We start from the raw sequence: 57,671 nt of genomic DNA on the forward strand, positions 1-57,671 counted from the left end.
CTGATGTAGGCGTAGGATTCGTCCGTGCACGGAACGGCGGCGACCGCCGAGCCCGTGTCGTGGGTTGCCGGCGCGATGAACGGTATCGCGCCCGAGCCGATCTCGCGCGCTACCGACTGCCGGACGCCGCCGAGAACAGTGCCGGGCGGGACTATGTCGGCGCTGAGGAAGTGGGTGGGGATGCCAAGATCCTGCAGCATCGTGTTCGCCCACGTACCGGTCCGAGGATTGTAGAACTGGGTGGTCGTCGAATCGGTGAACTCGTTCGCCTTGACTCCGGTGAACCAGAAGTTGAGCAGGTCGGGCATCATCAGGAAGGCCCGCGCCGAGTCGAGCATCCAAGGGTGCTCTCGCGCGACCACGAACAGTTGGAACACCGAGTTGAACTGCATGAACTGAATGCCGGTCTGGTCGTAGATCTCGCTCAGCGGTAGGATCCTGGCGGCCTCTTCGATCGCTCCGTCTGTGCGAGGATCACGGTAGCAGTGGGGGTTCTCGATCAGGATGTCATCCAGCCCGAGCAGCCCGAAGTCGACGCCCCAGGTGTCGATGCCTGCGCCGGCGATCTCGGCGCCGTGCTCCTGCACGGTCACTCTCAGGCCCTGCTTCATCTCGTTGAAGAGCCGCAGCACGTCCCAGTAGAGGCTCTCACCTATAGAAACCGGCGTGCTCAACCAGCGATGCGTCTCGGTGAGACTCAGCTTCGCGCCGTCGAACGAGCCGAGGACCGATCGGCCGCTCTCCGCGCCGAGATCGAATGCGACGAACTTGAGTCCGCTTGCCACGTGAACCTCCCGAAGCTATCGATAGTTGGATGATCCGCGGCAATTCTACCAAATCCCCGCGCGGTCGTAAAGGTTTGGAGGGCGGAAGCGGAGTCTCCGCTTCCGCCCTCCAAAGGAGTTGAGTCCGCTCACGTCGAACGGAGAACCAGATGAGCGCCGCTGAAGGAGGTCGTGATCCATGGATAAGCCTTGTCGCTGCATGATGAACCGCCGGAGTTTCCTCCAGGCGGCAGGGGGAACACTCGCATGCCTGTCGCTTCTCCCGCTGACCGAGCCGAAGCTGTACGCAGGCCCTATCAGCAGGACCCCGATATTCCCAAAGGCTAAAGCGAAGGTCGGCATGGTGTTCTGTCACGTCCCATCGGGAAACGCCACGTGGCCGACTAAGGACTACGACTACGACAGCCGTGCGAGGGAGTTGACCGCCGAACTCGCGCCCAAGTGCCCTCAAGTGGACTTTGTCGTCCGAACTGCACACAACGCCGGCGAGGCCGATGCAATCCTCAAGGAACTGACCGACGTCGACGGCTTCCTGGTCTATGTCATCGGTATCTGGACGCACGTACCGAACACGATCATGCGCTGCGGTAAGCCGGTGTTGCTGGTGGACGACCTGTATGCCGGCTCCGGCGAAGTGCTGATCCAAAGCGGGGTCGCCCGCAGGGAGAAGCTGCCCGTCGCGGTCGTCAGTTCGTCCGATACGCGCGATGTGGCGGATGCGGCCAATCTCTTCGTGGTCATCCACTCCATGAAGGAATCGCGAATCCTGGATGTCGTGGATTACGACATCACCGCGCCCGCGGGCAAGATCAGAGAAGTGATGGGCTCGACGGTGATCAAGATGGGCTCAGAGGAGATGGCCTCCTATTACGCCAGGACCGACGAGAAGGAAGCGGCTCAGTGGGCGGACCTCTGGATCGGCGAGGCGAAGAAGGTCGTCGAGCCGTCGCGGGACGAGTTGATCAAGTCCGGCAGGATGTACCTTGCACTGAGCAGAGCCTGCGCCGAGAAGAAAGCCGATGCCGTAAGCATGGACTGCCTCGGAATGTTCTACACCGGTCGGGTGACTGCTTACCCGTGCCTCAGCTTCTTCCAGCTCAACAACGACGGCGGCACGGGAGTCTGCGAGGGCGACCTTGCATCCACGTGCACGCAGCTCATGATGCGCTACATGACGGGACGCCCGGGATTCGTCTCGGACCCGGTAATCGATACCTCGAAGGACGAGATCATCTACGCCCACTGCGTCTGCACTAACAAGGTCTTCGGACCGAAGGGAAAGGCGAACCCTTACATCATCCGCTCGCATGCCGAGGACCGGAAGGGCGCGTCGATCCAGTCGCTCCCGCCGTCGGGCGAGCCGGTTACGACTCTCGAAGTTGACGTGTGGGGCAAGCACATGGTCATCCACAGCGCGAAAACGACTCGCAACATAGACGAGCCGAAAGCCTGCCGAACCAAGCTGGCGGCGAAGACAAATGCCGAAGCTATCCTGGACAACTGGAGCATGGGATGGCACCGCGTGACCGTCTACGGCGACTACCGCAAGCAGGCGCTGAACCTCGCGAGACTCTATGGAATGACCGTGTTCGAGGAAGACAAGCCCGCCTAGCCGCGTCTATCTTACCTCGATCAGGCGGTACGCCATGCCGTCGAAACCGATAGACAGAACGCCTCCTGTCACGTTCAGTGCCTCTCCGCTGAGGGCATCTACTGCGGTGAGGCCCGACTGCTTCAGGCCGAGCTTACGGCAGTCCATATGGAGCGCCGTCGTCAAGGGTTCGCGTTCAAGGTGGCTGACGAGAACGAGGGCCTTGCCGTCCTTTGCCCACGCGCTTGCCTTCACGGAACTGTCGTCCGCCGTCACCCCTGAACCCTTCCAGTAAGGCATCCACTTAGCCGAAGGAACGCCGAACTTGTCCATCGCGCGCCAGATCGGGCTGATCACGGCCAGTTGCTCCGGATTCCCTGGACGGACCTCCACCCCGTGCAGCCACGATACCGCGATCGCTTCCTCGGTGGTGAACGGCCGGTTGATGTAGCATAGGAACTCGGCATCGAGTCCGTGCGCGTAGCCCATAAACTCGGCGCGGAAGGCATCCAGGGGAATCTCGACTCTGTCCGCACTGGTATAGCTCTCATACTGCTCGCCGTCCCAGTAGCTGTCACAGAAGGAGAGCGTAGGCACCGTGAGACTCGCCGACATGTGGACGTCCAGGATGGCTTCCGGACGGCGCTTGCGGACGATCTCGGCGATGCGGCGCATCATGTTCCGAACGTCTAGCACGCAGTAAGTGGAATGGAGATTGCCGCCATTGTCCCGGTATCCGCAGCCGTGGGACTCGTTCTGGCAGCGGAATGCTTCCGATGTCCCGTCGAAGTAGAGGCCGTCGAGGTCGTAGTCGTTGAACAGCTTCTCGATGCTCTGCACGAGCCACTTCCCCCACCCGCTCCGGGCGCAGTCAGCGTCGAACGTGCGGGTCTCGGGCTTGTAGCCCGGCACCCAAGGGATGAGCGGCATGACAGACCATTCGTCGTGATGCCCCTGGATCTCGGGGGCGCTTCTCGCGACGCCGTAGCCGACGTAGACCAGGAAGTTCAGCCCGCGCTTGTGGCACTCCTCGATCAGTTTCCGGAACTCCTCTTTGTTCGCCGGTGTGATCTGCCCGTAGTACTCCGGCCACATGTCGTGGAAGATGACGGTTTTGACGCCCGCGTCCTTCAGCGTATCCAGGAGGACCTTGCCGTTCGCATCGGGCTCGTCGCTCTGGTAGGTCACGCCGTGGTAGATGCGAGCCTTCGCCCGCCACGCGAACGAGACCGGCTTCACCGGAGTCGCCTGCAAGCCGAACCTCAGCGTGATCGGGGAGTCGATGGTCTCCTCATGATCGAGCAGGTTCGCGCTGAGGATCACCTCCTCGCCCTGAGTCTTGATCTGAAGGGCGTTCGTAGGTTCACTGAGCCGCCATCCCTGATCGGACTCGGCACACCACGCCAGGCCCCTGTCCTCGTCGCCGAGCCATACGTACGGCATGAATATCTGCTTCCAGTTGCCGCCGTACTCCCGAAGGCCGGTCGTTATCTGGGCGCCCCACTGGAATGCCGCCGAATGGAGGTAGCGCGCCGTCGGCTCCTTGCGCGGGATCTCCAGGCGGATGGAGGACAGCTTGACCGGCTGCCTCGGCACGAGTCGGACCTCATACCAGCAGAGTCCGTCGCACTCGGCGGTCATCTTTGCAGTGATATCGAACGACTTCGACCACCCCTTCCATTCCCACGTCGCCGAGTCGCCGTCATTACGAGTCAGCTTGCCCGAACCGGCAAGCCCCTCCATCGCAGGGTCGGTGACGACGCGTACTGGCGACGAGAGCAGTTGCCTCCGCGCCGAGGTCATCTGCGTCGGGAGGAGCATCGGCCCGAGCTTCGTCACTCTGCCGAGACAGCGGAACTCGGTCGCGGTCGCCTGCACCGGAGTATACGGGGCGGGGATCGACGCCTGACTCTGAGATGCCAGCGTTGCCATTAGAGTGCACCATCCTAAGAGTGATTGGAGGCTCGATGTTCTGTTCATACGAGTTACCTTCTCTGGTGGCAGGCAGCAGTCCTGCCGCGGAACGAGCAGGACTGTCGTCGTGCTCGGGAGAATGCTTCGGTAGACAGGAATCAAGGAGCACGAGTTTGGGCAAGAGCAGTATCGCAGTGCTGGCGGCGCTGATTCTCATCACGGCAGTGCCCGCCTGGGCGAAGGAGGCCGGTGTGTTTTTCCCAGCAAGCCTGGCGGAGAAGGCCAGGGCGAATATCTCCAGGGACCAGTGGGCGGCCAATCAACGGAAGCAGATCGTCCGGGGCGCAGAGCCGTGGGTGAAAATGTCCGACGACGAGTTGTGGAGTCTGATGTTCGGCCCGACGATCCACCGCTCGTGGCACGTGCTGTCCGACGGCATCTGCCCGTCGTGCAAGCAGAACGTCGTCATGTACGACTGGATCGTGGACGGCCTCAACTCTCCCTGGAAGATGCGCTGCCCGCGGTGCCGGGAGCTTTTTCCCAAGAACGACTTCGGCGCGTTCTACCGCTCGGGCATCGATGAGCACGGCATCTTCGATCCCCGGCGCGCGGACCGGTCGCTCCTCTTCAACACCGAGCATCCGGATCCGAAGGACCCGCTGCACATATTCGGCGTGGATGACGGCACGGGCTACATCCAGGATGGCAGGAAGTGGCAGTTCGTCAGCACCTACCTGATCTACGGCCAGTGGAAGCAAGCTGTTCTCGGCGGGATTCGGAATCTCGGCTCGGCCTACGTTGTCACCGGCGACCGAGAGTACGCTCACAAGGCGGCAGTCCTCCTCGACCGAGTGGCCGACCTCTATCCGACTTTCGACTACTTGACTCAAGCCGATCTCTACGACGGGCGCAACCACAGCAACGGATACATCTCCGTGTGGCACGACGCCTGCGAGGAGACCCGCGAACTGGCGCTCGGCTACGACATGATCTTCGACGGCATACGAGACGACGAGGCGCTGGTCGCGTTCCTCTCCGGCAAGTCGAAGGCATACGGGCTGGAGAACCCGAAAGCGTCGATCGAGGACATCACTCGCAACATAGAAGACCGAATCCTCCGGGATGCTCTCAAGAACCGGCCGAAGGTCGAGTCGAACTACCCGCGGACCGACGTGACGTATGCCGTCATCGAGGCGGTGCTCGGCTGGCCGGAGCACAAGGAGAAGGTCTACGCGGTTCTCGATCCGATGCTCGAGCGGGCGACGGCGGTTGACGGCGTGACAGGAGAGAAGGGGCTGCCGGGGTACACCTGTTACACGATCCGGGGTGTCGCGAACATGCTGGCGCAGTTCTCGCGACTCGACCCCGGTTTCGTGCGCGACATCCTCAAGCGCCATCCGCGCGTCCACGACATGTACCGCTTCCACATAGACACATGGTCCTACTGCAGGAACTACCCGCTGATCGGCGACGCGGGCTGGTTCGGCGAAAACATCGAGACCTATGTCGGCATGGACGCCTGGAAGGGCTTCCAGGGCGACCCGAATATGTACTACTTTGTTTTATCGCCCTCGACGTTCAAGCTCCTGTGGGACCTCTACGAGGTCACCGGCGACACGGGCTTCGTCCAGATGATCTACCTCATGAACGAGAAGAAGCTCGACGGCCTGCCCTACGACCTCTTCTCGGAGGACTCGGACGCCTTCCGTAAGAAGGTCGGTGACGTGATCTCCAAGGTTGGGCCGTATCCCGAGCAGAAGAGCGTGAACAAGCAGCAGTGGCACCTCGGCATCCTGCGATCGGGCGGCATTGACACCGGGCGGGCGCTCTGGCTGCTGTACGATGCGTGGGGCGGACACGGTCATGCTAACCACATGACCCTCGGACTCTACGCCAAGGGACTAGATCTGATGCCCGACTTCGGCTACAAGCCGGTCAACTACGGCGGCTGGGACGCTCCGAAGGCCGTCTGGTACGGCAAATCGGCATCTCATAACACCGTGGTCGTGGACGGAGCTGACCACGGCAATGGTTTCGGCGCGACGACGCTGTGGGCGGACGGCAAGCAGTTTCGCGCGATTCGGGCGTCCGGCCCTCAGCCGACGGGCGGACAGCAGTTCGAGCGTACCGCTGCCTTGATCGATATCTCGGATCGGGATGCCTATATCCTCGACGTATTTCGAGTGGTCGGCGGGAAGGACCACGCCAAGTTCATGGGCAGCCACTTCGGAAAGATCGCGACGCAGGGTCTGAAGCTCCAGCCGGCTCCCGACTACGGCTACGGAACGCTGATGCGCAACTTCCATATGGACGGAGCGCCTCAGCCGGGATGGAGCGTGGACTGGAATATCGAGGACCGCTATCACTACATCCCCGAGGGATCGGATGTGCATCTCAGATACACCGACCTGACCGAGGGTGCTCAGGCATTCACGGCCGAGGCGTGGATCCAGGCGGGCAACTTCAATTCGAACCTCGAGGAGTGGATTCCCCGCGTCATGACCCGCAGGCAGTCGATGGAGTTGCCACTCGCCTCCACGTTCGTGTCGGTCATCGAGCCGTACGAGAAGAAGTCAAACATCAGGGCGATCCGCAGGCTGGCACTTCAGACGGCGGATGGAGAGACTTACGGAGACAACTGCGCGGCCGTGGAGGTCCGACTGGCGGATAACCGGCGTGACTTGCTGGTCTCGGTGGACGTGGAGAACCCGCTCGGACGGATGCCGGCGGTCGGGGTGCTCGCCCAGAAAGACTGGGGCTTGCGCACCGACGCCGAGCTCTGCATGGTGCGGAAGAACGCATACGGCGGTGTCAGCCGAATCGCGATCTGCAAAGGCAGCTTCCTGGAGATCGGCGTTGTCTCGATCAAGCTCAAGGGCAAGACCGACTTCATCGAGATCGCCATCGAGCACGGGCGCATGAGAGTAGTATCCGGCAGCCCGGATAATGTGATCGGGCAATGACACCGACACGGCGGGAATTCCTGAAGCAGACGGCGGGCCTGCTTGTTGCGGGCACGGGGATCGCCGCCACGGCGGGATGTAAAGGGAAGAACATGACATCAGAGATCATCAAGCTCCCGGCGAGCTACTACCGGCAGTTCGACGCCGACTTCAAGCTCGATGTGCCGGGCGAGGGATACGGCGGATGGAATAAGGCGGATATCGAGATCTCGCGCGAGCACACGGCACTCGTCGTGATGCACGCATGGGATATGGGCACGCGGAAGGAGTTCCCGGGCTGGCACCGGGCCGTCGAGTACATCCCGAGAGCCGATGCGATCTGCCGTACCGTCTTCCCGAAGCTGCTGTCGGCGGTGCGAGAGTCGGGGTTACACCTGTTCCACGTCGTCGGCGGGGGCGACTACTACAGTGACCTCCCCGGCTACAAGCGTGCGGTCAAGATCGCGGGCCCCGACCCACCTCCCCTCGACTCCGCTAAGTCCGACCCGGTTCTTCAGCGGCTGAACGAGTTCCGGGGCGAGCACGTCTTCGTCGGCAGGCACAACGAGGCCGACGTGAAGCGCGGCTTCGAGCGGCTCGACTTCGCACCGCAGGCCCGACCTCAGGGCGATGAGGGTATCGCGGAGAACGCGCACCAGCTCCACGCGCTCTGCAGGGACGCCGGCGTGAACCACCTGATCTACGCCGGGTTCGCGATCAACTGGTGCCTGCTGATGTCGCCCGGCGGGATGCTCGACATGTCCCGGCGCGGATACATGTGCTCGGTGATCCGTAACGCGACGACGGCGGTCGAGAACCGGGAGTCGGCGCGCACCCAATCGCACAAGGAAGAGGCCCTCTGGCGCGTCGCCCTCGCATACGGATTCGTCTTCGATGCGGATGATCTGGTGGGCGCGATTCGCTGACGCCGGGCAGGATTGGACTCGCTTGACGTCGAACCTCTCGATGAAACACGCAGCGAAAGGAAACCACCATGACCGACAGATACAGAGCTGAGTTTGAACTCCTCGCGGAGCGGCTTACCGACCGCGGGCTGGATGTCAACAGGATCAAGCAACGGCTGAAAGATCAGAAGATCGAGACCCCATCCTGGGGCTACTCGAACGCAGGGACCAGATTCGGGACCTTCAGGCAGGACGGAGCGGCGTTTTCCATCGAGGAGAAGGTCGCCGACGCGGCGCAGATCCACAAGTTCACCGGAGTCGCGCCGACGGTCGCCGTGCACGTCCTCTGGGACTTTCCGAACGGGCTCGACGACTGCAAGAACCTCGCGTCATATGCCGACTCACTAGGCGTGAAGATCGGCGCGATCAACCCCAACGTCTTCCAGAACCAGGTCTACGCGTTCGGAAGCATTACCAATGAGGACCCGGCAGTCCGCAAGATGGCGATCGACCACATGATCGACTCCGTCGAGATCGGCAAGATGGTCGGCTCCGACGTGCTCTCCCTCTGGTTCGCGGACGGCACGGACTACCCCGGCCAGGGCGACTTCCGGCGCAGGAAGCAGTACGCCACCGAGTCGCTGCGGGCCGTCTACAACGCGATGCCGCCGAACATGCGAATGGTGATCGAGTACAAGCCGTTCGAGCCGGGATTCTACCACACCGACATCGCCGACTGGGGCATGTCTTACAGTCTCTGTCAGAAGTGCGGCGATCGCGCCCACGTGCTGGTAGACTTGGGCCACCACCTCCAGGGAACGAACATCGAGCACATCGTGGCATTCCTGCTCGACGAGGAGCGGCTCGGCGGATTCCACTTCAACAACCACAAGTATGCCGACGACGACCTCACCGTCGGCTCGATCAATCCCTACGAGTTGTTCCTGATCTACAATGAGCTAGCCAAGGCCGAGGACGCCCCGAACGGCAACCCGCCGGTAGCCTATATGGTGGATCAGTGCCATATCTCCAAGCAGAGAATGGACGCCATGATTCAGACGGTGGAGCACATCCAGACCGCCTATGCGAAGGCTCTCTGCATCGACCGCCGGAAGCTCTATGCGGCGCAGTTGGCGAACGACATCGTCAGCGCCGAGATCTGCTTGACCGAGGCGTTCAACACCGACGTCAGCCCACTGCTGAAGGTCGTCCGCGAGGAGATGGGCATCGACCCGAACCCGCTGGAGGCGTTCCGGGCATCGGGCTACTGGGCCAAGGTAAGCAAGGAGCGCGCGGGCCGCAAGGGCGGCGGCGGCGTGGGAGCATAGGCTCGGACTCGTCTGACAGGATATGACAAGAGAGGTGGAGTCGGCTGACTCCACCTCTCTTGCGTTTCCAGTATTCGGTTACCAGCAGCTCATGGCCACAGGTCACCGTCGCCTCTCGGGCGGATCAGGCGGATCGCATCACCCCCTAGCATCTCGACTGCGCTGATGCCCGTGATCTTGACATAGTCATTGAGTTCGGGCGGAGTCGTAAACCTCGTGGTGTCTACCTTGACTCCCACATAGCCGGACCCATCATTCAAGAGCGAGCCGTCGTTGATGTAGCAGTAGCCCGTCCCCGAGTAGGTCACTCTGCCTGTTGTTGTGATCAGCAGGCCGATGTTGTTTACACCCACAGCGCCGGTGATGCCGGGAGTGTAGGCATTGAGCGCCGAACCGCCCAGGTCGCGGTTGATGACGTTACTCGGATCAGGATTGCCTCCCCCTATCGCCGTGAAGCCGATCACGTCAGCCACGGTCAGCACGCGCTCTCCGCCGATCGTCTGGATAATGCCGCCCACGTTGCCGACATAGCCTTGAGTCGGTGGAAGACCGGCTACCCGGATTCCTGCCGTATGATCGCCCGGATCATTCTCGCAGATGTAGAAGAACGTGTTGAAGTTGGCGCTGACGACCTTGCCGTTAAGGATGACCGGCGTGCCGTCCGGGTTGTTCTTGGCCTGAGGGATCGTGGCGAAGACGGTGGCGGCCTGGATGCCGTCGGATGATGCCGGATCGCTCCATGAGCCTGCGCCGTTCAGCGCCTTGACCGCGACGTAGTAGGTCCGGCCGGAGATCAAGCTCAGGCCGGCGGTCGTAACCTCGGTATCCGTCTCGGCGCTGGTCCAGCCGAGGACGTCCGTTCCGCCGGAGGTCGTCCCTACCGCGTACCGATACTCAGTTACTCCGGAATCCGGGTCGGAGCCGGTCCAGCCGGCATGCAACTGGCCGGACGCATCAGTGTAAGCGCCGTCGTCCGTGACGCCGACGACCGGAGGCGTATTGTCGTACTTGAACGGACCGATATCAAGGGTGCCGTTCGGTACGCCGTCGCCGTTGCAGCTCTGGAGGTGCAGGTAGAAGACCCCCGGATCCTCGCACGAAGCGCCGTAAGTATCGGACCCCCAATGCTCTTCACCGCCGGTAAACGTATAGGTCGGGCTGTTGTTCCACGCTACGCGGTAGTACTCCCTGAGGCCGATGCCGAAGCCGTCGGTCGCCGAGAATGTGAACAAGCTCGTATCGTACCAGGTGTTGGTGCTCCTGTCGCAGGTCACATTCTCCGCGCTCGGAGGCTGAGGCAGCGTGTAGCAGTTGATCGGATCGGTCTGCGGCGAAACGTTGTTCGACGTGTCCACGGCCGCAACGCGGTACGTATACTGCGCGTTCGCCAGCAGACCGGTGCTGGAAGCGTAGAGAGTCGGGACCGTCGTGAAGTTGACGGCGCCGCGGTAGACCTTGTACCCGGATATCCCCTTGTTGTCAGTAGAGGCGTTCCATGCCAGGTCCACCCGGCTGGTGGTAACGCCGGTGACGCGGAAGTTGGTCGGAGTCGTGGGCGGCTCGAAGTCCGCGTTCGACTCCCACTTGATCGCATCCGCGATCACATTGACCGTCGAGCCGACGTTGGTGTTGCTGAGACGAACATAACCGCTCGTGCCCGCGTTGAACGTCTTGGTGGAAACCAGCGGGATCCACTGGCTGCCGTTGGTTGTCTGGTCACAGTATACCGTCTGCGAACCGCCGGCCCACTGGACGTAGTACGGTGCATTCGTCGCCCGGTTCGCTCCCTGCACCCACCAGGCATACACATTGTAGCTTCCCGGGGTGATTATCGTCGGCGTCCAGGTACATGTCTTACCCTGCACGGCTCCCGAACAATAGCGGTAGTCGGTCGCCCACTGGCCGGTATACGAACTGGTGATCCAGCTTCCCGAGAAAGCGATACCGCTGGGGTCGGCGTTGTCTTTGATGATATCGGCGGGAACGTCATATCCGGTGGTCGTGAACACGTAGTCAGTTGAGGTAGACGTTGCGTTGGCGCAGTCCTTCGATATCACGCGGTAGTGATAAGGTGTGTTGGCCGTAAGGTTGAGAATCTGAACCGAATGGCTCGTCTTCGGCAGGGTGTTCTCAGTCGTAGTGTTGCCGTAGCCGGTGGTAAGGCCGTACTGCACCTGGCTGGTGGCCGGTTCATCCGTGGTCCAGGTTATAACGGCATTCGTCGCCTGAATCTGCGTGGCCTGAACGTTGGAGATCACCGGTGGGATGCCGTCCGGGACCAAGGTGACGTCCCGGGGGGCAACCGTCCCGGCGGTTATCGCGACGCCGGAGATGACCTGAGTGACATACCCGCACTTCGAGACCGTGATGGTGTAGGTGCCGGGAGTCACGTCAACGATCCCGAAGAAGCCGGTGCCGTCAGTGGTGGTGGACAGGCTCGTGCCGTTGATGCTGACCTGCGCACCGTAGATCACGATGCTCGAGGGATTGGTGATCGTGCCCATGAGGATGCCCTTGGTCGGGCTGCTCTTCCAACTCATGGCCGCCGTAGACGTGAATGAAGAGAACGGCCCCGCCAGCAGAGCGTCTCGGTGAGCCGTCGTAGCACAGGCATAACTGTACATCGCGACTCCGGGATTGCCGGCGGTCAGCGCGTTGTTCACCTGCCAGGCGGTATTCTCCGCCGAGTTCCCGCACGTGTCCTGGCCGGGATACACATGGCGGCCGAATGCATCAGCGGCATTCGCCAGGTTGTTGCTGGTCCAGGTGCTGTTCGAAGTCGTGTAGTTCATCGGGCACACGTAGTCAATGTAGTGCCCTTCGGTCCACGCGTTCCAGTCCTGCAGGTAATCTCTCTCTCCGGTTAGCGCGGTCTTCCAGACCGATGCCGCAACCTTGACGTGAGGCTTGACAGCCATTGTCTTGCAGTACATCTGCTTCACGAAGGCGCTGATCTGGGCTCTGCGCCAGTCGGTCCAAGTCGGGTCTCCCGCACTTGGCGAACCGGTTCGGCCGTACTCCTTGTTGAAACGGCTCACCGCGTAGGGATTGTAGCCCCAGTCGGTGCCGGCATACCGGATGCGGTCGAAGTGGATGCCGTCTATATCGTAGTTGGTGACGATCTCCATGTAGGCGTCTACCAGCCACTTCATCGCGGCCGGATGGCCCGGATCGAGGAAACTCTCGGTCCCCGCGTAAATCGCGCCGCCGCTGGTTTGACTCAGCCAGTCGGGGTGGACGTTGTAGACGTGCTCGGGCCACGGTGCCGGGTTGATCTGCGTCCAACAGCGATAGGTGCAGACCCAGGCATGCACCTCCAACCCCTGAGCATGAGCTTTTGTTATGACGTCGGCGAGGGCGTCATATCCCTCCTGAACGTTCGTCGCTCTCGGGAAGTAACTGGAGATGTAGTAGGAGTCCGCAACCTTCGAGACCTGGACGATGATGGCGTTGCAGTTGCAGGACCTGATGAAGTTGACGGTGGCCGTAGTCTGGTCAGGGTTGAAGAAACCGTTGTGCCAGGCATCAGCCCAGTAGGCCCGAAACTGATTGCTGTGCGCGGCCGGCGCAGTCATCAGTACCGCCAGCATTGATAGCGCGACGAGTAGAATAGCATGTCGCTTGTTCAACCTGAATCCTCCCCTTGGTGCTTACTCAGTGAGCCCGGATCGCATCGGCAAGCCATCCAGTAACCTGACTGCCTTTTGACCGGCCAGGTTCAGTATTTCTGATTATCGGCAGGCGGACCCGACGAGCATCAGGCTCTGCAGGGGCACGAAAAAACGCGGCTTCGGCAACACTGAGGCCGTGGCCGAATCTGGGGGGCGTCTTGCGCGGATCCTGCCCTGGAGCCCGAGTTCGAACTGTCCCACACGCGACTCCTACGTTCATTCTATCCGCACACGCCCGAACTGTCAATCAAACTGGGCAAAACAGGTATTTTTACCAGGCCCGACGCCCGCGCCGGAGGTTTGACAGGCGGTTCGGGCTTTGCTAAGATGCGCTTGCGGAAACACCGAAACATCGGACAGAAATGTGGGGGGCGAACCGATGATAGCTAGAGAACAGGCTGAGAAGGCACGCGCGCGGACGAAGGAGTACCTCGACAGCGCAGGCATCGTTTTGCGCCCGGACGAGGCCGAGAGCATTGAGATAGCCGACTTCGGCCTGGCCGATCTCGAAAACACGGGCCTGGAGATAGTCGTCTACGTGAACACCGACCGAGTCTGCGCCAAGGAACTCGTGATGTTCCCCCGCCAGACGTGCCCGGAGCACCGGCACCCGACGGTGGCCGGAGAGCCTGGCAAGGAGGAGACCTTTCGCTGCCGCTGGGGCACGGTGTACCTCTACCTGCCGGGGCCCGCAACATCCAATCCCTCAGCAACGCCGCCGGCGGGGCGGGAAGAATGGTACACGGTTCGCCGTGAGGTCGTCCTGAACCCGGGCGACCAGTACACCCTCCCACCCGACACGCTCCACTGGTTTCAGGCCGGCCCGGACGGCGCGGTTGTATCGGAGTTCTCGACTCGCAGCAGAGACGAGGCCGATATCTTCACTGACCCCGAGATTCAGCGCGCGCCAGAGATAGCTGAGTGACGGCAACATCGAACATGAACCACGCATGCCTCGCATTGATCGCTCTTGTCTGCGGGATTGTCGGGGCGGTAGCACTCTCCGCCGCTCCAAAGGACCTCAAGGGACCCGTCGAGGAGGGCATCTGGATTCGCCCGTCGAACGAGCAGCCTGCCGAGCCGATCATCGGCTTCAAGGACGGCATCCGGATCGGCCTTTGGCCGACAGGCGGCCCGCGGGGGCTGATCCGCATCTTCACGCCCTATGTATTCCCGGCCGGACAGCGCAGCCTGATCAACTTCATCGCCGTCGAGCCGATAGTCTCCGGAGGGCGCGGCTACTCCGAGATGGAGAGAAGCGCGCTCGACGGCGTCCAGGGCAAGCGTTTCTGGTTCGCCGACGATCTCAGCAGACCACCGGCTCCCGCACAGCCCTGGGAGACTGTTCGAGGCAAGCTTGGGCGGTTCAGGGCCGAGGGCAAGGAGATCGAGACTCTCAGCATCGTGGTGGACATGGAGAAGCTCGACAACGGCGCGCATCCCAGGGTAATGGTGACCTTCCGCGCCGATCGTCCGAATGAGATCGGCCTGCGGGTCTACTCGGCGAAAGACGGCGAACCGATGGAATCGTGCGTCCTGACAGCGACTATGGGCAACTATTCCCGCGCGCGGAAACTCTGGCTCAGGGACGAGATCGTGGAGAGCAACAGGGTGTGGCCCGACTACGAGGGCCACGACTTCCTCGGCCACGACCAGTACCGCAGCGACAGACTGCTCAGACTGACGGACGGAAGCCTGATCGCGGCCGTCACGCCAAACGAGAGCGACCTCGCGGCGGTGGAGGTGTCGCCCGGGTGGTGGGCCTTCAAGGGCAAGGTTGCGACTCAATACTGGAGGAAGTACCCAGGCGACGCCCAGCCCGATCTCCGCGTGAACGTAAACGGGCGCGCGAGGTATTACGGCACGAACACGCTTATCCCCGGCGGGGTGTCGTTCGAGAACTTCGAACTCATCGAGAGCTTCAAGCCGGGACTCGAGACCTGGTTCGGGGTGACCCTCAAGACCCCCAACGAGCTCGGATGGAAGACCGAGGCCAGGCACCGGCCCCAGTAGGCGAATAGACCTCTGAGACCAACGGGAGAGCAGACATGACCGTGCCGATGGAAGATCAGGCGGTCCCACCGGTCGAGTACCGACATGCTGCCCAAGGGGACCTGATCGCGGCCGCGGAGGTCTTCCTTTCCGCGTTTCCCCAGAGCGTGCAGCACTACGTCGGGCATGAGATCGGACCAGCGGTGGTCGCCGATGTACTGGCCATCGCCCTCGACTGCGAACCAGGCGGGTTCTTTGTAGCCGTCTTGAACGGTCGCGTGTCGGGGTACATATTCGCGCCGGCTGATTTTCCTGGCCTTGCCCGGACGGCCGTCCGGCACTGGCATCTTGCACGAATGTTCGCGCGCTGGAGCAGCGGACGGTACGGAATCGGCCTCAGGCCGGTGCGCTTGGCCGTCTGGAACTGGCTGCACCTGTGGCGCGATTCGCGAGACCCGACACTGCGAAGCGACGCGCGAATACTCTCCGTAGCCGTGGCCCCGGATGCCCAGGGCCGCGGGATAGGATCGGAACTCTTTCGGCTTGGTCTGGAGTATCTTGAGTCTCGAGGAGCCGCTCTGGTGAGGCTCGAGGTGCGGCCCGACAATCCCGCGGCCATACACGTTTACGAGAAACACGGATTCAAGGTCAAGGGGCGAACCAATGACACCCAAGGCGAATGGCTCATCATGGTCAGGGTTCACCAGAGCGGTCGCCGCGCGTAAGACGCTGTTCATCGGCGGACTCGCAGTCCTGCTCGCCATCGCCGTATTCGGCCGGAGCCACACAATCCGTCGTGCGCTCCATCGGCTCAACTTGCGAACATACACCCATTACAACGCCATGGCAAGACCGCAGGCGGGAGAGAAGATGCTCGTGTTCGCCCCGCACCCCGATGACGAGACGCTCGGGTGCGGAGGTTTGATCCAGCAGGCGGTGCAGGCCGGATCGAGTGTGAAGGTCGTCCTGATGACCAACGGGGAGTACCCCGAGATTGACGTGGTGTTGTTCGAGGAGACCGTCAGGTTCAGCAAGGCCGCTTTCGTTCGCCTCGGGGAGATGCGTAAGGAGGAAAGCCTGCGGGCGCTGAGCTGCCTGGGCCTGAGCCCCGACGACGTGACATTCCTGGGATACCCCAACTTCTACCTGAGCGATATGTGGCTTCCTGCTCACTGGCAGCCGCAGAATCCGATCCGGTCCGTTCGCACCCGGAGCACTCAGTCGCCGTATCCCGACTCAATGACGAAGAACACCGTCTACTGCGGTCAGTCCGCTCTTCGAGACGTGGAGACCGTCCTGCTCAGAGAGAAACCGAACGCCGTATTCACTCTGCATCCCAACGACGTTCACCCCGACCATTGGCCAACATACGCGCTCGTGCGCTATGCCTTGGAGGAATTGTCGGCCAGAGGCGACACATTCGCCAAACACGTCAGGCTCTACACTTATCTCATTCACAGAGACTCTTGGCCGACGCCGCGGGGATTTCGTCCCGGATCGCCTCTGGAGCCGCCGTTCTCCCTGACGCTGGACGGTCAGACGGACTGGCGTGAACTTCCTCTCTCCGCGGAACAGACCGCGCTCAAGCACAAGGCGACGGGGATGTACCGGACCCAGGCGGGAACGATAGACCCTCTGCTGAGATCGTTTGCCCGGACCAATGAGTTGTTCGGAGTCGTGCCGATCCTGACCTGGGAGAACGGGTCAGTCGTACCAAGCACGACGGTCATCGTGGATCCGCAGTCGGACCTCGTATCGAACACTGAGTACAAGCACGGCGACATCTCGCGCGTGTCGCTGGGAAGAAACGGTGACAGGATGACTGTAGAGGTCGCGACTCGCGGCACGGCCGCCGCGACTACCGGCTATCACCTTTCTATTCACGCCGGAAGAGCGGATGAGTCCGACCGCGTCATCGCCGAGTACGACTGGCAGGGATCCGTAGCCAGTGGGCTCCTGTGCTCAGACGGAGATCTGAGGGTTATCAGTCCCGCCCAACTAACCGCCGATCTTTCCCAGAGCAGAAGCACGATCGAAGCGCCGTGGCCGATGAAGGACCGCAAGCAGACATTCTTCATGATACGCGCATGGACGACCAGAGGGAAGCACGTCACCGACCAGACCGCGACCGCGACCTACCGGATAGCTGCTCTTGGACGTTGAGACCGATCCGGGTCTTCATCCCTTCCACGAACTGCGGCCGGGCCGAAATCAGACTCCCAGTGGCCCCAAGCTCGCGCTGACTCAGTAGCCCCGCGGGGAATGCAGACCCTCGTACATCTCGTCCGCGGTCTGGAACTTGAAACCCCGCTCCTGAAGCGACTCGATGATCTGGGGCAGAACGTCCACCGTCTGCTGCACACCGTCGTGGAGCAGTATTATGCCGCCATCGCTGACTCGATTCAATACTCGCTGATCGATCAACTTCTCTCCAGGGCTTGCGTAGTCGCCAGGGTCATCGGTCCACAGCACCGTGATCAGACCCGCGTCCGCGGCGGCCGTGATCACGTCGGAGTCATAGTCGCCGCCCGGGGGTCTGCAGTACTTCATATCCTTCCGGATCACCGACTTCACTGCGGCGTTGCAGGCCTTCCACTCCAGTGCAATCTCGTCCAGAGGAACGCGATTCAGGTTGACGTGATGGTAAGTGTGGTTGGCCACAAGGTTGCCGTCGGCATCTTCCGCGCGCACCATATCCGGATACTGCTCCACCATCTTCCCGATGACGAAGAACGTCGCCCTGACCTTGTACTTCTTGAGAATGGCGAGCAGCTTCGGTGTATACTCAGGGTGCGGTCCGTCGTCGAATGTAAGCGCAACGGCTTTGATCCTCGGATTACCGCGGAGCAGAGTGGCGTAGAGCTCGCCCTTCCTGAGTTCTCGCGCGTTCTGTGCCTTCAACTCCTCCGGCGACTTGTAGTATTCCTTCTGAGCGCGCGCCCAGAACTTCTCGACGCGGGCCGAGTTGTCAGGAGTTACGCCTGCCATCATGCGCTGCGCATTCGTCTCCGCACCGGCTCTTGCCGCAGTGATCTTGCGGTACAGCCGCCCCCCTGATGTGTAGGCAAGCATCAATACTATGACGGCTGCCGCCGCCACCAGGAATGTAATCTTCTTCAATGTAATGCTCCTCGTTCGATAAGCGAGAGAGGTGGGAGCATCGGTCTCCCGCACCCGTGCTCTCCCATCTAGGTCCGCCAGAACACCTTCAGCCGGGTAAACACGCTCACGACGATCGCCAGCACGATCGTCAGCAGCACACCGTAGACAGCGCCGAGCCACGGGGTGTTCAGGATGCCCGTGAGCCACTTGGCGAGGCCCGTGAGCGCGAAGACCGAGAGGATGAAGTTACCCTCGCCCGCATAGGCGATCATCGGGTTCTGGCCGTTGTCTATCAGGAGTTGGAGCGCCCGCCTCCTTCGGAAGGCGTCCGTGATGACGGTGAAGCCGATCAGCAGAAAGACCGCCAGCCCACTCGTGACGAAGTAGTAGCTCATCGTCGCGCTGTCCTTCTTGATGCCTCCCTCGTACGGCTCAAGAACCAGCCCGAGAACGAGCCAGTAGACGCCCCATCCGAAGAGGTCTCTCATCAGCGTCTCAGTCGAGTTGTTGGGCTTCCGAAGCAACGCGAATCCGAGCACGCACATGACGGCGTCGGCGGACACCGTCTGCCACGTCAGACGCGCAAACAGGCCGACGACAGTCGTCGCGAGCAGACCCAGCATCAGCCCGACGATGCCGATCAGCCGGACCGTCGTCCAGGGCTTGTCTTTCTTCCTCTCCGGGGATGCCATCCACTGCAAAATCATGTCGCCGGCAACCGTCCCGGGGATGACGATCAACAGGTACTTGAGGAAACTCCAAGCGAAGGCCCAGGGGAGCGGCGAGGCGTTGTACCAGCCGGTCCATGAGCCGTCCACGCCCGCCGAGAGCCTGAAGGCGACCAAAACACCCATCACGCCGAGACGCAGTGGAAGGTTCTTCCTCGTCGCTAGCCAGACGAACGAACCGAACACCGCAACTACTGCCAGGACTCGGATGATTATGTCGCTCCGCTCGAGCGAGAAGCCGGTCCCATCAGGGTAGCGGATTAGCCACATAAGCGCGATGGCTCCGCCCCAACCCGCGAGCCTTATACCCCAGCGGGCCCACCACTTCCACCCACTCGGCAGCCGCGTCAGCACAGGAAAGAGCAGAGCGAATCCCAGCAGTGCCAGCAGCCAGGTCCGCGCCGTAGGATTCGGGTTCAAGGTATAGGGACGGACGTGCTCGATGTAGACAGCGAACCCCATCAGCAGCGCGCCCCTAACGAGGACCTGCTTGATCACACCCCAGAGCGACTCGCCCTTCTCGACGCGCCGGGAGAGCGCGAGCGGGATCGCCGCGCCCATTGCGAACAGAAAGAAGGGGAACACCAGGTCTACCCACGTTATTCCGGGCAGGTTCGGGTTGAAGACGTGGTCGGGCGGGGGTACCTGTGCGTGGTACATCCACCTCGGCAGGACGCCGAACGGGATGACCCCGGACAGCACCATGGTAAGTATCGCAAACCCTCGAAGGGCGTCGAGTGCGTATGCGCGCTTGTCGGCAGATTGTGCGGGCATGGTGTACCTCCGGCATGAAAGGATGGAGTGACTGCAACCCCAGTTTCGACACTCTACCGATCCAATACTACGTTTCCTGCTACCTATCCTGTTGCCGAATCGCCGCCGAGGTCACGACAGACCCGGCATCCGAACCCAAGTCGCTCCCGTCCCGGGCTACTCCTCCACATTCAGCCCCATCTCGACCTTGCCCTTGGAGTTGTTCTCGATGTTCATCCCGCCTCGGAAGCGGCTGCCCATGATGACCGTCGCCTTCGACTCCGTGCCGAGGACGATGTGCTTCTTCGCCTCCATGAAGTCGCAGCCGTTCACCGTCAGGCCGTTCCCGTTAGCCATGATCGCCGGGCTCCCCTTCCCCGCCTGGTCCCACGAGGCGAAGTGGCACTGGTTGAAGAAGACGTGGCCGCTGCCCCTGATGTCCGCCTGAGTGGTCGTGGTCGGGATCGCCCAGAATCCGCAGTTCGAGAACTTCACAGGACCGGTGTTCGTCTCCTTGACCTCGATGCCGGCCATGAACTGGCAGTTGGTGAACACGACACCCGCGTGGCCCTGGGTGTTCTCGACCAGAACGGCGGTCGGGCCGATGTCCGCGCCGGCGGTGTTGATGATCACGTTCCCCGGGCCGTGTCCGAAGTCGCCGAACTGGAAGCCGACCTTGTACCAGATGGCGAAGCAGTTGTTCACGTACTCCCAGTCGGTGCGCCCGAAGATGAACGCGGTCGCCTGCCTTTCGAGGAACGCCTGCATCTCCGAGTCGGCCTTCCAGAACGGCCAGAGGTGGACGTCCTCGATGCGCCCGATGTCGTAGCACTGATCGACGAAGATGCCCTTGTGGAGCGGATGAGCCCAGACCTCGCGGATGAAGTGCCGCCCGCAGGGATGGGTGCCGAAGTCTATCGCCATCCAGGGGTTCACGAGCAGGCATTCCCTTACCGCGCAGTCGTCGCCCTGGCCTCGGATGCACCAGGGATACGGCACGATCTTCGCCTTGTCCTGCTCCGGGTAGAAGATGGTCAGCCCCTTGAGCGTCGAGTTCGTGTGCAGGAAGATGAACGGCGTGCCGTCCGGGTTGCCCTTGCCCTCGACCGCGAGCAGCGTGCTGCCCTTCATCTGCGCGCCTGTGGGAGGAGCGGTGAAGACGCCCTGGAGCGTGACGTGCTCGGGGATGCTGAGGTGCGTCTTGATCAAGTAGTTTCCGGTCGGGACGAAGACGATCCCGCCGCCGTCCTTCGATGCGGCGTCGAGCGCCTTCTGGACCGCTGATGTGTCGTCGGTCGTTCCGTCACCCTTCGCCCCGAACCTGGTGACGGAGTACGCGCCCTTCTCTCCTACCGGCGGCGTCTCGGCGCTCGCGGGGATGACGGCGATGAGCAGGATCATGAGGATCAGAATAGCATGTTGAGACATGATTGACCTCCGGGAGGTTGGTTTGTGGACAGGATAGTGAGCGCACGGGATTATGTCAATGGGCCGGCTTGCGAGGGAACTGCGAATACGGTTACTATGCGCTGGAATTGATCGGCAGGGAGGCAGTCTTGGAGCGCAAGGCGGTTCGTTCGACTAGTATAATCTCGGTGGGATACGATGCGAAGGCGAAGGTGCTGGAGATCGAGTTCGGAAGCGGTGGCGTCTACCAATACTCAGGCGTCCCCGAGGCCAGGTACAAGAGCCTGATGAAGGCGTCGGCGATCGGAAGCTACTTTCACCGCGACATCAAGCCGTGGTACGCATGCCGGAAGGTTCTCTGAATCGCTGATACGCTGAAGGGATGAAGCGCTGGGAAGAGCTCTCTTTGAGTATTTCAGCGCCTCAGCGATTCAAGTACCTCGCCAGGTTCTTGAAGAGCTCCATGCCGTCGCAGGAGCCGTGCCAGTCGAGGGAGGCGCGCTCGGGATGCGGCATCATGCCGAAGATCAGGCCGGTGGAGTCGCAGATGCCGGTGATCCCGCCGGGAGTGCCGCCGGGGTTCGCCGGGTACTCCTCGGTCGGCTTGCCCTCCTTCGCGTAACAGAGCGCCGCGCGGAACGACTTGCCATCGTCGCGGAACAATCGACCCTCACCATGCGCGACCGGCATGCGGAGGATTCGCCCCTCGAGGCCCTTCGTCCAGATGCTGTCGGCGTCGGTGACGACGAGTTCGACCCAGCGGCTCTCGAAACGCGCGGATCGGTTCTGCAGCAATGCGGCGGTCCGATGGCCGACGGTCCGGTCGGGAAGCAGCCCGGCCTCGACGATGATCTGGAATCCGTTGCATATCCCGAGGATCGGCTTGCCGGTTTCGACGAGTTCGTTGAGCTGGTCGGTCAGGCGCGCAGTGAGATGCACTCCGAAGACGCGGCCCGCGCCGAGGTGGTCGCCCCACGAGAATCCGCCGGGCACAATCATCGCCTGGTAGTCGGTAAGCTTGTCCTCGGCCTGGAGAACGGTCTCGAGGTTGACGATCTTCGCATCGAGGCCGGCGGCCTCGACCGCGAACGCCGCTTCCTCGTGGCAGTTGATGCCCGGCCCGTACAAGACGGCAACGACCGGTTTCCCATTTCGAATTTCGGACTTCGTGCTTCGAATTTCGTTCACCCTACTACCTCCGCGAAGGGCTTCTCCCAGACCTTGATGAGATCGGCGATCGGTTCACGGAAGACCTCTCGGCCTCCATCGGTGATCGCCAAGTCGGGCGATTCGGTCACGCGCCCGATCTCGATCCACGGCAGACCGCCGAAGAGTTGGAACGGATCGGCGGATGCGTCTAATTCGAGCAGGAGCGCCCCGACCGCCTCGGTGAAGAGCATCCCGGCCGCCTTGCTCTCGACCTCGACGCCCAATCCTCCGCCCATCGAGGCCTCGAACAGGCGGAGGAGCACCCCACCCTCTGCAATCGCCGATGCGGAACGGATCGGGTTGTCGTTCCAGTAGATCTGATGCAGCTTCTTGTAGAGTACGACGAGGTCCTTCGCCCACTCCTGTCCCCAGTCGGAGAGCTTGTCGCCGCGCTCGCCGTAAGCATCGAGGTAGACCGAGCCGCCGAGCCGCTCCGGGTCGAGCTTCCCGAGGACGATCAGCCGGTTCCCCGCCTGCTTGAACTCCTTGGTGACCGCCTTGCGCACATCCGGCATCCGGCAGAGCGTCGAAACGACGAGCGTGTTCGGCACGTCGATCAGCTCGCCGGTGTCCGACTTGAATGTGCCGGAGCTGGAATCCTTGCCCGAGATGAACGGCGTGCCGAAGATCATCGAGAGATCGGCGATCGTCTCGACCATCTCCTTCAGCTCCCAGGCGGTCTCCGGGCGGATCTTCGGCGTGTAGAAGTTGTCGCACAGGGCGATGTCGTCGAGGCTGACTCCGACCGCGACCGCCTTCGCGATGGCTTCGACCGTCGAGAGCCGGGCCATCCCCGCGGGATCTATCTCCGCGTAGAACGGATTGAACGCAAGCGTGGTGGCGACTCCGTAGGGCTTCCCTCGGAGCGGTGCGCTCAGAAAAACGTTGGTCGGCATCCGGCCGTTCTTCCCGCCGTACGGGCCGATGACCGTGCGCCCCTGGACCGTCGAGTCGAACCGAGTTCCCGCACGGGACTGATCGCAGCAGTGGAAGTGAGAGAGCACATTCTCGACGGCCTCTCGCCACTCAACACTGGTCTGCGGACCAATGTGACGGATGGGACTGATGGGACGGATAGGACGTTTGATCTCGATCGGGTCGATCGGGCATTCCCGCCAGAGGAAGTACATGTCAATGTCGGCGACGAGCTGGTCGCCGTGGACCGCCGTGAGCTTGTGCGTATCGGTGAACTCGCCGATGACCGCGTATTCGATGCTGTATCGCCGCAGGATCTCCAGCGCCTGTTCGAGCTTCTCGGGCGGGATGGCGGCGGCCATCCGCTCCTGCGACTCTGAGAGGAGGATCTCCCAAGGCGCAAGGCTCTCGTCCTTCAGCGGAACCGTCGCGAGGTCGAGCCGTACGCCGCACTTCGAGCCCATCTCACCGGCCGCGCAGGAGATTCCCCCCGCACCGAGGTCGGTCAGCGAGCGGAGGCAATCGGCATCGCGAAGCTCGGGGACGGCGGTCATGAACTTCCGCTCGGTAATCGGGTGGCCGATCTGCACTGCGGCGGCTTCCTTGTGGATCGTCTCGCCGGTCATCTCGGCTGAGGAGGCAGTCGCGCCGTGGATTCCGTCTCGTCCCGTGCGGCCTCCGAAGAGCACGAGCTTATCGCCGGGACGCGGGTCGTCCTTGAGCGCGTACTTCTCGGGGATGATGCCGAGAGTATGCCCGAGCGCCAGGCACTTCGGGTAGCCGGGATGCATGCGGTAGATCGGGTGCATCATCGGGATGCCCATCGGGTTGCAGTAGGCGCCGGTCGCGCGGATCGATTCGAGCAGGATCACGCGCGGATGGAGCGCCCCGCCGGGAACGTCACTCGCCGGGATGCGCGGGTCCATCGTGCCCATGATCGTCGAGCCGCCAATGGGGTATCCGCCGCACCCGAAGCCGATCGCGTCGCGGATGACGCCGCCGTGCTTGGTGGCGACTCCCCCAAATGTGGCGATCGAGGAGGGAAAGTTGTGAGTCTCGCCCTTGATCAGGATGACCTCGCCGTCGTAGAACTTCATCCCGCCGGCGTTGTCCTTGAAGACCGACACGACCGCCGGGTGATTGATCTTCGCCGTCGCCGCCTGGAGTTTCTCCAGGAGCTTCAGACTGCGCCACGTCGTGTGATAGCAGTGATCCGACCAGCTCTGGACGGTGATCTCGATTTCGGCGTCGGTGAGCGGGCGGCCGATCTTCTGCTCGTATGCCTGGAGCGCCTTCATCTGGCTGAGCGGGGCGTACCAGGAGCCGTCGGCGCTCAGCTTCATCAGTTGATCGTCGGAGAGGCCGGCGAGCGAAACCCGCTTCACCGGATCGGGCGTGCCGTGCGGGCGGAGGGAGTCCCAGGGATGCTCGCTCTCGATTAGGGTCTGGACGATGGGATTGAAAAGGTTCTCTTTCGTAATGCGCTTCGCCTCGTCGGGTGACGCGCCGATGAACTGGTAGCGCTGACTGAGCCGCGCCCATTCGAGGCCTTCGACGCGGAGAGCGTTCGCGCCGTCGAAGATCGAGGGGGTCTCGGGGTCGGTCACCGCGCGCTGGTATCCGATCTCGACGATCGGGCCGTCGGATGGGTCGAGCGCGGACTTGCGGGAACCGGTCTGGTAAATCGGGTTCACTAGGAGGGGAAGCAGACTGTCGATGTCCATATCCCCTTCGAGGCGGATGACCCGCTCGATCCGCACATCAGCGACGTGATAGCCGAGTTCCCTGAGCTGTTTCGAGAGGCTCTCGGCCTCGGGGTCCTGCTTGAACTGAACGTAAAGGTTTGCCAGCGCCATCATGCATCCTCCGGCCTCATTCTATCGGAAATGCGCGTTTGCATGCAAGGCGTGCGCACTGCTGATTCCGGAAGGAGGAATGCGCGTGGCCGTGCAACCTTCTGCTTGTGCGCGGAGTCTATATCAAGAGAACGATTTCCCACAAGGAGGCAGCAATCATGAAGTACCTCGCTCTAATACTGATCGCAGCCATATCCGCGATGCCGGCGCTCGCCGGGGATGCGAACTCCTCGACGACGGCCGCCCCCGAAAAGCCGGCGCTCGTCGGTTTCTCCGTCAACGATGAGAAGGCCAGCGCCGCGACCGACCAAGTCGTGAAGCAGTCCGGCGCGAGAATCCTGATGGAAAAGACCGCCGACGTGAAGATCACCGCATCCGTGAGCGACGTTTCCGTCGAGGAGGCGCTCAGCGTCATCTGCAAGGCAGGCGAACTGGAGTGGCGGAGGATATACATCCCGGCTGACAGCACGCTGTTGAAGAACCCTGACACTCTGGCCGCAACCCTGCGCCTGATGGAGGGCCTCCGTTTCCCGGAGATGATTATCGAGAAGACCTCTACCCGCGAGCAGTTGGTTCACGCCTCGAACAGGCGGGCGGTGGATGCGATCCCGACATCGCTGCGCAAGGACATGGGGATGGTCGCGTTCTACGTCGTTACGAACGACAGGGCCGCGAAGCGCGCGAAGGAAAAGGCGGACTCGACGATCGAGAAGTACAGCCAACTCCAGAAGGAGTCAATGGAAATGTTCATGAAGATGACCCCGGAGGAGCGGGAGCAGGCGCTTGCGGCGGGCATGGTGATGATGCAGCAGATGGACCCGAGCTTCATGCTGGAAGCGACCAAGGCAATGATGAAGATGGGGCCCGAGATGATGAACCAGATCCAGGAACAGCAGATGAAGGGCTTCATGAGCATGCCGCCCGAGGATCGGCGGGCGATGATGCGTGTTCAGATGAACTTTCAGAAGAACATCCCACCCGAGATGATGCAGATGCTCCAAGAGGACGCCATAGCGGTGATGAAGGAACTCCGCATGGAGGCGGGCCAGCCGCCGCAGTAGGGACGGGAGTCCTGGACGCAGCAAGTCGAGCATGCTGCCGGAGAGCAGTCGGCTCCGGCAGCATCTCCATGGTACATGCTACCTCATAAGCTTGACGACGACCGCCTCGCGCTCCGCCCGACGGGCTTCCATGAGCGCCAGGCGGTCGTCGTCGTTCAGCCCCTGGGAGAGGCGCACCGGGTGGGAGACCAGCCTCGTTCCGCCTGCGGAGATGCTGATCTCCGGGTACTCGGCACTGCCCCCGCCTCTCCCCTGCCCGAAGGGGCCGGCACCCTGACGCATTGCGATAACGATCGAGGCGCTCGAGGCCTGCTCGGGCGTGACCGTGTCGCGCGGCAGGGAGTCTATCCACTGCTGATAATCCCCAGCTGCGCCGCTGTTCAGATCGGACACCCGGAATCCGCCTTCGGGCATCGGAGTCTCTTTCAGCGCGGCCCAGAGCCTGAGCGCGGCGGTCGGTTGCTGGAAGGCCGCGCTCGCCCCGGGCATATTCCGGAATCCGGGCCAAGCCGCCTGGTCCGAGGGAAGCCGCGAAAGCTCGAGCAGATTGGCCAGTCCGATTCGCCCGTCCCGCTCGATGTCGCGCCAGCAACGCTCGACCAGATCGGCCGGCGGAGGAGTGATCATCGGCCTCGCATACCACCGCGCAAGGCGGAATCGCAGGGTGGATTCGTCCGCCTGCACCGCGTAGTCTTCGTCCCGCGAGAGCTGCTCGACGAGCTTTCCGAGCGGCACCCCGGACACCAGGGGATACTGACGGTCGCGTTCGACGGCGTCGGCGATCACATCCATTCCTGACTGCTCGGCGATCGCTTCGATGATGTCGCCCGCGTTCAGCCAGAGGCGCGTCGCGGGGATCCTGGGACTGATCGATAGTTCCGAGTGGACGGACGGCGGCACGGCGGATTCATGCACCCAGCCCGCAACGGCGGCGAGGTCGTCGTAGCGCATCTGCCGGGACGGCCACTGCATGGTGACCGGGTCTCCGTTCGGCGGTGCGACGCTGATAGTGAGACGCGACACTCCGATGTCGCTGACCTCGTTGCCACTAACGTACAGCGTACTGGACATCATACCGGAAGGGTCCACGGGGGCAGGCGGCGCGGGCGACGATTCCGACCGCCATCTCATGCCGCCCTGCCTCATGGCGTTGACCCACTCGCACGCGGCGGTCTGCGCATCTGCCGGGAGATTCGAGAAGGCGACGGCGGCGGGAGGTCCTCCGCCGAATGCGCCGGCAAGTCGCTCCTCGCCGAGGGCGGAGAGCAGGTTTCGGGCGGCTGCGCTGTTCGGGCCGAACAGCGACTGATACGCGGCGCTGTTTGTCCAGGCGAGATTCTTGATCCTCTCATCCTCGGGAGAAGACGACAGGTACTTGCGGAGGAAATCGAGCAGCATCTCGTCGGCGCGGCGCTTGTCATCGCGGAGGCGGACGCTTCGGGTGCGGGCGCGGTCGGCGGACTCCATGAACTCGTATCGAGGGCCTCCCGAATGGGGGACCGCCCGCCAGGAATACCCGTACACCCTGGACAGCTCGCTCATCACGTCTCGGATCGGGCGGGATCGGAAGAAGACCGCAGGCGTCTCCACGCCGATTTTCGGCTCCACATCGAGCCTGACGCCGACAGCGTCCGAGATGCGCGCGAGCAGGTCGCCGAGTGGAAGTGTTGCGCTGGCGACTCTAATCCTGCGGTCGAGCCTTCTGTCGCCGAGAGCCTCGGACGGGAGGTTCGGAACGGGCTCCTCGAAAGGCGAGTAGGGCCTGAGGGCGGCTCGCTCATCCGCACCGTGAGCGGGATCGCCGGAAAAGACCAGGAAGGCAGCGGCGAAGAGGAGCCCGATCGCCAACGCGGCTGCGTGAGCGCGGGCGAAGCGCCGGACTACGGCAGGGATCATGAAGCGTACCTCCTTGTGCTGTCGGCGGGTCCTGTCCCGCAGTAGTTTAGACGCGGCTCCCCGGCTGTTTGTTGTCAGGCTGGCTGATCGGCGGCAGATTGGGAGCGAATCTCGTCGAGGGTGCTGCGCGCATGCCCGAATAGCTGCTTGTACGACTTGCAGAAGTAGGTCTGTTCGGGCGAGGCGCATCCGATGAGCAGGCGGTGCTTGAGGCACCCGCCGTGGCACCATCCGACCCACTCGCAATCCCGGCACTCCTGGGAATACCTCTGCTTCTCATCGCCGAACTCCCGGATCTTGTCGGAACGGAACGCCTCCTCGAGGGTCGTCTCGTGGACGTTGCCGAGCTTCCACTTCGGCAGCACGAAGAAGTCACACGGGAAGACGTCGCCGGTGTGCTCGACGACGACGTACATTCCGCACCTCGGGCCCCAGATGCATGTGTTCGGCCGTTGGCCCTGGAAGAGCATCATCAGGTCGTCGAAGTCGCGGATCGAGATGTCCATCGAGCTATCGAGCCAGAGGTCGAACAGCCGGCAGAGGAAGTCGCCGTACTCCTCGGGCGTGATCGAGAAGAACGCGGGCTTGCCGCCCGGCCCCGGCTCGACGCAGGGCACGAACTGGAAGTACTTCACCCCGGTCTTGAGCAGGAACTCGTAGACGCGGTCGGGCTCCTTGACGTTCTTCTCGTTCAGCAGCGTGAGGATGTTCACCTCGACGCCGACATCGAGCATCATCTCGAGGTTGCGCAGGATGCGGGCGTGGGTCGGCGACTTGTTCTCGTCGCGGCGGTAGTGGTCGTGGATGCCGGACGGGCCGTCGAGGCTCAGGCCGACCAGGAAGTTGTACTCTTTTAGGAACTCGGCCCACTTGCGGTCTATCAGCGTGCCGTTGGTCTGCAGCGCGTTCGAGACGATCTGACCTTCATGCAGATACTCGCCCTGAAGTTGGGCGGCCCGCCTGAAGAAGTCGAGGCCCATGAGCGTCGGCTCGCCGCCCTGCCACGAGAACATCGCAAGCGAGCGCCCGGCGTCCATCGCCTGCGAGATGGTTAGATCGAGAGTCTCGTCGGTCATGCGGTGGACCTTGGCTTCCGGGAACATGCCCGACTTCTGCCGGTAGAAACAGTACGTGCACCGGAGGTTGCAGTCCGGGCCGGCGGGCTTGATCAGAAGGGATATGGTGGACGGTACTAGTGACGACATGATTGGTCCATGATACGTTGCGGAGCATGGCGTGGTCAAGCACAGGCCGTAGGAGGGATTCTGCGTCGGTGAATGACGAGGCTAATCCCACCGTCGGAGTAAGCGATCCCAAGGGATCGCAAGACTCCTCCTACGTGGCGCTCGGGTTGCCACCCGGAAAACCCCTACTACGTGTGCTTGTCAAACCCCAGCAGGGAGTGTATAACAGAGCCTGGAGGGATCGTGAACACTGACATGATGACATACCGCATACTAACAGGATTGGTGGTGCTGATGATGGCAACGTCGCTGGATGCAGCGATTCCGACTGCGAATGAGATGTCCGAGGCGCGGATGTGGGCCGCTGCCCGGTTCGAGGGGAAGGTGGAAACGCCGCCCGCGAAGCCGGGACTGATTGTATTGGCCAACAACGATCCCGTGCAGAGAAACGGCCGCCACGAGAAGCCGATGGTGATCGCGGGGAAGCAGTACACTCGCGGGCTCTACTGCCACGCGGTGAGCAAGGTGATCGTGCGGCTGCCGGGACCGAGCAAGTCGTTCAGCGCCGTCGTCGGCGTGGACAGCAACGAGCAGACCTCCGGCGGTCGAGGCAGCGTTGTCTTCGCGGTCAAGGTCGGCGGCGGGGAGAAGTTCAACTCCGGCGTGATGCGCGAGGGGATGCCCGGGGTGCCGGTTTCGGTCGATCTCGGCGGCGCGACCGAGTTCGTGCTGGAGGTCGGCGACGCGGGCGACGGAATCTCGTGCGATCAGTCCGACTGGGCCGATGCGAAGGTCCTGCTGGCGAACGGCGAGACGGTGTGGCTCGGCGAACTGCCGATCATCACGGACATGGCGCGGACATACTCCACCGATCCGCCGTTCTCGTTCGTATACGGCGGCCAGTCGTCCTCCGAACTGCTCGAGACCTGGAAGATGGAGAGAAGCTCGAAGAAGCTCGACTCCAACCGGGAGCAGCGGACGATCATCTGGACCGATCCGGCGACGAAGTTGCAGGTCCGATTCGTCGCCGTCGAGTACAAGGATTTCCCGACTCTGGAGTGGACCGTCTACTTCAGGAACACAGGTTCCGCCGATACGCCGATCCTGGAGAAGATCCAGGCGCTCGACGTCACCTTCGAGCGCAACGCGGAGGGCGAATTCGCGCTCAACCACAACACCGGCAGCCCGTACTGCCCGACCGACTATCAGCCATTGTGGGATGTGCTCGCTCCCGGCGCATCAAAGCGGATCACCACCAATGGCGGGCGTCCGACGAACAGCGATCTGCCCTACTTCAACATCGAGTGGCCCGGCGAGGGGGTCATCGCCGTCCTCGGGTGGCCGGGGCAGTGGGCGTCGGAGTTCACGCGCGATCAGACGAACGGCCTGCATGTCGTTGGCGGTCAGGAACTGACGCATCTGAAGCTCATACCCGGCGAGGAGATCAGGTCGCCGCTCGTCGTCCTGCAGTTCTGGCAAGGTGATCGCGTCCGCTCGCAGAACGTCTGGCGGCAGTGGATGATGGCGCACAATACGCCCCACCCCGGCGGCAGGTACCCCGCGCCGCACATGGCGGGATGCAGTTCGCACCAGTTCGGCGAGATGATCCATGCCGACGGTGAGAGCCAGAAGTTTTTCGTGGACCGCTATCTCGAGGAGAAGCTCCCGCTCGACTACTGGTGGATGGACGCCGGATGGTACATCAACAAAACCGGCTGGCCGCACACCGGCACGTGGGAAGTTGACACGAAGCGCTTCCCCGGCGGTCTGCGGGCGATCACCGATCACGCACACGCGAAGGGCGTCAAGAGCATCGTCTGGTTCGAGCCGGAGCGCGTCACGCCGGACACGTGGCTCTATGACACGCATCCGGAGTGGCTGCTAGGCAGGGACGGGGAGCAGAAGCTGCTCGACCTCGGCAACCCCGATGCGAGGAAGTGGCTCACGGAGCACGTTGACGGCCTGCTCGTCTCGCAGGGCATAGACCTCTACCGCCAGGACTTCAACATGGATCCGCTCCCCAACTGGCGCGAGAACGACGCCGAAGACCGGCAGGGGATCACCGAGAACCATCACGTCACGGGCTACCTCGCCTATTGGGACGAGCTTCGGCGGCGTCACCCGGACATGCTGATTGATACCTGCGCGTCCGGCGGACGGAGGAACGACATCGAGACTCTCCGGCGGGCAGTGCCGCTCCTCAGGAGCGACTGGCTGCTCGAGCCGACGAGCCAGCAGAACCACACCTACGGCATCGCCTCGTGGATTCCCGCATACGGCACGGGCGTGAACCAGTTCGAGCCGTACAGCTTCCGGAGCAACATCTGCCCGTATATCAACGCCTGCTACGACATGCGCAAGCGCGACTCTGACTGGGATGCGGCGCGCCGCCTCATCGGCGAGTGGAAGAGCATCTCGCCGTACTACTGCGGGGACTACTACCCGCTGACGCCGTTCAGCCCGGAGAACGACGTCTGGATGGCCTGGCAGTTCGACCGCCCGGACCTCGGCGAGGGTGTCGTGCAGGTCTTCCGCCGGCCGAACAGCATCTACGAGTCGGCGCGGTTCAGGTTCCGAGGCCTTGATCCCGAGGCGCGGTACAGCATCTCCGGCGAGGTCTACACCGGCAAGGACCTCGTGGAGACCGGCCTGCTCGTGTCGCTGCCGAATCAGCCGGACTCGGCGATGATTGTATACAAGAAGCTGTAGCGGGCACCAGCACCGTCCAGCCCTGAGTGATGCATAGCATCGTATCGAAGGGCGGTCTTGCAGGACACCCGTCGGCTGGACCTAACCGTCCTTCGATACACGCTCCAGAGAGCGCACTCAGGACTGGACGGTCATATCCCCGATTCGCGGATGGAGAGGCACAGTGAGCATCGTGTGGATGGTGGCATTCTGGTTGATGCAGGCGGCAGCGCAGGTCCTGTTCAAATACGGGAGTCTGACGCCCGGGCGCTGGCTCTTCGGCTTCATCGCGGGCAACGTGTTCGGGGCCTCGAGCATCTGGTTTCTGATGCTGCTCTACAAGTCGATGAACCCGGCACTCGCCCTCGGACTGGGCACGGGCGGCGGATTCCTCTGCGCCCAGATCGCGCTCCTGCTCATCTTCCGCCAAGGAGTCTCGCCGATCCAGTACGGGGCGATGGCGCTGGTGTCGGTCGGCATGGCGCTCTTCGCGATGGGAATGAAGGCGGCGTGAGACAGCACAACCCAGATGTTTCGGTAGCAGAACCTGGTGGCGCTGCCGAAGCATCGGACTAGATACGAGGGGCTTCGGTAGCGCCATCCACCAGAGTGGACTCTGCTCCCGAAGCATCTAGTTTCCGACCGCAGACTGGAGATGGAGCTGTGCAGATTGCTCAAACGATCGCTGGAGTTGCCATACTCATGATGATTGCGCAGACATCGTATGCGATCGAGCCCACTAGGGCCGAGATGCAGACCGCTCACCAGTGGGCGGCGGCGAACTTCGGCGGGAAGGCGGATGTGCCGTTCTCGTTCATCTACGACGGCAAGCCCTTCGACCCGAAGGCCTGGAAGTGCGAGCGCGCGTCGAAGAAGCTCGATGCCAACCGCATCCAGCACACTCTGACCTACGCCGAGCCGAAGGGCCTGCAGGTCAGGTGCGTCGGCATCGAGTACACCGACTTCCCGACCGTGGAGTGGACGGTCTATCTCAAGAACACCGGCACGGCAGATACGCCGATCATCTCCGACATCCAGGCGATCGACCTGCGCGTGGAAAGCAGCGGCCAGGGCGAGTTCATCCTCCACCATCACGCCGGGACGACAGTCACTCCGCGCGACTTCGAGCCGCTCGAGACTGTGATTAAGCCGAAGGAGAGCATCCGCTTCGCGCCGCCGGGCGGACGCCCGCTCGGGGTCGTCTTCCCCTACTTCAACCTGGAGTGGGAGAACCAGGGCATGATCGCCGTCGTCGGGTGGCCCGGCCAGTGGGCGGCCGAGTTCGCACGGGACGAGGCGCTTGGCCTTCGGATCGAGGCCGGCCAGGAGTTGACGAAGCTCGTGCTCCATCCCGGCGAGGAGGTCCGGACGCCGCTCGTCGTCCTGCAGTTCTGGCAGGGCGACCGCGTCCGCTCGCAGAACATCTGGCGGCGCTGGATGGTCGCGCACAACCTCCCGCGGTTCGGCGGCAAGCTCCCTCAGCCTCAGATGCCGGCGGTCAGCGGCAACCATTTCCCCGGCCTGCTCTGCAACGAGAAGGACGAGATCCTCTTCCTCGACCGCTACGCCGAGGAGGGGATCAAGCTCGACTATTGGTGGATGGACGCCGGGTGGTATCCGAACAAGGGCGACTGGACTAGCGTCGGGACGTGGGAGGTCGATAAGACGCGGTTCCCCGGCGGCCTGCGCGCGGTGAGCGACTATGCGCGTCAGCGTGGCATCAAGACGCTGGTCTGGTTCGAGCCGGAACGCGTCACGCCGGGCTCGTGGCTCTACGACACTCATCCCGAGTGGCTGCTCGGCACGGACGGCGGGCAGAAGCTCCTCGACCTCGGCAACCCGGAGGCACGCAAGTGGGTGACCGACCACATCGACAAGCTGATGACCGAGCAGGGCATCGACGCATACCGCCAGGATTACAACATCGATCCGCTCTCCTACTGGCGCGGGAACGATGCCGATGACCGCCAGGGGATCACCGAGAACCATTACGTAACCGGCTACCTCGCGTTCTGGGACGAGCTTCGACGGCGGCGGCCAGACATGCTGATCGACTCCTGCGCGTCCGGCGGGCATCGGAACGACCTGGAGACGATGCGCCGGAGCGTGCCGCTCCTCCGAAGCGACTACATCTTCGACCCGGTTGGCGAGCAGTGCCACACCTACGGGCTGGCGTCCTGGCTGCCGTACTACGGGACGGGGTTCATCGCCTTCGACACGTACATCTTCCGCAGCACGATGTGCCCGAACACGACCCTCGGTCCGGATGTCCGGCGCACGGACATCGACTGGCCGCTCCTTCGGAAGCTGATCGGCGAGTGGCGTCAGGTGGCCGACTACTACTACGGCGACTTCTACCCGCTCACGAAGTACACACTGGAGTACGATCAGTGGATGGCCTGGCAGTTCGACCGCCCGGACCTCGGCGCTGGGATGGTGCAGGCATTCCGTCGTCCGAACAGCGCCTACGAGTCGGCGAGGTTCCGCCTCCAGGGCCTAGATCCCGCGGCACGGTATGCGGTGACCGACCTCGACTCGAAGGAAACCGTCGAACTGACCGGGAAGGAACTGATGGAGAACGGCTGGCTCGTGACTCTCAAGAAGCAGCCGGAAGCGGCTGTGATTGTCTATAAGAAAAGGTAGCTGAGGAGGTAATCAGCATGGAGAAGTACGTCCCGCAGATTCTCAAAGCACTGGCGATCGTCCTCGTGGGCTACCTGGTGATGATGATAGGCAACGGTCTGGGCTCACTGGCGGTTAGTATCATCGGTGGACATATGGTCGGCCTGGTGGGAGCGGTGTTGGCGGGTATCGCGGCCGGATGCCTGACCGCGTTCATGTACAGACGAAACGTGCCGTACCTGGCGCCGATCCTTGCAGCCCTACCCGTTCTGTTCTCGTGGTTCGGGCGGCATGCCCGCTCGACACGGGTTACCTATGTATATAAGAACGGCACGCTGATACCGACGGGCAGCCCGCACCCGCAGCCTGTATACTCGGTGCTTATCATGCTATTGGCTGTGGCGATGGTGGTGAGTGTGATAGCCTATCTCATATCCCGCAGGATAGCGAACAAGGCGTCTGCTCGGCCCTGATATTGCCGATCTCATATCGACAAGGAGACCCACATGCGACGACAATGCATCATGTTTCTGATCGGAATTCTGATCTGCGCGGTATCCGCGTCCGCCGAAACGCTCAATGAACTGAAGGCGAAGATGGACAGGGTGGCGGAGGGATTCCACGGCACGCTCGGATACAGCCTCCACTACCGGGGCAAGCCGGACGAGCGGATCGAACTCCGGGGCGACGAGACCTTCCCCACCGCCAGCACCATCAAGACAACCATCATGTGCGAGGCGATGCACCAGATCGAGCAGGGCAAGGTCGGCTGGAACGACCCGATCGAGGTCCAGCCGAAGGACGACGACCGCCAGGAGGGCGGGTTCGCCTACTACTTCAAGGAGGGCACGAAAATCCCGCTCTGCCAGTGGGTCCATCTGATGATCACCGTGAGCGACAATACGGCGACGATGCTCCTCCGCGAGCACCTCGGCCAGAAGAACGTGAACGACTGGCTCGAATCGAAGGGCTTCAAGACCACCAGGCTGCTCAACGGCAAGAAGTGCGACGAACTCGGGCTCCGGCCCCTCCAGCAGAAGTGGGGACTCGGGATGACCTCGCCGAACGAGATGGTCAAGCTGTTCGAGATGATCGTCGACAAGAAGGCGGGCAGCCCGGCCTCCTGCGAGCGGATGCAGAGGATCCTCACCCATCAGTACTGGGACGACTGCATCCTCTACACCGTGCCGCCGGACGTTCATACGGCCGCGAAGAGCGGGGCGATCAACCGGTCGAAGTCCGATGTGGCGGTGGTCGACAGCCCGGGCGGGCAGTACGTCCTGGCGATCTACACCAAGGACCAGGAAGACCAGCGCTGGACCGACGACAATGAGGGCGTCGTGGCAATCCGCAAGCTCGCGGAGATGGTGTGGAAGCACTACAATCCGAAGAGCAAGTGGCACTCACCCGAGGGCGCGGTGAAGCTCGTGCCGGGCGGGTAGGGAAACACGAATCGCACGAATGGACGAACGAGCCCTGGCATCCGCTGGCGTCTTGGCGGTTAGTCGCATCATCCTGGAACAATGCCCGCAGGTCAACTAGTCTAACAAGTGTAACACGTCTGGGAGAACCTCCCGTTGGAAGAATGATGCTGCAGGGGACATGAACGTGCCCCCGGGGGAGGTTCGCCATGAAGTACCGCAGGGGTTTCACTCTCATCGAGCTTCTCGTCGTCATCGCGATCATCTCCATTCTGGCCGCGATGCTCTTCCCCGTGTTTGCCACCGCGCGGGCGAAGGGGCGCCAGATATCGTGCCTGAGCAACCTGCGGCAGATCGGGATGGCAATCGCCCTCTACCAGCAGGACTACGGCGGACTCTTCCCCGCCTCGAACTGGGCCGCCAGCGGCAGTCCGCCTGCGCCGCCGTTCGACGTCACCACCGGCGGGCTCTTCCCCTACATAAGATCGCAGGGGGTTTACGTCTGCTCCACCGACTCCGAGGGGTCCGTCAAGGGTCTGAGCTATGAGTTGAACGCCAACCTCCTGAGTATGCCCGAGGCGTCGCTCGACAGCCATTCCACGACGGTGGTGCTGCTCGACGCGAAGGTGGACGACTCTGTGTTCGTCGTCGGCAGTCTCGAAGACGACGCGGCGGTCCAGGCGTTCACTTCCGAGACGAGGGACCAGATCACCGGAGACGCGATGAACGCGGACCACCTGGATACCGCGAACGTCCTCTGGGCGGACGGACACGTGTCCAGCGCGCGCTACGGGCAGGTCACGACCGCGATGTTCGACAGGTAGCAGACAAGGATTCGACGGATTGAGGGATTGAGCCCCGTGGGTCGGGTGACCCACGGGGTTTTGTGCTTCGCATATCGGCCCCGACGACGGGAGTCGGCAGGGCATCCGCCGGACGCTAATCGGCCGGTCGGGGCTCACCACCGGACGGAGGGGTTTCCCCACCCTCCGGCGCATCTGGCGGCCGCTGGGAACGCGACCGGGACCTGCGCCCGCCTCTCGGACGAGACCTGCGCTTAGGCGGAGCCTCCTGCTCACCCTCTGGCTGAGCTTCCGGCTCGATCACGGGCTGAACCGGCTCCTCGGCCGGCGGCTGAGGCTCCCGATTCTGCTCGGGCTCGGGTTCCGCTCGACGCCTTGACCCGCCGCGCCGCCGGGAACCCCTCGACCGGCTCGGTCGGGGCTCCTCCCTGGCTTCGGTTTCGAGGTCGAGGACCTCGGCGGGCTTTTCGATCGGCACGGGCACGGGCTCGATCCGCTGCCTGGGCTCGTCACGTCGGCGGGGCTCACGCTCGACCGGCTCCCGGAGCTCTTCGCGAGGTTGAACCTCGCGCTCGACTCGCTGTCGGGGTTCTTCCCGTCGGCGGGGCTCGCGTTCGATCTTCTCGCGAGGCTCCTCTCTCGGCGGACGCTCCCGCTCGGGCTTCTGGCGGGGCTCACGCGGTCTGCGAGAGTCCCGCTCGCCCTGAGACGCCGTCGTCCGCTCGGCTCTGTGCGAGAACGCCGTCGTCGGCTCACACTTCACCGCACCGGTAACCTCGCCGTCGGCGAACGAGCGATTGACGCTCGTCAGCCGGGCCGTCACCTTCTGGCCGATGTACTTCCCGCCGTTCGCGAGGTCCACCATGTAGCCGTTCGCCCACGCCGCGGCCCTCGGCAGGCTGACAAACGGGCTGCGCACGACCTCACACTCGACGATCTGCCCCTTCTTGAAGGACAGCATCTGAGCCTCTATCTCCTGCAGGTCGCCCGGCTGGATATCGTAGCTCTCGATATGCTGATCGTGGACTCCGCGAACGTACACGGCGCGCCGCATCTGCTTCTCGATGAGTTCGATCGTCTCGCCCCGTGGGCCGATCAGGTACTCGGCAACCTCCGGGTTGAGCGTGACGAGGAACGCCTCATCGTCCACCAGGGCGGCCCGCTGCATCAGCTCGCGTTCGACGTTGATGCTGACCGACTCGGGCGACAGGATGTGCCCTCGTCCCTGGCAGTACGGGCAGGCCTCGCTGATCAGCTCGGAGATGGTTTCTCCGGTGCGCTTGCGGGTCATCTCGATCAGGCCCAGAGGGCTTATGTTCGAGATCTTGGTCCGCGTGCGGTCTTTTTTCAAGGCCCGTTCCAGCGCATTCACGACCTGCGAGCGGTCTCTCGCGCTCGACATATCTATGAAGTCCATGATGATGATCCCGCCGATGTCTCGAAGCCTGAGCTGCCGGGCAATCTCCGCCGCGGCCTCCAGGTTCGTCTTGAGGATCGTATCGGACAGGCTGGTGCTCCCGATGAACTTGCCCGTGTTCACGTCAATGGTGGTCAGCGCCTCGGTCTGGTCAATGGTTATGTGACCACCGGACTTGAGCCACACCTTGCGCTTGAGCAGGCGGTCGATCTCGTTTTCGACGGCGAACCGCTCGAAGATCGGCTCAGGATCATCATAGAGAGCCAGGCGCGACTTCAGTTTCGGCGATATCAGCCGCACGACGTCGAGAGCCTTCTCGTACTCCGCCTGGGAGTCTATGAACATCTTCTGGATGCTCGACCCGAAGACGTCCCGGATCGTCTTGAAGACGAGGCTGAGGTCCCGATAGACCAGTCCCGGCGCCTGAGTCGTCTTCGACTTTTCCTGGATCTCCTCGTGCATGCGCGTGAGGAACTCCATGTCGGCGCGGATATCGCGGTCGCCCCGGCCTTCGGCCTCAGTCCGGACGATCAGGCCGCAGTTCGCGGGCTTGATCTTCTCCACGATCTTCTTCAGCCGATCGCGCTCGGCGGCCTCGTCTATCTTCCGCGAGATGCCGATATTGTCGGCGTCGGGCATCAGGACCAGGTATCGGCCGGGCAGCGAAACCCTTGTGGATACGCGGGCTCCCTTCGTCCCTCGCGGGGCCTTGACGACCTGAACCATCAGTTCCTGACCAACCTTGATCAGGTCCTTGATGTTGGCCCTGTGGGCTTCCTTCTTGGCCGAAGGGTCTTCCTCTCCCGCCTCGGGCAGTACGTCGCCCGCGTAGAGAAACGCATTGCGCTCGAGCCCGATATCCACGAACGCAGCATCCATTCCCGGAAGCACGTTTGCCACCCTGCACTTGTAGATACTGCCCGCCACCCGCTCCTCGCGCTCCATCTGAAGCTCGACCAGCTTGCCGGCATCTATGAGCGCCATCCTCGTTTCGCGAGTGCCTACGTTGATGATGATCTCTTTTGACATTGTTTCACCTCCTTTCAAATCGGAACCCAGGATTCGGACCTTCGGATTGGGCTTCCGCCCTTCAACCCTCTAGTCCTCGACCCCTCGGCTCCTGATCTTGTGTATGTTCTCTACGCCCAACCCAGGAAGGCGCTCGATCAGCGCCTCGATGAGGTCCTGGGGGCGTCCGCCGCCGGAACTCCCGGCGGTCAGGGCCGCTGTCAGCGCCAGTTTCCCATCGGAGCACTCCTCGATCTCGATCCCGAGGATATGCGGGCGTATATCAACCTCTTTCTCTTCGTTCCGCTGCCGCATCACCTTCACTTCGGCGGCAGACAGCATCTCGTCCAACACCCTCTGCGCGGCGCGCCCATCCAGTTCCTCGGGACAGCGGAGCGTGATCCGGTACACCGCCGCGTTCAGCTTCGAGAGCGGCGACTTGACGCCCTCGGGCAAGTCCTCGGCGCCGAGAACCTGGATCCCCGCCGGAAGGACCTCGTTCAGCCGCGCCATGATCTCCGCCGCCGGAACGGACTCGGTCAGGTCGAGCACGACCCACTCGTCTTCGCTCGTCACGCCGACTCCGAGAGCGCCGCCGAAGTGCATCTTCGGCCTCGGGTTGAACCCCGAGGAGTAGACCACCGGCACATGGGCCCGGCGGATCGCATGCTCGAACGAGCGCATCAGGTCCAGATGTCCGATGTACCTGACCTGCTCGCCCTTTCTAAGCCGCAGCAGGACACGGAACATCGCATTCCTCTCCGGGCACGAACCGCGCCATCCCGCAGCCCGTGCACCTGTCCAGCCGGCAGTCCTGAGTCGTCTCGGCTCTCTCCGCCCGGTCGTTCTCCGCGGCCAGGAAATCCTTTGTCACGCCGCAGTCAATGTGATCCCACGGAAGCACTTCATCACGCAAACGCTCTCTGTTTGCGTAGAAGGCAGGGTCAAGTCCCGCCTCCTCGAAAGCATCGAGCCAGACCCGAAGGTCGAAATGCTCGCACCATGCGTCGAGCCGTGAACCCTTTTGCCAGGCAAGGTATATCGCCTCCCCGACCCTACGGTCACCTCGCGCGAGCACAGCCTCGATCATGCTGGTGCGCGAGTCGTGCCAGCTCACCTTGACCGCGCGGTCGGTAATCGCGTACCGGACCAGCGTCTGCTTCCGCTCGATCTCCTCGATCGTGTCCTGCGAATGCCACTGAAACGGTGTGTGCGGTTTCGGCACGAACGACGCGATGCTGACGTTGACATTGGGCTTCCGGCCCATTACCTTCCGCCCGATCCGCGTGACATGCATCGCGAGGCGCGCGATCCCACGAAGGTCTTCGTCGGTCTCGGTCGGAAGTCCGATCATGAAGTAGAGCTTGATCGTCTGCCACCCGCATCGAAACGCCTCCTCGACGGCGCTGAAGAGGTCTTCCTCGGTGACGTTCTTGTTGATGACGTCGCGCATCCGCTGAGTCCCGGCCTCGGGCGCGAGAGTGAGTCCGCTCTTCCGCACCTTCTGGATTTCCGCGGCAAGGGCGATGCACGGCGCGTCCGCGCGGATGGATGGAAGCGATATGCCGATCTTGGTGGGCTCATACTTCTCGATAATCTCCCGCACGAGTTCGCGTATCTCGGAGTGGTCGGTCGCGGAGAGCGACATCAGCGCGATCTCGTCGTAGCCGGTGCTCTCGACGAGCGCCTCCGCTTCCTCCATCAATCTCCCTCGGGAGCGTTCCCGCGCGGGCCGATACACCGTCCCCGCCTGGCAGAAACGGCAGCCCCGGGAGCACCCGCGCATGATCTCCAGCGCGATTCGATCGTGCACGGTTTCGATGAAGGGTACAACCGGGCGGTCGGGAAAATCGGCGTTCTCGAAGTCCCAGACGACGCGCCGGGTGACGCTCTCAGGTGCTGACTCATCGTTCGGCTCGACGGCGCGGACAGTGCCGTCGTCGTTGTAGGAGACGTCGTAGAAGCTCGGAACATACACGCCGCCGATTTCCGCGAGCTTGCGCAGGACTGCGGACTTGCCCTCGGCGCGGTGTGCCTTCACGGCATCAATGATCTCATGGACGATCTCCTCGCCCTCACCGATGACGAACGCATCTACGAATTCCGCAAGCGGCTCCGGGTTGACCGTGCAGCATCCACCTGCGATGACCAGTGGCCACTGCTCCGCCCGCTCCGCCGATCTGACCGGCAGCCCGGAGAGATCGAGCATATTGAGTACCGCAGTATACGAGAGTTCGTATCCAAGCGAGAAGCCGACTACGTCGAACTCGCCGATGGGAGTCCGGGTCTCGATGCTGAATAGCGGGACTGCCGAGCGGCGCATCTCGTCCTCCATGTCGGTCCACGGGGCGAACACGCGCTCGGCGGCGACGTCGGCGCGGCGGTTGAGCGTGTGATAGAGGATGCGCATGCCGAGGTTGGACATGCCGATCTCGTAGGTATCCGGAAACGCGAGGGCGAACGTAACCGCCGCCTTGGAATGGTCCTTGACCACGGCGTTGTACTCGCCACCGGTGTACCGCGCAGGCCTGGTGACGCGCGGAAGAATCTCGGTCAGTCTCTGAAGCATGTAATATATCACCCCGACGAATCTCTCGCCGGAGAAAAAGGATCGCATTCGCGAGGCCCAACAAACAAAACGCCGGCCTATCCGACGCCGCTCTTCGCGGGGTGTCGAGACGCCGGCATGCGGAACCTGTCGCCGGTATTATATCACCACGCTAGACCGCCCGTCAAACAGCAGCGGCCGACCGTCTACGGCCCCACCGGGACGACAGCCGCGGGGCGGGAGAAGATGTCGCGGCAGACCCGTTCGAGATCGGTTCTAGATACGGCTCGGACCAGGGCATCGTATTCGCTGTCATAGCGGTACCCGAGGCCCAAGGCCTCGTAGATTCCGAGGTAACGGGCGCGGTCGCGGGTGCGTTCTCGCCCTAGGGCGTGCGAGCCTATGAGATACCTCTTCGCTCGCTCGACATCGTCGTCGGCGAACCTCCCGTCTGCAAGCTCCGAGGCGAGCGCGAGGATCTGGTCCTTTACCGCCTGCCCCGCATCGGGCCCTCTCGAGGAGTCGAGTCCGACGAACGCCGCGATGTGACCCGCCTCCTTGAGCATCGGATAGATGCTGCCGACATGATAGCCGAGCCCCTGCCCCTCGCGAAGCCTGGTGAACATCAGAGCGCTCTTGTTCCCTCCGAGCAGAACGTTCGCGATGCAGGCCGCAGGATAGTCCTTGTCCGTAACTGGAGGAGCGGGAAAACCGACCATCACGTATGACGCGGCAAGGTCGGCCTCAACCTCCGGAGGTTCGTCGGCTCGTGGAATGTAGGTTGCCGCGACCTCGCGCTGGGGCGCGTAGTCCATTCCGCCGAAACGAGAGGCGACGACGCGGGAGATGCTCGTCGGGTTCACATTGCCGACTACCGATATCACGATGCTGCCCGGGGTGACCTTCTTTCGATAGAAATCCTCCAACTGCGCACGGGTGACACCCTCGACGACCTTCGGATCGCCTAGGAAGGCCCCACCGTACGGCCCGCCGCCGTTCATCCGCGCGACGAGAGCGTAGTAGGCCGCCTGGTACGCATTGTCCTGCAGCGTCCTGCTCTGCTTCAGGAGTGATGCCTTGGCGCGCTCGACGGCGGCGGAGTCGAACGAGGGTTTCCGCACGGCCTCAGAGAGCAGGCCGACGGCGTCGGCGCACATCTCGGGCAGGGTGACGGCGTAGATCTCGATGTAGTCCCACTGCCGGACTGCATGGAAGTTGCCGCCGACCTGAGAAAAGAGTTGAGAGAGCTTGCGAGGCGAACGGCCCTCCGTCCCGGAAAGAAGCGTCCCGGCGAGGAGATGGCCGATCCCCGAGTTAGAGTCGTCCTCCCGCGCGGCGCCGACGCGGATAAAGACCTCGATAGCGGCGATGCGCGATTCGGGCTCGGGCTTGACGAGGAGCGTGAGGCCGTTGCTCAGGATCGTCTTCTCGACGCCGGTCCGGGCATACGCGGGCATCAGGAGGACTATCGCAAGCAAAAACAGACACGAGATCATTCGCCTCATTCCGACGCCTCCGACACAAGGGTAACCGCAGCGTAGCTCTCGGAGGCAAAGCACTTGGCGGCCACTGACTCGACATCACCGACGGTGATGGCCCTGACGGTCGGAACGTACTTCAGCGCAAGGTCGCAGGATGCGATCGTCTCGTAGAAGCCGAGGGCGCGCGCCTGCCCAGCGAGGGTCTCCTGCTCGAAAAGATAGCGTCCCTCTATGAGCCGCCTCGCATAGGATACTTCGTCCTCTGTGACTCCGGGCCGTCTGATCTCGCTGACGATCGCGGCACGTGCCTTCTCGGCATACTCAGGTTCGACAGCCGCGATCACCGCAAGGAAACTCGGATCGCGGCGAGTGACGTAGTCGGTCCTGATCTTCGTGAACGGGACACCCTCGCGCACGAGGGCGTCGGCGATGCGGCCGTGCGCGGTGCCCCCGAGGACGATCTCGATCACGTCCATCACGCAGACCTCCCTGAAATCGGCGATCCCCGGGGCGCGGAATGCGACCGCGACGTGGGCCTGCGCGGACCTGTGCGGGAGCGACTGGATTCGGGGAGCATCGAGGCTCTGCTCCGGATGCGATACCCTGGGCGACGATGGGCGATCGAAACCGGCGAAGGCCCTCTCGACCAAGGCGACGACGTCGGCCGAGCGGACTCTCCCGGCGATGACGACCGTAGTGTTCGCCGGGGTGAAGTATGCGCGGTGGAAAGCCACGAGGTCATCCCGGGTGATCCGGGCGATCGTCGCCCGCGAGCCGACCTGCGGGCGCCCGTAGGGATGGTTCAAGTACAGCAGCCCCGCGACGCGATCGAGAGCATACTGGAAGGGATCGGCTTCGCTCCGCGCAAGCTCGTCGAGTATGACGCGGCGTTCCTTCTCGACCTCCTCCTCGCGGAACACCGCGTTGACGACGGCATCTGCCAGGGCGTTCAGCGCCGTCGGGAGCGCGTCGCTCGGAACGGTAGTGTAGAAGTGGGCGTAGTCATGCGTAGTACCGGCATTGAGATCCGCGCCAACGCCCTCGATCTCGCGATCGAGCTGCCCGGGGCCGTACCTGTCGGTCGCCTTGAAGATCATGTGCTCGATGAAGTGGGCGGTTCCGCACTTCTCCGGCAGCTCGTTGACCGCTCCGGCGCGGACCCAGATGTCGAGCGCGGCGAGGTCGGTGGAGTTCCCCTCCCGGACGATCACCTTCAGGCCGCTCGGGAGAGTCGTGACGGAAACGTCATCGGCCCATGCTGGAGCGACGAGCAAGAGCAGTGCGAGGGTCAGGATATGAAGTCGGTTCATAATGAACTAACTCAAGAATACCGCATTCGTGCCTATTGCGCAAGCGTAGGTTTTGTGCTACAATTGTGCCGCGTCGGGGTGTAGCTCAGTTTGGTAGAGCGCTCGGTTCGGGACCGAGAGGCCCGCGAGTTCAAGTCTCGCCACCCCGACCATTTTCGTCTTTGAGCGATCCGCGAGGAGGACTCATTTGACCGCGCGGCGTCCCGAGATTCACCGGAAGACAATGCCCTCACTCCTGCGGCTTCCCCTGCTCGCAGTTCTTTTGACGCTTGCCGCCTCACCATCTGTTCCCGCCGCTTCGACCATTCCCGAGACTATTCGTGTCGGTCTGGGATCGTGCGTGGGGCACCCGACCTCGATCACGCTGAAGGCCAACGAGCCGATGATCGCCACCGACATGGACACGAAGGCGGTAGTCGCGGAGATCGAGACCGGGAAGGAGATCACTCTACGGCTGAGCGGGAAGCTGCTCGAGTTGGAGACGCCCGTTACTGCGCCGTTATCGTATGCGCCGGACCAGACGGAGACGTCGGACGCGTCAGACGGACCACAGCCTGCCTGCGAGGAACCCGCCGAAGTACCCTCTGCCCCACCTACCTTCAAGGGCCCGATCAGGATCGCCTCCCGGACGGCTGAGGGCATCATCGAGATCGTCTCTCCGAAGCTTCGGTACAGGCACTACCGGGAATCGCTCGAAGTTCTCGGCGGATCGAGGATCACGGTCGTCAATGAGTTGAGCGTCGAGCATTACGTCTGCGGCGCCGCACCGACTGAAATCCCCGCGAGTTTCCATCCAGAAGCCCAGAAGGCGCTCGTCGTCGCGGCGCGGACGTACGCCGTTCGAAGTCTGGATCGGCACAAGGCAGAGGGTTTCAACATATGCGACACGATCCACTGCCAGGGTTTCGCGGGCGTGGATCGGGAAGCCGAGTGGGTGCGCAGAATCGTGGAAGCCACCCGCGGAGAGATCATCACCTACAGAGGCGAGCCGATCTTCGCGTGCTATTCGGCCGACTGCGGCGGGATGACGCAGAACAGCGAAGACTCGGGGATGATCAAGGCGCCGTACCTGCGGTCGGTGTCGGACAGCATCAGCGGAGAACCGAGTCTGGTAGTGAACACGCGGCCCGCAACGCAGACCCTTGAGCCGTCCGACCAGTCTGACTTGCCCGACGCGTCGGACATCGAACAACCCGGAGCCTGCCCCGCACCGCCGATGACCGAGTTCGAGAAGCCGGCGGACGGCGACTACTGCCGAGCGTGCCCGGCGCACACATGGACGCGAACCTACTCCGCCGCCGATCTGGAGAGGGTCTTCAACCGGTCGTCGAGTACGAAGGTCGGGAAGCTGATCTCGATGGAGTTCGCGGAGTACGACTGCTCGGGACGCGTGACGACGATCATCATCAAGGGCGAGGACGGCGAGAAGCGGATCACCGGTTCGCGTTTCCGAGACCTGTTCGGCCTGAGCACGATCATGAGCACGCGGATGGCGCTCACCGTAACCTCCGAGGGCAACTACGTCATCGAGGGCCGTGGATACGGGCACGGCGTCGGGCTCTGTCAGTGGGGCGCGAACGGCCTTGCGAAGTCGGACCCGAAGTGGACCTACATCGAGATCCTCAGGCACTATTACACGGACATCGAGATCAAGGTCCTCGGGGAGCAGTGAGCAGTTCCCGAACCTTACCGCCGCTTGATGATCTCACGCGCGGATATGACCCCCGCTACCGATGCCTGGACGAGGCCCCTCGTGACTCCTGCCCCGTCGCCGATCGTGAACAGGTTCTCGATGTCGGTTTCCAGCGATGGCGTCAGCTTGAGCCTCGATGAGTAGAACTTCACCTCGACCCCATAGAGCAGCGTGTGCCTCGACGCCACTCCCGGCGCGAGGTTGTCCATCGCGTCGAGTATCTCGATGATCCCCGACATGTGGCGGTACGGCAGGACGCAGCTCAGGTCGCCGGGAACGGCGGTCTTGAGCGTCGGGACGGTCAGCCCGCCTTCGATGCGCGACCAGGTCGAGCGCCGCCCGGCCTTCAGGTCGCCGAGCTTCTGAACGATCACGCTTCCGCTGAGCAGGTTGGAGAGCGATGCGATGTAACGGCCGTAGGTGATTGGCTCCTTGAACGGTTCGGTAAACATCGTCGAGACGAGAAGCGCGAAGTTGGTGTTCTCGGTCTTCTTGTGCGCGTAACTGTGCCCGTTGACCGTCGTGACGCTCTCGTTGTACTCCATCACGACCTCGCCGTGCGGGCAGACGCAGAAGGTGCGCACCTTGTCGCCGAACGTGCGGGAGTAGAAGACGAGCTTCGGCTCGTATACCTTGCCGGTGATCTCCTCCAGCACGGGAGCCGGAAGCTCGACGCGGACGCCGACATCCACCGGGTTCACGATGGACTCGAGTCCGAGTCTTCGAGACTCCTCCAGCAGCCAGTCAGCACCTTCCCGCCCCGGAGCGGCGATTACGTAGTCGGCCTCGATCGTGTCACCCGAAGTCAGTTCGACTCCGGCGACGCGGTTGTTGTGGACGATCAGCCGGGCGACGCTCGTCTCCGTCATGATGTCCGCGCGCGGGCGAATCACATCGCGCATCGCCCGCAGGACGTCGGGCCACCGGTCAGTCCCGACGTGGCGGATGGCGCTGGGAATGAGCTTCAGATCGGCGAGGATCGCCCGGCGCGCGAGTTCCTCGACCTCTTCGTCGTTAGTGCCGTAGACCCTGTCCGGAGCCCCGTATTCCATGTATACGCCGTCAACGTATTCGATCAGGCGTTTCAGTTCGTCTTCGGAAACGTAGGCGTTGAGTTGGCCGCCGACCTCAGTCGAGAGGGTGAGCTTCCCGTCGGAGAAGGCACCCGCGCCTCCCCAACCGGACAGCAGGGAGCGTTTCGAGGCCTTCACCCGGTCCTCGATGTCGCTGCCCTTGTCAATGACGGCGGTCTTCAGCCCCTCGATCTTCGCCAATTCGAGCGCGGCGAAGATACCTGCGGGCCCGGCCCCGACTATAATGACATCGTACTTCTTCATCCACTCTCCACTTGTTTCTTGATCGCCGCGAGCATGCCGTCAATGTTCTGCTGCATCTTGCGGGCGACGAGCGTCTTCAGGAGCGGCCCCAGCATCGGGATGTCGTACTCGAAGTCAATCACAGACGTGAACTTCGTGCCCCCGTCCGCGGATTCGAAGGTCCAGATGCCGGAGTAGCTCTTGAAGTCGCCCTTGCGGAGCTTGAACCGGCAGGTTTTCGCCTGATCGTCCCACTCGTCCTCCTCGACCCACTTGATCGTGGCCTTGAACTCCTTGATGATCCCGACGAACTCCGTGACCAGATTCCTGCCGTCGCCGCTACGCTCCAGGATAGTCACGCTCTTGACGTCGGGCATGAACTCGGGGAACGCCTCGACGTTCTTGGCGAGGGCATAGGTCTTCTCGACATCGCCGTTGATGAGCACGGAACTTTCGATTCTAGGCAATCCCTTCTCCTTCTACATCTTCCTGACAAGGCCGACGACTTTGCCGATGATCGCGGCGTCCTCGACGATGATCGGCTCCATGGACGAGTTCGCGGGCTGGAGGCGGATGTGCCCGTTCTCGCGGTAGAAGCGCTTCACCGTGGCCTCGTTGTCAATCATCGCCACGATGCAGTCGCCGTTGTCGGCAACCGGCTGGCGTCGGACGATGACGAAGTCGCCGTCGCGGATGCCGTCCTCGATCATGCTCTCGCCCTGTACCTGAAGCATAAAGCCCTCGCCGCCCGCAAGGAAGTCCGCCGGGAGAGGGTAGGTCTCGTGGATGTCCTCCGCGGCGAGAGTCGGCTTGCCCGCGGCGACGCGCCCGACGATCGGGAGGTTGACCACCTGCCGGGGTTTGGCCTTGGATTCCAGGCCCGGGAGCAGCTTGATCGCGCGAGTGAGGACCGCATCGCGCCTGATGATGCCGGACTCCTCGAGGCTTCGCAGGTGGGCGTGGACGGTCGAACTCGAGCTGAGGTTGACCGCCTCTCCGATCTCCCGGACCGTCGGCGGGTAGCCCTTGAGGTCAATGTGCTGCAGGATGAACTGCAGGATCTGCCGCTGTCTCGGTGTCATCTGTTTCGTCATGCCAACCTCCTTCGGAGGAAACTCAAAGCGCGAAATTCGAAATTCGAAACAGTACCTGAATAAGCAAGAGAGCAAACAGGCAAGCAGCTTCCGGATTTCCCCTTTGCAGTTTTGCCTTTTGTTTCGTGCTTCGAGCTTCGAATCTCGGATTTGCCCTCACACGTCGAAGATTACTTGCGCTTCCCACCGCTCATCCATTCGGCGCACACAGAGATCGTGAAGCGTAACCGCCTTGACCGACGGGCCGAGCCACTCGATATCATCGCTGAACGGCAGGCCGCGCGCGACTGCCTTGAGCTTGGCGTCTACAACGCCCTCCACCCGAAAGTCAACAAACAACAGCCTATCCACTTCGAACTGATAGAGCAATTCCGCGAGCCAGGTTCGAAGCAGCGATTCGACTTCCGGCGCCTCGACCTCGATCTCACGAGACTCGACCGGCGTGTACTTCTCCAGATCGGCCATGAGGGAGAACATGCCGAATGCGGCGTTCTCGAAGAGCTCGTCGAGGCTCGACCCGTATGCGCGTATTCCCTTGTCGGCCGTATGTTCCAGCGGCTCGAAACGTTGCCGCATCGAAAGGATGTTCTCCCCTGAACCTTCGGGGGAGGGAGTACACCTCCCTCCCCAACACCGGAATGATTACTCCTCTTCGTCGTCTTCCTTGGTCGGGACGACGGCGAACGACGCCACGCTGTCGCCCGGCTCGAGGTTGATCATCTTGACGCCCATCGTGCTGCGCCCGCATGCGCGCACCTCGTTGAGCTTCATTCGGATTGCTATGCCGTTGGAGGTGAGCACGATCGCCTTGTCTTCCCCGCAGACGACCCGCCCGCCGACTATCTCGCCGCCCCGCTCGGTCATAGCCATCGTCTTGATGCCCTTGCCGCCGCGAGTCTGAGCGCGGTATGAATCGAGGTTCGTCCGCTTGCCGAGGCCCTTCTGGGATACGACCAGCAGCTCGCACGCAGGGCGGACGATGTCCATGCTGACCACGTAATCGCCGGGGCCGAGCGTGATGCCCCGGACGCCGCCGGATGCGCGGCTGGCGATGCGGAGGTTCTTCTCTGAGAACCGGATGGACATCCCCTTTCGTGTCACGAGAACGGCGTCGTCACCGCCCTTTGTGAGGCGGACCCACCGGAGTTCGTCGCCCTCCTCAAGGTCGAACGCGCGGAGGCCGTTCGCCCGCAGGTTGTGGAACTCCTGGATGGCTGTGCGCTTCACCTCGCCCAGCCTAGTCGCCATTACGAGGTATCCTTCGCCCTGCAGTTCCTTGACCGGGACCGTCGCCGTGATCGTCTCGCCCGACTCGATCTGGATCAGGTTGATGATCGCGGTGCCCATCGCCTGGCGAGTCGCCTGCGGGATCTCGTACGCTTTGAGGCGGTAGACTCGCCCCTTGTCCGTGAAGAAGAGGACGTAGTGGTGCGTGGTGGCGATGAAGATGTGCTCCAGCTTGTCCTCTTCCTTGGAGTTGGCGGCGAGCACGCCCCTGCCCCCGCGCCTCTGCGTGCGGTAGGTGTCTATCGGCACGCGCTTGACGTAGCCGTCGCGGGTGATGGTGACGATCGTCTCTTCCTCGGGGATGAGGTCCTCGTCGCCGATCTCCTCGGCCTCGACGGGGAAGATGCGGGTGCGCCGGTCGTCGCCGAGCTTCTCCTTGAGCGTCTTCAGTTCCTGCTTGATGATCTCGCGCACCTTGCGTTCGTCCGTCAGGATGTCTTCCAGGTAAGCGATCCGGCGTAGAAGGTCGCGGTACTCGTTCTCGATGTTCTCGCGCTCCAGGCCGGTGAGCTGGCGGAGCTGCATGTTCAGGATCGCCTCCGCCTGCACCTGGCTGAGGCCGAACCGGGACATCATCTCGGCGCGGGCGATATCCGTCGTGCGCGACTGGCGGATGATCTTGATGATCTCGTCGAGGTACTGGAGCGCGATCCGCAGACCCTCAAGGATGTGAGCGCGGGATTTCGCCTTCTCGAGCTCGAACCGGGTGCGCCGCGTGACGATCTCCTTGCGGTGCTCGACGTAGTAATGGATGATCTGCGCGAGGTTCAGGACCCTCGGAGTGCCGTCCACGAGCGCGAGCATGATCACGCCGAAGTTCGAGCGGAGGGCGGTGTGCTTCAGCAGGTAGTTCAGCACCTTCTTGGGATACGAATCGCGCCGGAGCTCGATTACGACGCGCATGCCGGTCCGGTCGCTGAAATCGTTGATATCGGTGATGCCGTCTATCTTCTTGCTCTTGACGAGGTCGGCTATCTGCTCGATGAGGCGCGCCTTGTTGACCTGGAACGGCAGTTCGGTGATGATGATGGCGGACTTGCCGTTCTCCATCGTCTCGGTGGCGGTCTGGGCCTGCATGGTGATCTGGCCGCGCCCGGTCTCGTAGGCCGAGCGGATGCCCTTCGTGCCGAGTATCAACCCCGCGGTCGGGAAATCCGGGCCCTGGACGTACTTCATCAGGTCGTCCGGAGTCGCATCGGGATTGTCAACCAGGTGGATGGTAGCGTCGCATATCTCGCTGAGGTTATGCGGCGGGATGTTCGTCGCCATGCCGACGGCGATTCCGGCGGAACCGTTGCACAGCAGGTTGGGGAGCTTCGCGGGGAGGACGAGCGGCTCCTTGGTGGTCTGGTCATAGTTCGGCTGCCAGTCCACGGTGTCCTTGTCGAGGTCCTCGAGCATCTCCATCGCGTAAGGCGACATCCGCATCTCCGTGTAACGCATGGCCGCGGGAGGGTCGCCGTCTATCGAGCCCATGTTGCCCTGCCCGTCTATGAGCGGGTATCGGGCATTGAAATCCTGCGCCATGCGGACCATGGTCGGGTAGATGATCTGCTCACCGTGGGGGTGGTAGTTTCCCGAGGTGTCGCCGGCGATCTTGGCGGACTTGCGGTAGTGGGCGCCGGGGGTGAGGTGGAGGTCGTGCATCGCCATGAGGATTCGGCGCTGGACGGGCTTGAGGCCGTCGCGGACGTCCGGAAGGGCTCTGGCGATGATCATACTCACGGCATAGCCGAGGTACGATCTCTTCATCTCGTCTTCGATGTTTACGGGCACGACTTCGCGGGCGATGTTTTCCACAGGCTCCACTCCTGAAAAGGTCCGAACGCGGGCACGGATGTTCGGTGCTATTATAAGGGAAGCCTCGCGGCGGTGTCAAACGAGATGTAAGGAGGCCGCAGGGATGGAGAAGGCGTGAGGATGGTGAGCAGACGGGCGGAAATCGCCCGTCTGCCCTGAGCATATTGGGAGTCACGCCCGGCCGCGGACGCGCCTCCTCAGCGCCACCCCGAGGATGCCGATTCCACCCACTCCGAGCGCGAGCACTGGTGACGGTTCGGGGACAGGAACCGGCAGCAGAGTGCTTCCTGGGTGTTGGCTGGTACCGTACCACTGCCAGTTGGTGGTAGTCTCCCAAGGCAGACGGTAGTATCCGGTCGGAACTCCAACGGGCACCGCAAAGTTGAATGTCGCGGACTGGCCAGGCCGTATCGAATCATTGCCGAATTGCATTAGGGACCATCGGATTTCTGCCAAGCCGAGCCTGGTGTTGAACGTAACATACCATTGTGAACTTGGGCCAGTGACGTTGCGTATCAGGGGGAGCGACGTGGCCGGCAGATAGAGATAGAAACCGGTCAGGTCTTCGGCAAGCACGTTTGTCACCTGATATGTGTACAGTGTCACTGCAACGGATTGGTCGACGTTCGCAGTGACCATGGGGTACTGTGCCATCGTGGCCCGAGCAAAGTAGCATAGCAGAACAGCGCAATATGCGACAAGTCGCATAGGATACCTCCTCTTCTTCAAAGAGCCCGGGCGTGCTCACTCCAGGATCTTGAACGCCAGCAGTCTTTCGCCTTCAGCCCTGGCCGTAACGAACACCCACCTGTTGCCGCCGGCACCGACACTGTAGGCAACCGCAGGGCTGGAGCAGATGAAGCCGCTGTTCTGATGGGCGCAGTATGCTGCCTCAAGTGACAAGTCGGTGGCACTGAGAGCGTACAAGACCCCGTTGTTATTGCCGACGCCGCCTAGCCCACGACCAACCGACCGCCGCCAATCCGGGTCCGAGCGCCAGGAGCGAGGACGGCTCGGGGACTGGTGTTGGTACGACCGTTCCATAACAGGCGCTGGGGACCGCCCGCTGCATGACAAAGTAGTCAATCTGCGTTGGAAGCTGCGGGAATGTGGCCTCACAGCCAACGAGGGTTCCTCCGGGTGGCAACTCATCGTTGCCGGATGCTGCCATCCAGTCTGTATACCGCGTGAATACTGTAGCGTACCAACCGTCTGGCGATGTCAGACCAAAGGAGTCGATGCGCTGGAAGCCCCACCTATAGACGGCGTATTCTCCGGCCGTCACGTTGAAGCTCATCCTGTACCCTCCCTCAACCTGCCAGTACGCCGCTGTCACTTGGGGCGATGCTGAGGCACGGCTGAGCAGCAGGCCGGCTAGCAAGGCGCAACGAGCAAGCATATTCATCGCGCGTCTCTCCTATCTCAGGGTTGAGAACGCATACAGCGTACCCGCCCCGTCTTGTCTGCCGTTGTCCCCCCGCGATACCACATAGACCCATCTTGCGTTCGGCTCGACAGCATAGGATATGGCCGGGCTAGAGCACACATATCCCGCCGTGGCGTGTGACGCATGCGGAGGGCTTAGGGCGGTTTGCTGCGAGACGTAGAAGTTGCCGTTATCGTTTCCAACGTAGAGCAGACCTGACGAGGAAGCGGTTAGGGCAGCAGATCCCAAGAAGTAGTCACCGGCATCAAATAGATTTACCGGGTGCCCGTCGTCTGCCCTGATTCTGTGGAGAAGGCGTCCTGTATCCACGCCGATGTAGATGTGTCCAGCCAGAGCCGCACATGTGGCGCGGACCTCCTCATCTAGACCGTGGCTCCAGACGAGACCTCCTGTGTCGGCATCAAGGGCAACCAGGTCAGTCCCTTGGTACCACGACGTTCCTACGTATACGGTGCCGTCACAGACCGTCGGCGACGATTCAATGCACCCAAGAGGTTTGTCAAACGGGTCCGGTGCCTCTGGGTCAGGATATGTCCAGATCACGCGGTTGGCGGGACTATCCTCGGTGGAGAGGCAATAGAGGCGTCCGTTGTCGCTCCCCACGTATACCCGCGCCTCACTCCCCACGACTCCGATTGCCACCGAACTCAGTCCGGTGAGATCTTCGTAATCGTCAGACGGATCATCATATGTTGGCAGGTCATACGACCACTCCAGTTCGCCATTAACGCTGGTAGTCTCACCGTCAAGACAGTACATCCGGGAGCTTTCGTTTCCGATGTAGACGCGTCCCTGATAGACCGTGGGAGAAGCGAGTACCTTGCCGTTGCCCGTTCCCGCCCTGTTTAGCGTCTGATATGACCAGATAAGCGCTCCTGTCTGGGCATTCAGGCAGTAGACCCTCCCATCCATCGAACCGACCACCACTCGCTTATCAGTGCCCACGGTGAAGATCGCCGGTGTGGATGCCACGCCGCCGATGTACCCGGCAGCGGGATATCGCCACTCACTGTCTCCCGTCGTAGGGTCGAATGCGGCCACGTACCCAGTGGACGCGGAGTAGTTGCCGCCCGCCCACGCGCCGACGATCACCGGGCATCCGGGCGCGTGAACCGGACTGGAATCAATGTATGGGTGTGGGAAAATCACACTTCCGCTCCTCGGATTGGGATGGCTGAACACGCCGTTGCGGTCCGTATTGGCGGTAGGTACGGCTGCGGTCCACTCCGGCGAACCAAGGGCCTGTGACGCCGTGCAGTCGAACGCGAGGCTCGCCCCTGTGTGCTGCGGATCGTGCATGAACATCGGCCAGCCGTCGTTAGGCACATAGAAGAACGCTTCAGCGCTCCTTGACACCTGCGCGGAACAGGAAGTTATGGACGCGGTCACCGTCGCGTAGCCCGGGCCGTCCTTCTCCACAATCGCGGTGAGCCGTCCGTCGCTGCCGGTGTACCCGCCTCCGCCTGCCGGACTGACGAGCGTCCCGCCCGAGACGGAGAGGGTTACCTGACAGTCCGCGACCGGCACGCCGTTCACCGGGTCGAAGACATAGACCGCGACCAGAGCCTGGCTGCCCGCCGGCACTGCCCCGACAGACACCATCAGCAAGCTGCTGATACAGCCGGTCGTCTCGTCGGCTCCGATGTCCACCGTACCGGACCGGACGCGGTATTCGCCGTCCATATCTGTCGTCGAGAGCACATGGTCGTTGCTTCCCGAGTCTATGCAAGGAGAACTCGACTGCCCCGACTGGAGATGGTAGTCGCCGCCGTTGAAGTCGGCGAACAGCGGGTCGGCGGATATGTTTCCGTTCGTTCCGGTAGGATTCGGCAACCAGGAGTAGTTGTACCTGACCGGGTTGTATACGCAGTTGCCGAGCATCTCAGCGCTTTCCGAAGTCGCGTATATGCCCGAGGCGTTGAAGGCGATGATGTTGTTGGCAATCACCGGCGCGTTGCCGCTGATGTACACACCGCCGCCGTGGCAATTGTCTTCCGGGGAAGAGGGGACGGTGTTGGCCACGATCGTGTTGTTGGCTATGCGGCCGGCTGGGCATGAGTCGCAGTAGATGCCACCCCCATATGAACCGCTGGCTCCGGAGGCGGCGTGGTTGGAACTGATCACGTTGTCCGTGATGATCGGAGAGCCACCCGAGCAGTAGATACCCCCACCACGAGCGTCGGCCACTCCCCCGTGACTCGTATTCCCGATAATCGTGTTGTGGGCGATTGTGGGTGACGCGTTCGCACACTTGATCCCGCCTCCGATTTCGGCGTAACCGTTCCGAATGGTGAAGCCGTCAATGACGGCACCGGTAACGTTGCTGCACGTGACGACGCTATCTGCACCGTCGCCGTCAAGAGTAGTCTCGTTGGCTACCCAATCCCGCTGATTCCGGGAAGACTCCGTTCCGCCGAAGCCGCCGTAGAGTCCGACTGCCTTGTCTATCGCGACGTTCTCCGTGTAGACGCCGCTCGCCACCCATATCTCCTGCCCGGAGGATGCAGCCTGTATCGCTGCGGTAACGGTGAGCTTGGCGTTCTCCCACGACAGACCGTCTTCTTCGTCGTCTCCGTTCGTGGTCACGTGCAGCGGAGGAGCCGGAACGCGCAGGAGTCGGATCGGTTCGTCCTCGCCGTCGGGGATCATGCAGCTACTGATGCCTGTCAACTCCAGGATGTCGTTCGTCTCGGGAAACGTCGCGCCGGCGGCAGGCACGACCCGGACACCGACGTTATCCACTTGAGAGGTCTGAGTCCCGTCGCTCAGGGCGGAGCCGTCGTCTATGTAGAAGTAGTTGTCGAGCGGATTCACCTGGGTCACCGTGCCCCAGATCTTCACGAGCAGCCCTATATTGTTTAAGCCTCGGCCGGCGACTACTCCGCGCTGTCCGCTTCCGTCTTGCTCGTCATAGACGAAGTCCTCTCCGCCGAGATCGCGGTTGATGATCCCGGACGCCCGAACCACAGATGCACAGACTCGCCGGACATCGGTTGCTGAGATGAAGCGCTCACCGTCAGGGGATGTCTGCACAGTGCCCGACCCGATGACCACTGCATCGCCCGTGCTCACCGCCGCATCCGTCTCCACCCTGATCCCCGCTGATCGGTCGGGCTCCTCGATATACAGGTAGTCGCCCAGTTGTCCCCTGCTCGCCGTGACGATCTGGCCGACCAGCGCGATGGGACTGCCGTCCGAAAGGCTCTTCGCCCAGGGGACCGTGCCCGCAGTGAAGCTGAGCGGCGATGCAGTCGGCGACTCGCCTCCACTGGGCGGCTGGGGATCATCCAGGAGCAGAGTCGTCTCAAGAGACGAAAGGCTGAACAGGGATACGGACGGCCTGACTTCCAACCATCCTCGGGTAGGCCAGACGCTCGGATCGAAGAGGCCCTTCAGGGGAGGAACGCTCGGGGTGAGGTAGCCGTATCTGTCGAGGTAGCAGGCGATCCGGTCGCAGAGGACGGCTCTTCCGCCCCTGGGAAGCGTGGTCATGATGCCTTCGAGATCAATGGTCTGCCCGGGGCGGAGTGCCGGCGGAGGGCTGAACAGCGCCGGAATGAAGGTCGTCTTGTCCCACCATTCGTGAACGGACACTCCGGCGGTGTCTACTCGTCCGATGATCACCATGGTGAGGCTCACGCGCGCTCCGTCAGGCTGAGTGAGTGCGTACCCGATCGTGCCGGGGCCGGCGGCGTAGTCCATCGCCGCTTGTCCTATACCGGCGGTCAGGCAGAGAAGCGCGAGTAATACCACCCCCGTTGTTCTTACAGCTTTCACTTCGACACCCTCCTTGAGTAAAGCGAAAGTGTACTTCTATCCTGCTTTGACAAGCAGGCGTGCCGATTTGTTCCAGACTATATCCTGCAAGAATCGTGCCAAAAGGTCAATCAGGCGGAAATGCCGAGACAGAGCGAGGCAGCAAAACAGCGGAAGAAAACAGAACGCTGCCGGAGGATCATTCTCCGGCAGCGTTGGTTTCAAACTTGAACCTTGAACCTCGGGCCTTGGGCTCTAGTCGTCCTTGATACGGCGGGCGCCGGCGTACTTGCGCTGGTAGTAGGCTTCATCAAGCCTGCTGACTTTGACGCCGGTACGCGATGTGCTGGCGTGGATGAACTCACCGTTGCCGAGGTACATGCCGACGTGGGATATGCCGCGCCGGTAGGTGTTTGCGAAGAAGATGATGTCGCCTTCCCGGAGATCGGCCTTCGCAACCGGGGTGCCGCAGCCGAACATGGAACTGGCGGTGCGGGGAAGGTTGATTCCCTTGGTCTGATAGACGTACTTCACGAAGCCGGAGCAGTCGAACCCGCGCGCGGACATGCCGCCCCTGCGGTACCTGGAGCCTCTGTAAGCGTATGCCGTCCGGGCGATATCGCGGCCGAACTGCTGGCGGTTGACGGTCGGCGCGTCGTCAGGACCGACGGCTTCTAGCGATCCGCAGGGCACGCACCCCATCTTGCCGTACGCAAGGCGGACAGCCAGCGCGCCGTTCTT

Annotated in this window: 41 protein-coding genes and 1 tRNA gene (2 of these 42 only partly in view); 18 read left to right on the forward strand and 24 right to left on the reverse strand. The window is 62.5% G+C overall.

What is annotated here, in order from left to right; all coding sequences use genetic code 11:
- On the reverse strand, nucleotides 1-785 hold the 5' portion of the coding sequence (locus KBC96_00285) for a rhamnulokinase (GenBank protein MBP6962824.1). The gene continues 697 nt to the left of window position 1, outside the view; 785 of the gene's 1,482 nt are visible here — the first part of the coding sequence; the start codon lies at nucleotides 783-785; its stop codon lies off the left edge, out of view.
- A gap of 178 nt (nucleotides 786-963) precedes the next feature.
- Here KBC96_00285 and KBC96_00290 point away from each other — a divergent pair, with 178 nt between their 5' ends.
- A complete protein-coding gene (locus tag KBC96_00290) occupies nucleotides 964-2,397 on the forward strand; it encodes a hypothetical protein (protein ID MBP6962825.1) in 1,434 nt (477 codons plus the stop codon).
- A 6-nt stretch (nucleotides 2,398-2,403) separates the two neighbouring features.
- Here KBC96_00290 and KBC96_00295 read toward each other — a convergent pair whose 3' ends face one another.
- On the reverse strand, nucleotides 2,404-4,308 hold the full coding sequence (locus KBC96_00295) for a hypothetical protein (protein ID MBP6962826.1): 1,905 nt from the start codon (nucleotides 4,306-4,308) through the stop codon (nucleotides 2,404-2,406).
- Nucleotides 4,309-4,463: 155 nt separating this feature from the next.
- On the opposite strand from KBC96_00295, the gene KBC96_00300 reads away from it, so the two are divergent.
- From KBC96_00300 to rhaI, 3 genes are all read left to right on the forward strand, one after another.
- Nucleotides 4,464-7,253: a heparinase II/III family protein gene (locus KBC96_00300; protein ID MBP6962827.1), complete on the forward strand. Its 2,790-nt coding sequence runs from the start codon at nucleotides 4,464-4,466 to the stop codon at nucleotides 7,251-7,253.
- The gene (locus KBC96_00305; GenBank protein ID MBP6962828.1) at nucleotides 7,250-8,158 is read left to right on the forward strand and encodes an isochorismatase family protein; all 909 of its coding nucleotides are present in this window, start codon (nucleotides 7,250-7,252) and stop codon (nucleotides 8,156-8,158) included. Before KBC96_00300 ends, KBC96_00305 begins: the two co-directional genes overlap by 4 nt.
- A 68-nt stretch (nucleotides 8,159-8,226) precedes the next feature.
- Entirely contained in the window at nucleotides 8,227-9,465 is a 1,239-nt protein-coding gene (rhaI, locus tag KBC96_00310; GenBank protein ID MBP6962829.1) for an L-rhamnose isomerase, read from the forward strand.
- A gap of 89 nt (nucleotides 9,466-9,554) precedes the next feature.
- Here rhaI and KBC96_00315 read toward each other — a convergent pair whose 3' ends face one another.
- Nucleotides 9,555-13,094, reverse strand: a complete 3,540-nt coding sequence (locus tag KBC96_00315) for a family 10 glycosylhydrolase (GenBank protein MBP6962830.1) — start codon at nucleotides 13,092-13,094, stop codon at nucleotides 9,555-9,557.
- 421 nt (nucleotides 13,095-13,515) lie between these two features.
- Here KBC96_00315 and KBC96_00320 point away from each other — a divergent pair, with 421 nt between their 5' ends.
- The 4 genes from KBC96_00320 to KBC96_00335 are packed head-to-tail and all read left to right on the forward strand — an operon-like array spanning nucleotide 13,516 to nucleotide 17,291.
- On the forward strand, nucleotides 13,516-14,061 hold the full coding sequence (locus tag KBC96_00320; GenBank protein MBP6962831.1) for a D-lyxose/D-mannose family sugar isomerase: 546 nt from the start codon (nucleotides 13,516-13,518) through the stop codon (nucleotides 14,059-14,061).
- Nucleotides 14,058-15,149 carry a hypothetical protein gene (locus KBC96_00325; protein ID MBP6962832.1) on the forward strand — a complete coding sequence of 364 codons (1,092 nt, stop codon included), beginning with the start codon at nucleotides 14,058-14,060 and terminating at the stop codon, nucleotides 15,147-15,149. Before KBC96_00320 ends, KBC96_00325 begins: the two co-directional genes overlap by 4 nt.
- A 35-nt stretch (nucleotides 15,150-15,184) precedes the next feature.
- Nucleotides 15,185-15,853: a GNAT family N-acetyltransferase gene (locus KBC96_00330; protein ID MBP6962833.1), complete on the forward strand. Its 669-nt coding sequence runs from the start codon at nucleotides 15,185-15,187 to the stop codon at nucleotides 15,851-15,853.
- Nucleotides 15,792-17,291 carry a PIG-L family deacetylase gene (locus tag KBC96_00335; protein ID MBP6962834.1) on the forward strand — a complete coding sequence of 500 codons (1,500 nt, stop codon included), beginning with the start codon at nucleotides 15,792-15,794 and terminating at the stop codon, nucleotides 17,289-17,291. The genes KBC96_00330 and KBC96_00335 overlap by 62 nt, the downstream gene beginning before the upstream one ends.
- Nucleotides 17,292-17,372: 81 nt before the next feature.
- Here the strand turns inward: KBC96_00335 and KBC96_00340 are convergent, their stop codons facing one another.
- From KBC96_00340 to KBC96_00350, 3 genes are all read right to left on the reverse strand, one after another.
- Nucleotides 17,373-18,248 carry a polysaccharide deacetylase family protein gene (locus KBC96_00340; protein ID MBP6962835.1) on the reverse strand — a complete coding sequence of 292 codons (876 nt, stop codon included), beginning with the start codon at nucleotides 18,246-18,248 and terminating at the stop codon, nucleotides 17,373-17,375.
- A gap of 68 nt (nucleotides 18,249-18,316) precedes the next feature.
- Nucleotides 18,317-19,732, reverse strand: coding sequence for a DUF5009 domain-containing protein (locus tag KBC96_00345; GenBank protein MBP6962836.1), 1,416 nt, complete (start codon nucleotides 19,730-19,732; stop codon nucleotides 18,317-18,319).
- A 156-nt stretch (nucleotides 19,733-19,888) separates the two neighbouring features.
- Entirely contained in the window at nucleotides 19,889-21,139 is a 1,251-nt protein-coding gene (locus KBC96_00350; protein ID MBP6962837.1) for a hypothetical protein, read from the reverse strand.
- A 128-nt stretch (nucleotides 21,140-21,267) separates the two neighbouring features.
- Between KBC96_00350 and KBC96_00355 the strand changes: the two genes are divergently transcribed.
- Nucleotides 21,268-21,480: a KTSC domain-containing protein gene (locus KBC96_00355; GenBank protein MBP6962838.1), complete on the forward strand. Its 213-nt coding sequence runs from the start codon at nucleotides 21,268-21,270 to the stop codon at nucleotides 21,478-21,480.
- A 61-nt stretch (nucleotides 21,481-21,541) separates the two neighbouring features.
- On the opposite strand, the gene purQ is transcribed toward KBC96_00355, so the two are convergent.
- Entirely contained in the window at nucleotides 21,542-22,306 is a 765-nt protein-coding gene (gene purQ, locus KBC96_00360) for a phosphoribosylformylglycinamidine synthase I (protein ID MBP6962839.1), read from the reverse strand.
- Nucleotides 22,303-25,101 carry a hypothetical protein gene (locus tag KBC96_00365; GenBank protein ID MBP6962840.1) on the reverse strand — a complete coding sequence of 933 codons (2,799 nt, stop codon included), beginning with the start codon at nucleotides 25,099-25,101 and terminating at the stop codon, nucleotides 22,303-22,305. Before KBC96_00365 ends, purQ begins: the two co-directional genes overlap by 4 nt.
- Nucleotides 25,102-25,256: 155 nt before the next feature.
- Between KBC96_00365 and KBC96_00370 the strand changes: the two genes are divergently transcribed.
- The gene (locus KBC96_00370; protein MBP6962841.1) at nucleotides 25,257-26,159 is read left to right on the forward strand and encodes a hypothetical protein; all 903 of its coding nucleotides are present in this window, start codon (nucleotides 25,257-25,259) and stop codon (nucleotides 26,157-26,159) included.
- Between the two features lie 78 nt (nucleotides 26,160-26,237).
- Here KBC96_00370 and KBC96_00375 read toward each other — a convergent pair whose 3' ends face one another.
- Both KBC96_00375 and KBC96_00380 read right to left on the reverse strand, forming a co-directional pair.
- Nucleotides 26,238-28,055 (reverse strand): hypothetical protein, encoded by a 1,818-nt coding sequence (locus KBC96_00375; protein MBP6962842.1) that lies wholly within the window; start codon nucleotides 28,053-28,055, stop codon nucleotides 26,238-26,240.
- A gap of 74 nt (nucleotides 28,056-28,129) precedes the next feature.
- The gene (locus KBC96_00380) at nucleotides 28,130-29,260 is read right to left on the reverse strand and encodes an anaerobic sulfatase maturase (protein MBP6962843.1); all 1,131 of its coding nucleotides are present in this window, start codon (nucleotides 29,258-29,260) and stop codon (nucleotides 28,130-28,132) included.
- 222 nt (nucleotides 29,261-29,482) lie between these two features.
- Here KBC96_00380 and KBC96_00385 point away from each other — a divergent pair, with 222 nt between their 5' ends.
- The 6 genes from KBC96_00385 to KBC96_00410 all read left to right on the forward strand — a co-directional run bounded on the left by KBC96_00385 (nucleotide 29,483) and on the right by KBC96_00410 (nucleotide 36,794).
- Entirely contained in the window at nucleotides 29,483-31,948 is a 2,466-nt protein-coding gene (locus tag KBC96_00385; protein ID MBP6962844.1) for an alpha-galactosidase, read from the forward strand.
- A 163-nt stretch (nucleotides 31,949-32,111) separates the two neighbouring features.
- On the forward strand, nucleotides 32,112-32,441 hold the full coding sequence (locus tag KBC96_00390) for a hypothetical protein (protein ID MBP6962845.1): 330 nt from the start codon (nucleotides 32,112-32,114) through the stop codon (nucleotides 32,439-32,441).
- A gap of 149 nt (nucleotides 32,442-32,590) precedes the next feature.
- Nucleotides 32,591-34,570 (forward strand): alpha-galactosidase, encoded by a 1,980-nt coding sequence (locus KBC96_00395; protein ID MBP6962846.1) that lies wholly within the window; start codon nucleotides 32,591-32,593, stop codon nucleotides 34,568-34,570.
- A gap of 17 nt (nucleotides 34,571-34,587) precedes the next feature.
- The gene (locus KBC96_00400; protein ID MBP6962847.1) at nucleotides 34,588-35,022 is read left to right on the forward strand and encodes a hypothetical protein; all 435 of its coding nucleotides are present in this window, start codon (nucleotides 34,588-34,590) and stop codon (nucleotides 35,020-35,022) included.
- A gap of 33 nt (nucleotides 35,023-35,055) precedes the next feature.
- On the forward strand, nucleotides 35,056-35,991 hold the full coding sequence (locus KBC96_00405) for a serine hydrolase (protein ID MBP6962848.1): 936 nt from the start codon (nucleotides 35,056-35,058) through the stop codon (nucleotides 35,989-35,991).
- A 188-nt stretch (nucleotides 35,992-36,179) separates the two neighbouring features.
- Nucleotides 36,180-36,794 carry a type II secretion system protein gene (locus KBC96_00410; protein MBP6962849.1) on the forward strand — a complete coding sequence of 205 codons (615 nt, stop codon included), beginning with the start codon at nucleotides 36,180-36,182 and terminating at the stop codon, nucleotides 36,792-36,794.
- Nucleotides 36,795-36,909: 115 nt separating this feature from the next.
- On the opposite strand, the gene KBC96_00415 is transcribed toward KBC96_00410, so the two are convergent.
- The 5 genes from KBC96_00415 to KBC96_00435 all read right to left on the reverse strand — a co-directional run bounded on the left by KBC96_00415 (nucleotide 36,910) and on the right by KBC96_00435 (nucleotide 44,537).
- Nucleotides 36,910-39,219, reverse strand: coding sequence for an Rne/Rng family ribonuclease (locus KBC96_00415; protein MBP6962850.1), 2,310 nt, complete (start codon nucleotides 39,217-39,219; stop codon nucleotides 36,910-36,912).
- 69 nt (nucleotides 39,220-39,288) lie between these two features.
- A complete protein-coding gene (locus KBC96_00420) occupies nucleotides 39,289-39,948 on the reverse strand; it encodes a TIGR03936 family radical SAM-associated protein (GenBank protein ID MBP6962851.1) in 660 nt (219 codons plus the stop codon).
- Entirely contained in the window at nucleotides 39,923-41,767 is a 1,845-nt protein-coding gene (locus KBC96_00425) for a TIGR03960 family B12-binding radical SAM protein (GenBank protein ID MBP6962852.1), read from the reverse strand. Before KBC96_00425 ends, KBC96_00420 begins: the two co-directional genes overlap by 26 nt.
- A gap of 185 nt (nucleotides 41,768-41,952) precedes the next feature.
- A complete protein-coding gene (locus KBC96_00430) occupies nucleotides 41,953-43,251 on the reverse strand; it encodes an insulinase family protein (protein ID MBP6962853.1) in 1,299 nt (432 codons plus the stop codon).
- Entirely contained in the window at nucleotides 43,248-44,537 is a 1,290-nt protein-coding gene (locus tag KBC96_00435) for an insulinase family protein (GenBank protein MBP6962854.1), read from the reverse strand. The genes KBC96_00430 and KBC96_00435 overlap by 4 nt, the downstream gene beginning before the upstream one ends.
- Nucleotides 44,538-44,611: 74 nt before the next feature.
- Between KBC96_00435 and KBC96_00440 the strand changes: the two genes are divergently transcribed.
- Both KBC96_00440 and KBC96_00445 read left to right on the forward strand, forming a co-directional pair.
- Nucleotides 44,612-44,689: transfer RNA gene (locus tag KBC96_00440), tRNA-Pro, on the forward strand.
- A gap of 35 nt (nucleotides 44,690-44,724) precedes the next feature.
- Nucleotides 44,725-46,209 (forward strand): SpoIID/LytB domain-containing protein, encoded by a 1,485-nt coding sequence (locus KBC96_00445; GenBank protein MBP6962855.1) that lies wholly within the window; start codon nucleotides 44,725-44,727, stop codon nucleotides 46,207-46,209.
- Between the two features lie 14 nt (nucleotides 46,210-46,223).
- On the opposite strand, the gene KBC96_00450 is transcribed toward KBC96_00445, so the two are convergent.
- From KBC96_00450 to KBC96_00490, 9 genes are all read right to left on the reverse strand, one after another.
- Nucleotides 46,224-47,567, reverse strand: coding sequence for an FAD-binding protein (locus KBC96_00450; GenBank protein ID MBP6962856.1), 1,344 nt, complete (start codon nucleotides 47,565-47,567; stop codon nucleotides 46,224-46,226).
- Nucleotides 47,564-48,013, reverse strand: a complete 450-nt coding sequence (locus KBC96_00455) for an SRPBCC family protein (protein MBP6962857.1) — start codon at nucleotides 48,011-48,013, stop codon at nucleotides 47,564-47,566. Before KBC96_00455 ends, KBC96_00450 begins: the two co-directional genes overlap by 4 nt.
- Before the next feature lie 12 nt (nucleotides 48,014-48,025).
- On the reverse strand, nucleotides 48,026-48,640 hold the full coding sequence (lexA, locus tag KBC96_00460; GenBank protein MBP6962858.1) for a transcriptional repressor LexA: 615 nt from the start codon (nucleotides 48,638-48,640) through the stop codon (nucleotides 48,026-48,028).
- 156 nt (nucleotides 48,641-48,796) lie between these two features.
- Complete coding sequence (locus tag KBC96_00465; GenBank protein MBP6962859.1) at nucleotides 48,797-49,216, reverse strand: archease; 420 nt, start codon at nucleotides 49,214-49,216, stop codon at nucleotides 48,797-48,799.
- A gap of 66 nt (nucleotides 49,217-49,282) precedes the next feature.
- A complete protein-coding gene (gene gyrA, locus KBC96_00470) occupies nucleotides 49,283-51,727 on the reverse strand; it encodes a DNA gyrase subunit A (GenBank protein ID MBP6962860.1) in 2,445 nt (814 codons plus the stop codon).
- 171 nt (nucleotides 51,728-51,898) lie between these two features.
- Nucleotides 51,899-52,435, reverse strand: a complete 537-nt coding sequence (locus KBC96_00475; protein MBP6962861.1) for a PEP-CTERM sorting domain-containing protein — start codon at nucleotides 52,433-52,435, stop codon at nucleotides 51,899-51,901.
- Between the two features lie 229 nt (nucleotides 52,436-52,664).
- On the reverse strand, nucleotides 52,665-53,024 hold the full coding sequence (locus KBC96_00480) for a PEP-CTERM sorting domain-containing protein (GenBank protein MBP6962862.1): 360 nt from the start codon (nucleotides 53,022-53,024) through the stop codon (nucleotides 52,665-52,667).
- A gap of 120 nt (nucleotides 53,025-53,144) precedes the next feature.
- Nucleotides 53,145-56,951, reverse strand: a complete 3,807-nt coding sequence (locus KBC96_00485; GenBank protein ID MBP6962863.1) for a PQQ-binding-like beta-propeller repeat protein — start codon at nucleotides 56,949-56,951, stop codon at nucleotides 53,145-53,147.
- Nucleotides 56,952-57,185: 234 nt separating this feature from the next.
- Nucleotides 57,186-57,671, reverse strand: partial view of a C40 family peptidase gene (locus KBC96_00490; GenBank protein MBP6962864.1) — the 3' portion only. Its footprint extends 309 nt past the window's final position; 486 of the gene's 795 nt are visible here — the last part of the coding sequence; its start codon lies off the right edge, out of view; its stop codon occupies nucleotides 57,186-57,188.

The sequence above is a fragment of the Armatimonadota bacterium genome (assembly GCA_017993055.1).
Taxonomy (GTDB): Bacteria; Armatimonadota; UBA5829; order DTJY01; family DTJY01; genus JAGONM01.

Excerpts from the sequence above, each read along its gene's own strand:
- rhaI (MBP6962829.1), top strand. The coding sequence starts at position 8,227 with ATGACCGACAGATACAGAGCTGAGTTTGAACTCCTCGCGGAGCGGCTT.
- KBC96_00425 (MBP6962852.1), bottom strand. The coding sequence starts at position 41,767 with ATGCTTCAGAGACTGACCGAGATTCTTCCGCGCGTCACCAGGCCTGCG.
- KBC96_00305 (MBP6962828.1), top strand. The coding sequence starts at position 7,250 with ATGACACCGACACGGCGGGAATTCCTGAAGCAGACGGCGGGCCTGCTT.
- KBC96_00415 (MBP6962850.1), bottom strand. The coding sequence starts at position 39,219 with ATGTCAAAAGAGATCATCATCAACGTAGGCACTCGCGAAACGAGGATG.
- KBC96_00405 (MBP6962848.1), top strand. The coding sequence starts at position 35,056 with ATGCGACGACAATGCATCATGTTTCTGATCGGAATTCTGATCTGCGCG.
- KBC96_00320 (MBP6962831.1), top strand. The coding sequence starts at position 13,516 with ATGATAGCTAGAGAACAGGCTGAGAAGGCACGCGCGCGGACGAAGGAG.
- KBC96_00350 (MBP6962837.1), bottom strand. The coding sequence starts at position 21,139 with ATGTCTCAACATGCTATTCTGATCCTCATGATCCTGCTCATCGCCGTC.
- KBC96_00370 (MBP6962841.1), top strand. The coding sequence starts at position 25,257 with ATGAAGTACCTCGCTCTAATACTGATCGCAGCCATATCCGCGATGCCG.
- KBC96_00380 (MBP6962843.1), bottom strand. The coding sequence starts at position 29,260 with ATGTCGTCACTAGTACCGTCCACCATATCCCTTCTGATCAAGCCCGCC.
- KBC96_00410 (MBP6962849.1), top strand. The coding sequence starts at position 36,180 with ATGAAGTACCGCAGGGGTTTCACTCTCATCGAGCTTCTCGTCGTCATC.
- KBC96_00400 (MBP6962847.1), top strand. The coding sequence starts at position 34,588 with ATGGAGAAGTACGTCCCGCAGATTCTCAAAGCACTGGCGATCGTCCTC.
- KBC96_00365 (MBP6962840.1), bottom strand. The coding sequence starts at position 25,101 with ATGATGGCGCTGGCAAACCTTTACGTTCAGTTCAAGCAGGACCCCGAG.
- KBC96_00295 (MBP6962826.1), bottom strand. The coding sequence starts at position 4,308 with ATGGCAACGCTGGCATCTCAGAGTCAGGCGTCGATCCCCGCCCCGTAT.
- KBC96_00465 (MBP6962859.1), bottom strand. The coding sequence starts at position 49,216 with ATGCGGCAACGTTTCGAGCCGCTGGAACATACGGCCGACAAGGGAATA.
- KBC96_00430 (MBP6962853.1), bottom strand. The coding sequence starts at position 43,251 with ATGAGGCGAATGATCTCGTGTCTGTTTTTGCTTGCGATAGTCCTCCTG.
- KBC96_00420 (MBP6962851.1), bottom strand. The coding sequence starts at position 39,948 with ATGTTCCGTGTCCTGCTGCGGCTTAGAAAGGGCGAGCAGGTCAGGTAC.
- KBC96_00480 (MBP6962862.1), bottom strand. The coding sequence starts at position 53,024 with ATGAGCTTCAACGTGACGGCCGGAGAATACGCCGTCTATAGGTGGGGC.
- KBC96_00475 (MBP6962861.1), bottom strand. The coding sequence starts at position 52,435 with ATGCGACTTGTCGCATATTGCGCTGTTCTGCTATGCTACTTTGCTCGG.
- KBC96_00435 (MBP6962854.1), bottom strand. The coding sequence starts at position 44,537 with ATGAACCGACTTCATATCCTGACCCTCGCACTGCTCTTGCTCGTCGCT.
- KBC96_00290 (MBP6962825.1), top strand. The coding sequence starts at position 964 with ATGGATAAGCCTTGTCGCTGCATGATGAACCGCCGGAGTTTCCTCCAG.
- KBC96_00335 (MBP6962834.1), top strand. The coding sequence starts at position 15,792 with ATGACACCCAAGGCGAATGGCTCATCATGGTCAGGGTTCACCAGAGCG.
- lexA (MBP6962858.1), bottom strand. The coding sequence starts at position 48,640 with ATGACGAAACAGATGACACCGAGACAGCGGCAGATCCTGCAGTTCATC.
- KBC96_00330 (MBP6962833.1), top strand. The coding sequence starts at position 15,185 with ATGACCGTGCCGATGGAAGATCAGGCGGTCCCACCGGTCGAGTACCGA.
- KBC96_00375 (MBP6962842.1), bottom strand. The coding sequence starts at position 28,055 with ATGATCCCTGCCGTAGTCCGGCGCTTCGCCCGCGCTCACGCAGCCGCG.
- KBC96_00345 (MBP6962836.1), bottom strand. The coding sequence starts at position 19,732 with ATGCCCGCACAATCTGCCGACAAGCGCGCATACGCACTCGACGCCCTT.
- KBC96_00450 (MBP6962856.1), bottom strand. The coding sequence starts at position 47,567 with ATGAAGAAGTACGATGTCATTATAGTCGGGGCCGGGCCCGCAGGTATC.